The sequence below is a fragment of the Corynebacterium sp. HMSC036D03 genome, from assembly GCF_001836185.1.
Taxonomy (GTDB): Bacteria; Actinomycetota; Actinomycetes; order Mycobacteriales; family Mycobacteriaceae; genus Corynebacterium; species Corynebacterium simulans.
This window is the reverse complement of record NZ_KV827749.1, coordinates 57,672-115,018: the sequence shown is the minus strand read 5'-3', so window position 1 is coordinate 115,018 and position 57,347 is coordinate 57,672. Positions and strand designations below refer to the sequence as shown.

At 60.9% G+C, this 57,347-nt stretch carries 53 protein-coding genes and 1 pseudogene (2 of these 54 cut by a window edge); 11 read left to right on the top strand and 43 right to left on the bottom strand.

The window, feature by feature from the left end:
• The 17 genes from HMPREF2692_RS10170 to HMPREF2692_RS10090 all read right to left on the bottom strand — a co-directional run.
• Window positions 1–1,046, bottom strand: partial view of a TIGR04053 family radical SAM/SPASM domain-containing protein gene (locus HMPREF2692_RS10170; protein ID WP_070823548.1) — the 5' portion only. The gene continues 97 nt to the left of window position 1, outside the view; 1,046 of the gene's 1,143 nt are visible here — the first part of the coding sequence; it begins with the start codon at window positions 1,044–1,046; its stop codon lies off the left edge, out of view.
• Window positions 1,047–1,128: 82 nt separating this feature from the next.
• On the bottom strand, window positions 1,129–2,778 hold the full coding sequence (gene ffh / locus HMPREF2692_RS10165) for a signal recognition particle protein (RefSeq protein ID WP_070823546.1): 1,650 nt from the start codon (window positions 2,776–2,778) through the stop codon (window positions 1,129–1,131).
• 49 nt (window positions 2,779–2,827) lie between these two features.
• Window positions 2,828–4,939: a [protein-PII] uridylyltransferase gene (locus HMPREF2692_RS10160; protein WP_070823545.1), complete on the bottom strand. Its 2,112-nt coding sequence runs from the start codon at window positions 4,937–4,939 to the stop codon at window positions 2,828–2,830.
• Window positions 4,940–5,278 carry a P-II family nitrogen regulator gene (locus tag HMPREF2692_RS10155; RefSeq protein ID WP_062038390.1) on the bottom strand — a complete coding sequence of 113 codons (339 nt, stop codon included), beginning with the start codon at window positions 5,276–5,278 and terminating at the stop codon, window positions 4,940–4,942. It lies immediately after the preceding gene.
• A gap of 79 nt (window positions 5,279–5,357) precedes the next feature.
• Window positions 5,358–5,726, bottom strand: coding sequence for a Na+/H+ antiporter subunit G (locus HMPREF2692_RS10150; protein WP_070823543.1), 369 nt, complete (start codon window positions 5,724–5,726; stop codon window positions 5,358–5,360).
• Window positions 5,727–5,728: 2 nt separating this feature from the next.
• Window positions 5,729–6,019: a cation:proton antiporter gene (locus HMPREF2692_RS10145; RefSeq protein WP_061923279.1), complete on the bottom strand. Its 291-nt coding sequence runs from the start codon at window positions 6,017–6,019 to the stop codon at window positions 5,729–5,731.
• Window positions 6,019–6,549, bottom strand: coding sequence for a monovalent cation/H+ antiporter subunit E (locus HMPREF2692_RS10140; protein ID WP_070823541.1), 531 nt, complete (start codon window positions 6,547–6,549; stop codon window positions 6,019–6,021). The genes HMPREF2692_RS10145 and HMPREF2692_RS10140 overlap by 1 nt, the downstream gene beginning before the upstream one ends.
• Window positions 6,550–8,091 (bottom strand): monovalent cation/H+ antiporter subunit D family protein, encoded by a 1,542-nt coding sequence (locus HMPREF2692_RS10135; protein ID WP_070823540.1) that lies wholly within the window; start codon window positions 8,089–8,091, stop codon window positions 6,550–6,552. It abuts the gene before it with no gap.
• A complete protein-coding gene (locus tag HMPREF2692_RS10130) occupies window positions 8,091–8,534 on the bottom strand; it encodes a cation:proton antiporter subunit C (protein WP_062038374.1) in 444 nt (147 codons plus the stop codon). Before HMPREF2692_RS10130 ends, HMPREF2692_RS10135 begins: the two co-directional genes overlap by 1 nt.
• Window positions 8,534–11,512 (bottom strand): DUF4040 family protein, encoded by a 2,979-nt coding sequence (locus HMPREF2692_RS10125; RefSeq protein ID WP_070823538.1) that lies wholly within the window; start codon window positions 11,510–11,512, stop codon window positions 8,534–8,536. The genes HMPREF2692_RS10130 and HMPREF2692_RS10125 overlap by 1 nt, the downstream gene beginning before the upstream one ends.
• Before the next feature lie 270 nt (window positions 11,513–11,782).
• Window positions 11,783–13,483, bottom strand: coding sequence for a signal recognition particle-docking protein FtsY (ftsY, locus tag HMPREF2692_RS10120; RefSeq protein WP_070823536.1), 1,701 nt, complete (start codon window positions 13,481–13,483; stop codon window positions 11,783–11,785).
• 50 nt (window positions 13,484–13,533) lie between these two features.
• Window positions 13,534–17,100 (bottom strand): chromosome segregation protein SMC, encoded by a 3,567-nt coding sequence (gene smc, locus HMPREF2692_RS10115; RefSeq protein WP_070823534.1) that lies wholly within the window; start codon window positions 17,098–17,100, stop codon window positions 13,534–13,536.
• A 26-nt stretch (window positions 17,101–17,126) separates the two neighbouring features.
• Complete coding sequence (locus HMPREF2692_RS10110; RefSeq protein ID WP_061923298.1) at window positions 17,127–17,405, bottom strand: acylphosphatase; 279 nt, start codon at window positions 17,403–17,405, stop codon at window positions 17,127–17,129.
• Window positions 17,406–18,923, bottom strand: a complete 1,518-nt coding sequence (locus HMPREF2692_RS10105) for an alanine/glycine:cation symporter family protein (RefSeq protein WP_070497182.1) — start codon at window positions 18,921–18,923, stop codon at window positions 17,406–17,408. It lies immediately after the preceding gene.
• 37 nt (window positions 18,924–18,960) lie between these two features.
• Window positions 18,961–19,782 (bottom strand): bifunctional DNA-formamidopyrimidine glycosylase/DNA-(apurinic or apyrimidinic site) lyase, encoded by an 822-nt coding sequence (gene mutM, locus HMPREF2692_RS10100; protein ID WP_070823531.1) that lies wholly within the window; start codon window positions 19,780–19,782, stop codon window positions 18,961–18,963.
• Window positions 19,782–20,552: a ribonuclease III gene (gene rnc, locus HMPREF2692_RS10095; protein WP_062038357.1), complete on the bottom strand. Its 771-nt coding sequence runs from the start codon at window positions 20,550–20,552 to the stop codon at window positions 19,782–19,784. The genes mutM and rnc overlap by 1 nt, the downstream gene beginning before the upstream one ends.
• On the bottom strand, window positions 20,549–21,103 hold the full coding sequence (locus HMPREF2692_RS10090; protein WP_246823445.1) for a YceD family protein: 555 nt from the start codon (window positions 21,101–21,103) through the stop codon (window positions 20,549–20,551). The genes rnc and HMPREF2692_RS10090 overlap by 4 nt, the downstream gene beginning before the upstream one ends.
• Before the next feature lie 174 nt (window positions 21,104–21,277).
• Here HMPREF2692_RS10090 and HMPREF2692_RS10085 point away from each other — a divergent pair, with 174 nt between their 5' ends.
• Window positions 21,278–21,892, top strand: a complete 615-nt coding sequence (locus tag HMPREF2692_RS10085) for a hypothetical protein (RefSeq protein ID WP_070823528.1) — start codon at window positions 21,278–21,280, stop codon at window positions 21,890–21,892.
• A 50-nt stretch (window positions 21,893–21,942) separates the two neighbouring features.
• Here the strand turns inward: HMPREF2692_RS10085 and HMPREF2692_RS10080 are convergent, their stop codons facing one another.
• Together HMPREF2692_RS10080 and gdhA are read right to left on the bottom strand one after the other, a co-directional pair.
• Window positions 21,943–22,710, bottom strand: coding sequence for a DivIVA domain-containing protein (locus HMPREF2692_RS10080; protein ID WP_141740978.1), 768 nt, complete (start codon window positions 22,708–22,710; stop codon window positions 21,943–21,945).
• A 93-nt stretch (window positions 22,711–22,803) separates the two neighbouring features.
• Window positions 22,804–24,144, bottom strand: a pseudogene (gdhA, locus tag HMPREF2692_RS10075) (NADP-specific glutamate dehydrogenase).
• 138 nt (window positions 24,145–24,282) lie between these two features.
• Here gdhA and HMPREF2692_RS10070 point away from each other — a divergent pair.
• A complete protein-coding gene (locus HMPREF2692_RS10070) occupies window positions 24,283–25,404 on the top strand; it encodes a glycerate kinase (protein WP_070497178.1) in 1,122 nt (373 codons plus the stop codon).
• Here the strand turns inward: HMPREF2692_RS10070 and HMPREF2692_RS10065 are convergent.
• The gene (locus HMPREF2692_RS10065) at window positions 25,370–25,768 is read right to left on the bottom strand and encodes a hypothetical protein (RefSeq protein WP_061923318.1); all 399 of its coding nucleotides are present in this window, start codon (window positions 25,766–25,768) and stop codon (window positions 25,370–25,372) included. The genes HMPREF2692_RS10070 and HMPREF2692_RS10065 overlap by 35 nt on opposite strands.
• 36 nt (window positions 25,769–25,804) lie before the next feature.
• Between HMPREF2692_RS10065 and HMPREF2692_RS10060 the strand changes: the two genes are divergently transcribed.
• Together HMPREF2692_RS10060 and HMPREF2692_RS10055 are read left to right on the top strand one after the other, a co-directional pair.
• Window positions 25,805–27,007, top strand: coding sequence for an amidohydrolase (locus HMPREF2692_RS10060; RefSeq protein WP_070456375.1), 1,203 nt, complete (start codon window positions 25,805–25,807; stop codon window positions 27,005–27,007).
• 77 nt (window positions 27,008–27,084) lie between these two features.
• Window positions 27,085–29,472 (top strand): glycogen/starch/alpha-glucan phosphorylase, encoded by a 2,388-nt coding sequence (locus HMPREF2692_RS10055; protein ID WP_070823526.1) that lies wholly within the window; start codon window positions 27,085–27,087, stop codon window positions 29,470–29,472.
• A 211-nt stretch (window positions 29,473–29,683) separates the two neighbouring features.
• Here the strand turns inward: HMPREF2692_RS10055 and HMPREF2692_RS10050 are convergent, their stop codons facing one another.
• From HMPREF2692_RS10050 to hisD, 15 genes are all read right to left on the bottom strand, one after another.
• Window positions 29,684–30,721, bottom strand: coding sequence for an HNH endonuclease signature motif containing protein (locus HMPREF2692_RS10050; protein WP_061923327.1), 1,038 nt, complete (start codon window positions 30,719–30,721; stop codon window positions 29,684–29,686).
• 213 nt (window positions 30,722–30,934) lie between these two features.
• On the bottom strand, window positions 30,935–32,347 hold the full coding sequence (gene pyk, locus HMPREF2692_RS10045; RefSeq protein WP_061923688.1) for a pyruvate kinase: 1,413 nt from the start codon (window positions 32,345–32,347) through the stop codon (window positions 30,935–30,937).
• A 136-nt stretch (window positions 32,348–32,483) separates the two neighbouring features.
• Window positions 32,484–33,380 carry a prolipoprotein diacylglyceryl transferase gene (gene lgt, locus HMPREF2692_RS10040; protein WP_061923331.1) on the bottom strand — a complete coding sequence of 299 codons (897 nt, stop codon included), beginning with the start codon at window positions 33,378–33,380 and terminating at the stop codon, window positions 32,484–32,486.
• Window positions 33,381–33,416: 36 nt separating this feature from the next.
• A complete protein-coding gene (locus tag HMPREF2692_RS10035; RefSeq protein WP_061923334.1) occupies window positions 33,417–34,247 on the bottom strand; it encodes an indole-3-glycerol phosphate synthase TrpC in 831 nt (276 codons plus the stop codon).
• A gap of 69 nt (window positions 34,248–34,316) precedes the next feature.
• The gene (locus tag HMPREF2692_RS10030) at window positions 34,317–34,949 is read right to left on the bottom strand and encodes a TIGR02234 family membrane protein (protein ID WP_061923337.1); all 633 of its coding nucleotides are present in this window, start codon (window positions 34,947–34,949) and stop codon (window positions 34,317–34,319) included.
• Window positions 34,950–35,312, bottom strand: coding sequence for a phosphoribosyl-AMP cyclohydrolase (gene hisI, locus HMPREF2692_RS10025; RefSeq protein ID WP_061923341.1), 363 nt, complete (start codon window positions 35,310–35,312; stop codon window positions 34,950–34,952).
• Complete coding sequence (hisF, locus tag HMPREF2692_RS10020; RefSeq protein ID WP_061923344.1) at window positions 35,309–36,073, bottom strand: imidazole glycerol phosphate synthase subunit HisF; 765 nt, start codon at window positions 36,071–36,073, stop codon at window positions 35,309–35,311. Before hisF ends, hisI begins: the two co-directional genes overlap by 4 nt.
• A 13-nt stretch (window positions 36,074–36,086) precedes the next feature.
• The gene (locus tag HMPREF2692_RS10015) at window positions 36,087–36,878 is read right to left on the bottom strand and encodes an inositol monophosphatase family protein (protein WP_062038320.1); all 792 of its coding nucleotides are present in this window, start codon (window positions 36,876–36,878) and stop codon (window positions 36,087–36,089) included.
• A gap of 18 nt (window positions 36,879–36,896) precedes the next feature.
• Entirely contained in the window at window positions 36,897–37,679 is a 783-nt protein-coding gene (gene priA / locus HMPREF2692_RS10010; RefSeq protein WP_061923350.1) for a bifunctional 1-(5-phosphoribosyl)-5-((5-phosphoribosylamino)methylideneamino)imidazole-4-carboxamide isomerase/phosphoribosylanthranilate isomerase PriA, read from the bottom strand.
• Window positions 37,680–37,694: 15 nt separating this feature from the next.
• Entirely contained in the window at window positions 37,695–38,330 is a 636-nt protein-coding gene (gene hisH / locus HMPREF2692_RS10005) for an imidazole glycerol phosphate synthase subunit HisH (protein ID WP_061923352.1), read from the bottom strand.
• A gap of 3 nt (window positions 38,331–38,333) precedes the next feature.
• Window positions 38,334–39,527: an MFS transporter gene (locus HMPREF2692_RS10000; RefSeq protein ID WP_201040729.1), complete on the bottom strand. Its 1,194-nt coding sequence runs from the start codon at window positions 39,525–39,527 to the stop codon at window positions 38,334–38,336.
• Window positions 39,528–39,574: 47 nt separating this feature from the next.
• Entirely contained in the window at window positions 39,575–39,733 is a 159-nt protein-coding gene (locus HMPREF2692_RS13185; RefSeq protein WP_162839574.1) for a hypothetical protein, read from the bottom strand.
• A 14-nt stretch (window positions 39,734–39,747) separates the two neighbouring features.
• A complete protein-coding gene (gene hisB, locus HMPREF2692_RS09995) occupies window positions 39,748–40,350 on the bottom strand; it encodes an imidazoleglycerol-phosphate dehydratase HisB (RefSeq protein WP_061923358.1) in 603 nt (200 codons plus the stop codon).
• The gene (locus tag HMPREF2692_RS09990; protein ID WP_061923361.1) at window positions 40,350–41,459 is read right to left on the bottom strand and encodes a histidinol-phosphate transaminase; all 1,110 of its coding nucleotides are present in this window, start codon (window positions 41,457–41,459) and stop codon (window positions 40,350–40,352) included. Before HMPREF2692_RS09990 ends, hisB begins: the two co-directional genes overlap by 1 nt.
• A gap of 2 nt (window positions 41,460–41,461) precedes the next feature.
• Window positions 41,462–42,787 (bottom strand): histidinol dehydrogenase, encoded by a 1,326-nt coding sequence (hisD, locus tag HMPREF2692_RS09985; protein WP_061923365.1) that lies wholly within the window; start codon window positions 42,785–42,787, stop codon window positions 41,462–41,464.
• Window positions 42,788–42,933: 146 nt separating this feature from the next.
• On the opposite strand from hisD, the gene HMPREF2692_RS09980 reads away from it, so the two are divergent.
• The gene (locus HMPREF2692_RS09980) at window positions 42,934–43,869 is read left to right on the top strand and encodes a YbjN domain-containing protein (RefSeq protein WP_061923368.1); all 936 of its coding nucleotides are present in this window, start codon (window positions 42,934–42,936) and stop codon (window positions 43,867–43,869) included.
• A 19-nt stretch (window positions 43,870–43,888) separates the two neighbouring features.
• Here the strand turns inward: HMPREF2692_RS09980 and HMPREF2692_RS09975 are convergent, their stop codons facing one another.
• The 4 genes from HMPREF2692_RS09975 to HMPREF2692_RS09960 all read right to left on the bottom strand — a co-directional run bounded on the left by HMPREF2692_RS09975 (window position 43,889) and on the right by HMPREF2692_RS09960 (window position 47,303).
• Window positions 43,889–44,131, bottom strand: a complete 243-nt coding sequence (locus tag HMPREF2692_RS09975; protein WP_061923371.1) for a hypothetical protein — start codon at window positions 44,129–44,131, stop codon at window positions 43,889–43,891.
• A gap of 39 nt (window positions 44,132–44,170) precedes the next feature.
• Window positions 44,171–45,712, bottom strand: a complete 1,542-nt coding sequence (locus tag HMPREF2692_RS09970; RefSeq protein ID WP_061923374.1) for a molybdopterin-dependent oxidoreductase — start codon at window positions 45,710–45,712, stop codon at window positions 44,171–44,173.
• A 228-nt stretch (window positions 45,713–45,940) separates the two neighbouring features.
• A complete protein-coding gene (locus tag HMPREF2692_RS09965) occupies window positions 45,941–46,429 on the bottom strand; it encodes a hypothetical protein (RefSeq protein ID WP_239238340.1) in 489 nt (162 codons plus the stop codon).
• Window positions 46,430–46,544: 115 nt separating this feature from the next.
• Entirely contained in the window at window positions 46,545–47,303 is a 759-nt protein-coding gene (locus tag HMPREF2692_RS09960) for a hypothetical protein (RefSeq protein WP_061923380.1), read from the bottom strand.
• Between the two features lie 383 nt (window positions 47,304–47,686).
• Here HMPREF2692_RS09960 and HMPREF2692_RS09955 point away from each other — a divergent pair, with 383 nt between their 5' ends.
• The 5 genes from HMPREF2692_RS09955 to HMPREF2692_RS09935 all read left to right on the top strand — a co-directional run bounded on the left by HMPREF2692_RS09955 (window position 47,687) and on the right by HMPREF2692_RS09935 (window position 53,605).
• Window positions 47,687–48,190, top strand: a complete 504-nt coding sequence (locus HMPREF2692_RS09955) for a TetR family transcriptional regulator (RefSeq protein ID WP_235597036.1) — start codon at window positions 47,687–47,689, stop codon at window positions 48,188–48,190.
• Between the two features lie 14 nt (window positions 48,191–48,204).
• Complete coding sequence (gene glgX, locus HMPREF2692_RS09950) at window positions 48,205–50,376, top strand: glycogen debranching protein GlgX (protein ID WP_061923386.1); 2,172 nt, start codon at window positions 48,205–48,207, stop codon at window positions 50,374–50,376.
• 36 nt (window positions 50,377–50,412) lie between these two features.
• A complete protein-coding gene (locus HMPREF2692_RS09945) occupies window positions 50,413–51,774 on the top strand; it encodes a 3'-5' exonuclease (RefSeq protein WP_070823522.1) in 1,362 nt (453 codons plus the stop codon).
• Between the two features lie 93 nt (window positions 51,775–51,867).
• Complete coding sequence (locus HMPREF2692_RS09940) at window positions 51,868–52,533, top strand: hypothetical protein (protein ID WP_061923393.1); 666 nt, start codon at window positions 51,868–51,870, stop codon at window positions 52,531–52,533.
• Between the two features lie 46 nt (window positions 52,534–52,579).
• Window positions 52,580–53,605, top strand: a complete 1,026-nt coding sequence (locus HMPREF2692_RS09935; protein ID WP_061923395.1) for a GTP pyrophosphokinase — start codon at window positions 52,580–52,582, stop codon at window positions 53,603–53,605.
• Here the strand turns inward: HMPREF2692_RS09935 and HMPREF2692_RS09930 are convergent.
• From HMPREF2692_RS09930 to ilvA, 4 genes are read right to left on the bottom strand one after another with little or no spacing between them, the layout of a single operon-like run.
• Window positions 53,602–53,988 (bottom strand): RNA-binding S4 domain-containing protein, encoded by a 387-nt coding sequence (locus tag HMPREF2692_RS09930; protein WP_061923398.1) that lies wholly within the window; start codon window positions 53,986–53,988, stop codon window positions 53,602–53,604. The genes HMPREF2692_RS09935 and HMPREF2692_RS09930 overlap by 4 nt on opposite strands.
• Window positions 53,989–54,002: 14 nt before the next feature.
• Window positions 54,003–54,239, bottom strand: coding sequence for a hypothetical protein (locus HMPREF2692_RS09925; RefSeq protein WP_070823666.1), 237 nt, complete (start codon window positions 54,237–54,239; stop codon window positions 54,003–54,005).
• A 38-nt stretch (window positions 54,240–54,277) separates the two neighbouring features.
• Window positions 54,278–54,919, bottom strand: coding sequence for a YigZ family protein (locus HMPREF2692_RS09920; protein ID WP_070823521.1), 642 nt, complete (start codon window positions 54,917–54,919; stop codon window positions 54,278–54,280).
• A gap of 15 nt (window positions 54,920–54,934) precedes the next feature.
• Complete coding sequence (ilvA, locus tag HMPREF2692_RS09915; protein WP_061923404.1) at window positions 54,935–56,218, bottom strand: threonine ammonia-lyase IlvA; 1,284 nt, start codon at window positions 56,216–56,218, stop codon at window positions 54,935–54,937.
• 219 nt (window positions 56,219–56,437) lie between these two features.
• Here ilvA and HMPREF2692_RS09910 point away from each other — a divergent pair, with 219 nt between their 5' ends.
• Window positions 56,438–57,347: the beginning of a choice-of-anchor I family protein gene (locus HMPREF2692_RS09910; protein WP_061923407.1), read on the top strand. The gene runs 1,010 nt beyond the window's last position; the window shows 910 of its 1,920 coding nt (coding positions 1–910); its start codon is at window positions 56,438–56,440; its stop codon lies off the right edge, out of view.

Sequence of the window (57,347 nt, the reverse complement as noted above, 5' to 3'; positions counted from 1 at the left end):
ACGGTGGCGTACTCGCACACGGAGCACTTGCCCGACCACTGGGCGGGGTCGCGCAACTTCTTAAAGACAGGCGAATTGGCATAGATTTCGGGCAGCGGAATGTCTTTGACGTTGCCGCAGTGCATCGGCAGGAAGCCGTTGGGATAAACATCGCCGAGGTGGTCGATGAACACGAAGCCGGAGCCTGCGTTAATCGCCATGGGCGGGCGCGGGCGGCGGGTATGCGCGGCGTCGGCAGGCCCGAGCACCCGCTCGGTCTCTTCGGTGAGATAGCGGTAGAGCTCTCCCCCGACGTATTCCTTGCCCTGCTGTGCCTCCAGCACGATGCGGCGATACTGCGGGCCTTCAGTGGTCTTGATTGCCACGCGATTCGAAACATCGTGCAGCCAGTGCATAGCGTCCTCGCGCTCGTGCGGAGTCAGCGCCTCGAGACCCGTTCCACGACCAGTTGGCACCAGGAAGAACACGCTCCACAGCTTTGCTCCCATGTCGATGACACGCTTGAGCAGCTGCGGCGCCTCATAAACGTTGTTCTTGGTGATCGTGGAGTTGATCTGCAGGCGGTAGCCCACGTCCGTGACCACCTCCGCCATCTCGATGGTCTGGTGAAAGATGCCGGAAAAGCCGCGAAAATAATCGTGGGTCTTGGCCGTCGCGCCGTCGAGCGAAAGCGACAACGCCGAGCCACCCGCGGCCCGCAGGCCCTCTAGGCGCTCGCGAGTAAGACGCGGTGTGACCGAAGGCGAAAGTGAGATGTTTAGCCCCAGCGAGGTGCCGTACTCCGTCAGCTCCTCGAGGTCGCCACGCTCAAAAGGATCGCCACCTGTGAGCACCACAATGGGACGCGGCTTCTCATAGCTCGCGATAGAATCCAATAGCGCCTTGCCCTGCTGCGTGCTCAGCTGCCCTGGCGCTGGCTCATGCTGCGCATCGGCGCGGCAATGTTGGCACACCAGCTGGCACGCGCGCGTCACCTCCCAGATTGCGATGAAAGGCTTGGCGTTGATGTCGTGGCGAACTTGGCGAACGGCTGGAGTCGGCTTCATAAATACAACTTTAGCCGTAGAAAAACACGCCTCCAAAACGCGAAAAAGAGGCGAGGAGTTCCCTCGCCTCTTCTAGGCCCGACTACTTCTTGCCCTGGCCAAAGTCCAGGTTGTTCAAGTCGATGTTTTCCATGCCCTTCGGCATCTTAGGCATACCCCCTGGCATGCCTGGCATTCCGCCGCCGCCCATCTGCTCCTGCAGCTTCTGCAGCTCCTCCATGGAAGGCATGCCGCCTGGCATTCCCGGCATACCGCCTGGCATTCCCGGCATACCGCCTGGCATACCTGGCATGCCGCCGCCTGGACGGTTCTTCGGGGCCTTGCGCTTGCCGTTCTTGCCCTTGCGCCCCTTCCGCTTCTTCTTGGTGGCAGAGCGCCCCATGCCCGGGCCCATGCCAAACTGGCCGGCCATCTTGGACATCATCTTCTTCGCCTCGTTGAAGCGCTCGATGAGCTGGTTGACCTCGGAGACGGAAACGCCAGAACCGTTTGCAATACGCTTACGGCGCGAGGCGTTAAGGATCTTCGGATTCTCACGCTCTTGCGGGGTCATACCGCGGATGATGGCCTGGATGCGGTCGAGCTGCTTCTCATCGACCATTTCCGCCATCTTGTTCATCTGCTTGCCGCCCGGCATCATCTTCAGCAGATTGCCAATCGGGCCCATGCGGCGGATCATCAGCATCTGGTCCAAGAAGTCGTTGAGCGTTAGCTCACCGGTGCCCAGCTTGGCGGCAGCTTCCTCTGCCTTCTGGTGGTCCAGGGTGGCCTCAGCCTGCTCAATCAGCGAGAGAAGGTCACCCATGCCCAGGATGCGCGAAGCCATGCGCTCCGGGTGGAAGACGTCGAAGTCCTCGAGCTTCTCACCGGTGGAGGCAAACATGATCGGCTTGCCGGTAACCTCACGGATGGACAGCGCCGCACCACCGCGGGCATCGCCATCGAGCTTGGTCAGCACGACGCCGGTGAAATCAACGCCGTCACGGAAGGCCTCGGCGGTCTGCACCGCGTCCTGACCGATCATGGAATCGATGACAAAGAGGACCTCGTCCGGGTTCACAGCTTCGCGAATGTTGCGTGCCTGCGTCATCAAGGTCTCATCGATGCCGAGGCGGCCCGCGGTATCGATAATCACGATGTCGTGCTGGGTCCGCTTAGCTTCCTCGATGCCGGCCTGGGCGACGGCGACTGGGTCACCGTGGGAGGTACCCATCTCGTGATCGTTGGAGTCGATGGAGGTACCTGGGTCCGGAGCAAAGACCTGCACCTCCGCGCGCTCACCAACAATCTGCAGCTGCTGGACCGCGCCCGGACGCTGCAAGTCACAGGCCACCAGCATCGGCGTATGCCCCTGCTTGGCCAGGTGCTTGGACAGCTTACCGGCCAAGGTGGTCTTACCAGCGCCCTGCAGACCAGCCAACATGATGACCGTAGGCGGGTTCTTTGCCAGCTGCAGGCGGCGGGTCTCGCCACCCAGGACGTCAACGAGTTCCTCGTTGACAATCTTGACAACCTGCTGCGCCGGGTTCAGCGCCTCAGAGACCTCTGCACCGGCAGCGCGCTCCTTAATACGCTTGATGAACGCGCGGACTACGGTCAGCGAGACGTCAGCTTCCAGCAGCGCAAGGCGAATCTCGCGCGCGGTGGCATTGATGTCGGCCTCGGTCAGCTTGCCCTTGCCACGCAGGCCCGACAAGGCAGTTTGCAAGCGATCGGACAGTGACTCAAACACGAGTGAGTGCTCCCTAAACAATCTCGAGTAATTTTTTAACTCCCCCAGCTTAGCCGCTGACTAGCGCTTCGGTCACATTCCTGACCAATGTCGCGCGCGCGACATCGCCTAGCGGTTTGGCGTGCAGCACCATCGTTGCGCCCGGAACGTAGCTCGTAATCCATTCGCAATCGGGAAGCTTGGCGATGACATGTCCAAGCACACCCGTACGCTCGCCCGTACGCACCTCGAAGATGCTTCCCGTCCACATCGCCGTTGTGGGCGCGCCATCAATCTCCGGAAGCATGGTGTACACGCCAGATTTATAGGACTGGATGAAACGCGCCTCATCGGCCGCCGCATCGAAGCTCTCCGCTACGGTACGCACGTCGAATTCAGCAGCAAAGCCCTCGCCTTGCGCGTCACTTACCCTGCCCATGCGGGAGGACTCGATGGTCCACCCCAACGCCGCAATCAGCGCCAGCGGGCGGATGACCTCGCGCTGATATTTGCCCCGCCACGAAACCGTCAGGGTGCGTTCCTCATAGTTCGCCTTGAGCGCAATCTCCTTTTCCGCATACACCACCGGCTTCGTAGGTGCCAGCGCCTCCAGCTGCGCAAAGGCGCGCGAAGACAGCACCCGAATGCCCGCCTCCAGGCGCGGATTCCACACGTTGGGGCCAGTCGATAAAGCGTCCGCGCGTGCCAAGACCAGCAACAGCGAAAGCGTCAGGTGGTCATAATGCACCGCCGCCAGCAACTTATCCCGAGCCGCGTCCGATTCCGGGTCCATGCGGGAGACCAGTTTGGCCAAGGTTGTGTGCTCTGCCACAAGCGTCTGCACACGCGAACGATCCGCAAGGCTCAGCCGCATTTTTGCCGCGGCCTTGGTCACCATTTCCGCGCCTACGGCGGAATGCGGGCGGCCATAGCCCTTGCCGATGTCGTGGTACAGCGCCGCTAGCAACAACAAGTCCGGACGCGCGACCGTGGTACGCACCTCCGCGCAGCGCGCCACGGTCAGCATGGTGTGATAATCCACGGTGTGCGCGTGGCTGCGCTCCCGCGGCAGCATCCCGCGGATGTGCCCCCATTCCGGCACCAGAGTCTCCCACAGTCCCACTTCGTCAAGCTCCTCAATGAGCCGTGGCGTGTCGGTGGGCGAAGACAAGATGGTAAAGAAGGCGTCGGTTATCGCGGTATTCCAACGCTCCGGAAGCGCAGGCGCGTTAGCCAGCAGCTTCCACACGCCTGGCTCGATGGGCCGGCTCGTGCGCGCCGACGCCGCCGCCACGCGCAGCCCTAGCCCGGGGTCTTGCAGGTCGGCGTTGCGCGCCAGCGTCACGTAGCCGCCACTATCGACGACGCCCAGGTCCAAAGGCTTGCGCGAACGGTCCCGTTGCCTTTTGCCCACGACGCCGCGGGCCGTGGCAAGCGCGCGCTCCATCGCCCTATCGACTGTCGACGCCGCGCGCACCACCGCGGCCGAAAGCTCGTAACGGTCCGCAAACCCCAGCTCGTCAGCGATCTCCGCGGCGAATTCAGGGTCCAAAAGGTCGCGGTGACGATGGGCATGCATATGCAAAAGGCTGCGGACATCGAGCAGCAGGTCACGCTCGGCATCCAGCCGCGGGGCGTCGGCAAGATTGCCCAAGGCCAGGGCCCTAATGAACTGGATATCGCGCAGGCCGCCCCGCCCGTTTTTAATGTCCGGATTCGCCATCGTGGCCAACGTGCCCGAACGCCGCCAGCGCGCAATTGCGGTGCTGACGAAAGAATCGAAATGCTTTTGCAGCAACACCCGCCACTGGGATAGAAGCTTGGCGCGGGCTTCGTCGACAAGCGCCTTGCTACCCGCCACAAAAGACAGATCCAGCTGCGCAAAACCCGCCGCCGGATCCGTGCCGGCTATCTCCGCGCACTCGCCCGGGGTACGCAGGGCATAATCCAGGTGATACCCCGCCTGCCAGATGGGATACCAAATGTTGGCCACCGCCTGCTCGTCTAACACCATCCCCTCTGGATGAATCAACAGCAGATCCAGATCGGAATACTTTGTCATCTCGCGGCGCGCAAAAGACCCCGTCGCTGCGAGGGCGGTGCCCTCCGGCAGCTCCAGGGTCTTAATCAATGCTTCTGCCGCATCGAAAGCTTCTGCGCGCAACTGCGCGGCTTTGTCCATTTAGACAGCAGCCTCGCCGCGCTCGCCGGTGCGCACGCGGATGACGTCCTCGACTGGGGTTACCCACAGCTTGCCGTCACCGATCTTGCCGGTGTAGGCAGCCTCAACGATGGCGTTGATGGTCTCTTCTACCGCTGCGTCATTAACAACGACCTCCAGCTTGACCTTCGGGACGAAGTCGGTGGCGTACTCGGCGCCGCGGTAGACCTCGCTGTGTCCGCGCTGCTGGCCAAAGCCCTGCGTTTCAGTCACGGTGAGACCATGAACCTCAAGCTGTTCCAATGCCTCGCGAATATCCGGCAGCGTAAAAGGCTTTACAACAGCGGTGATGAGTTTCATGTCCTACTCCTTGGGCTCCGATTGAAAGTATGTGCCTAATGCGATCATATTAGCGTCAACGGCGCCGCCGCGACGCTAATTAAACCTCGTCTTCGCTGGCTTCTACCAAATCAGTCTGCTTCCGCATGCGGCGCGCATACTTCACGTCCGTGACGGTGACGCCGTAGATGGAGCGGCCCATGTAGAAAGAGCCAACGGAGCCGATGATCCACACGCCAAAGCATGCGATGAGAACGCGCACCAGCGACCACAGATCAAAGCCGTTTTCAGCAAAGTCCACCACGAGCTTTCCCACTAGCAACAGCGGCACCGCAAGGCCGACGGTCGGGCCCAAGAGGTTTACTCGGGTCAACGCGTCGGGGGCGCGCCACAGCGCGATTGCGGTAGCAACCACCAACAAGGTGGCCACGATGAGGAGAATGGATGCGATGATTTCGTACCACGCCATGCTTATCGACGTCCCTTCGAAATGATGCGCGCCATCGACAACGTAGGCAGCACGCCGGCTGCAATCGCTGCCAGCATGGCGATGTCATAGAGAATCGAGGCGTGATTGACAAAAGTCCAAGCGATGTACATGCACAACATGCCGTAGAAGGCCATGTCTGACATGACGGTACGTGTCAGCTCGTCGCGGGAGCGCAGCGCCAAGACCAAGGCCGAAGCTAGGGCACCGCCCATCACGAATATGCAGACGAAGATGACCCATTCGAAAGCGCTAAACTGCGCGAAATCTACCATTATTCGCCCTTCCTTTCCGGACGCAGCGGCCAGACGGAATACTTCTCCGTCTCATCCGCTGGCAACGGGGTGTCTTCTTCTTGCGCGATATCCGGCGCACGCATGTGGCGGCCGACGGTCTCGAGTGGATACTCGTAGAAGGCCGGATCCAGGTCCTTGGTATCGCTCTGACCTGGCACGCCATAGTCGATGTCCTTCACGTGCGGCGCCAAGCGCTCCTCCATGTCCGCGAGCGACTCCATGATTTCTACCGGGTCATCGCCCATGACCGCCTGGACGAGCACGATACGCGGCAAACCCTCTGCCACCGGCTCGCGCAGGCCCAGCGACAAAGTGCCAGGGGTTGCGGTGATAGACGAGGTAAACCAGAAGATCTCCCACGCATCGGTCACGCGCAGCGGGTAGCGCACGATGACTGGGTGGTAGGAATTATGCGGCTTGAAAGACTCCATGGCCAAGCCGAAACCGGCAACGAAGATCTCCTTAATCAGCCATAGGCCATAGACACAGGAGTGGAAGAAAAGTTTCATTTAGCGACCTCCCTGGATGGAATCGATGTCTGGCAAGGCAACGGGGGCGTCGCCAAGCACGGCTTCGGTATAAGCCTGAGTATCCAGCAGATCCTGTGCCGCGTGCATGGTGATATCCACGAACGGGCCTGCCAGGACGAACATGGTCAGCGAGCCCATGATCAGCGCCGCAGAAGGAGCCATCAGCTTCTTGCGGATGATGAGTTCCTTCGGCACCTTCTGCTTTGGCAGATCCTTGCCCCAGAAAACCTCGCGCCACACGCGCAGCATGGACAAGAAGGCGGCAAAGGAAGCGATGATGATGACCGCGATGACAATCCATGCCCATACCCCACCGGTGCGGGCGATCTCGATGACGATCAAGACCTTGCCCCACATGCCAGAAAATGGCGGGAAGCCCACCACGGAAAAGGCACCGGCGGCGAAGATCCAGGCGATGAGCGGATCGCGGCGTGCCAAGCCCGAAAGCTTAGATAGCAAGCCAGTGCCGTAGGTCTCTTCGATGGCACCAGAGGCCAGGATGAGCGAGCCCACCGTGAGCATGTGGTGGATGGTGTACAAGATGCCGGCGGCGAGAGCTCGCTGCGGATCGTGGGTGGTAAAGGCCATCATCACCAAGATGAAAGGCATGCCGTTGAGCATCTGATAGCCCAACACGCGACGGATAGAGTTTTCGGCCAAGCCACCAAATGCGCCGATCAGCATCGAGATGATCATGACCACGATGATGAGCGTGCCCCAGCGCTGGTCCATGTCGAAAAGGTGGACCCACAGGCGGTAGAGCATGTAGACCGCAACCTTGGTGTGCAGGCCGGAGAACAAGCCCATCACGGCAGCCGAGGTGCCTGGGTAGGTGCGCGGCAGCCAGGACTGCACGGGGAAGACGCCGGCCTTCGCCGCGATGGCGATGACTACGATTCCCGAGGCCACGGTCACTGGGCCGTTGCCCGCCGCAGCGCCCTCTAGTGCGGCGAGGTTGACCGCGCCGGTAACGGAGTAGATATAGCCCACGCCGACGACCAGCAGCGTCGAGGCAAAGAGGTTAACCAGAACGAAGGCACGACCGGCCGCGAGGCGCGACCAGGTACCGGACATCGTGATGAGGCCATAAGAAGGCAGCAGCATGACCTCGATGAACACGAAGAAGTTGAAGAGGTCTGCGGTAAGCAGCGCGCCGCAGACACCGGTGATGAGAATCAGCGTCAACGATGGGTAGTAGCGCGACTTCGTCTCGCCGCCCACGATGGCAAACCAGTTGGCGCCGAATGCGACGATCATCGTCGTGACAATCATCAACGCTGAGAAGGTATCTGCCGCGAAAGCAATACCCGCGTTACCTGGGTAGCCGCCCACGGTGTGGGCCACCACGCCGTTGTTCATGGTATAGAGCAAGAGCGCGAAGCCAGCAAAGATTCCGATGCCCGGGATAATCAGCATGATGGAATCACGCACGCCGCGCCACGGGGCCATTAGGGCCAAGGCCGCTGCCACGAGGGGAACCGCTGGGAATAGCGGCAACAGTGCACTGACGAGTTCAGCCATTACTTCTCCCCTTCCTCACTGTGATCCAACTGCTTGACGCGATCCATCTTGTTGGCAGAACGCTGCAAAATCTCTCGATTCTTAGAATCACGACCCAGCGTGGAGAACGCGTGGTCAATGGTGTTGTCATCAACCGGCTCCACGATGTCCGTGTCATCATTGGCGCCCATAGCCGCCATGGTTAGCAAGATCGTGGAGGTCGCCATGGAAATGACCACGGCGGTAAGCACGAAGGCCTGCGGAAGCGGGTCCGCCATCTGGTCGTGTGCGACCTGCGAGGGGAAAGATTCCCCGCGGTAGGAGTACACGCCCGTAGCGAGCAGCGTCAGGTTAGCGCCGTGACCGAAGGCCATCATGCCCAGCACGATGTGGACCAAGCCACGCTGCTGGATGAGATAGACCGCAGAACCGATAAGCAGTGCAATGGTTAGTGCAAGAATCATTATTTCTCCCCGCCTTTCTGGCGTGCCACGCGCGGCGAGTTCTTCTTAGTTCGAGCCTCAGACTTGTTGAGCAAAGCCAGCGGATTGCTCGAGGGGTTGATGGGCTCGGGGTAAGGATCATCGACGTCGTCAAGCACAACGCGCGGGGTCGTCGGCAACGCAGAATCGTCGTCGTGGACCCATGGCAAGAAGTCGCGCTCCGTGCCCGGGCGCAGATAACCGCCGAGGGCGTTGATGGCCATGGTCAGCATGCCCAGAACCGCGAGATAAATACCGAGGTCGAAAATCAGCGACGTGGTCCAGTGCTGGCCCAAGGCGTGGCCGTGGATGGCGGTCAGGAAGCCGCCCGGCTCGCCGTGGTGCGGGATGTAACCGATAAAGCCTGCAGTCAGCGCCACGATGATGCCGATGCCCGTGAGGTGAATCGGGGTCATACGGCCGAAGACAATCTCATCAGAGCCGCGGGACAGGTAGGTCAGGCCGATGGCTGCGCCCATAATCAGCGCGGCCGGGAAGCCGCCGCCCGAGGCCTGGTGACCGCGGTAGAAGACCACGACGGAGGTGACAACCAAAATCGGAATAACGATGGCAATGCCCTTACGCAGCGGAACCGAATTTAGCTGCGACTGGCCGAACGGAGCCGGGCGCGTGCCGGAGGTAAATGGGAAGCGCGGCAGCGTGGAGGTAACAGAAGCAATCACCACGGCGGCCATGCCCAGAACTGAAAGCTCGCCCAGGGTATCGAGTGCACGGAACTCCACGATGATGGTGGCCACGACGTTGTCGCCGCCGGTGATATCCGGAGCGTTGTCCAGGTACCACAGAGAAAGATCGGAACGCTCATGGCGGCCCATCAGGCCCCAGACACCGAGGAAGGCGGCCACGCCGGCGAGGACAGCTACCACGATGGAGCCGGTCTTACGCGATTTCTCTTGCACTGGGTGGAACTTCTCCGGCAGGTAGCGCAGCACCATCATCATCACGATGACAGACAGTGCCTCGACGGTGAACTGGGTCAGCGCGACGTCGGGTGCGCCGAGCAGGAACATCTGCAGGGTCACGCCCGTGCCGGCGATGCCGATCATCACCGCGCCCGTCAGGCGGTTGCGGGTGCGCACCAGGCCAAACATGGACAGCGCGACGATGGAAAGCGGCAAAAGATCCCATGGGTTATCCAGGCCTTCGACGCGTGGTGCAAGAGCGACGCCGTCGACGCCTTCGCTGATAAGGCCTGCCGCAGCCAGAATGATGAGCAGCAAGACGATGGGCAGCATCAGGCGTGAAGGATTATGGGTATCGGACATGCGGCCGACAAAGCGGCCGATCGCGGCCGCACCATTTTGGACGGAGCGCAGAATCTGGTTGCCGGTGCGCGGAACCAGCTTGGTGTCCTCGAATGCGGACCACAGCTGCTTGCGAATGAAGATACCGGCGATGCCCGCGATGAGAACCGCAACGGAGATGACCAGTGGAACGTTCACCCCGTGCCACAGGGAAAGGTGGGCGTGAGATTCCATTCCCACGGAACCTGCCATCAAGTCCAAAGGCTTGTCGAACTTGCCCAACACGAAGACCAGCGGCAAGGACATAAAGCCCGGAAGTGCTGCCGGCAGCCAGAGGCGAACAGGCGCCTCGTGGACCTTGGACATGTTGCGCGGGCCGTCGAAGAAGGCGCCGAAGACGATCTTGGCGGAGTAGGTGAAGGTAAAGAATGCGCCGATTGCGGCAACCATCAGCAGCACCAGCTGCCCTGCCCCACCGATGGGCGCTTCTTCGAAGGCGGTGAGCATGCCTTCCTTGGAGACGAAGCCCAAAAGCGGTGGAACCGCGGCCATCGATGCCGCGCCGATAACCATGGAGCCGAAGGTCCATGGCATCTTGTTCCACAGCACGCCGAGGCGGCGGATATCGCGGGAGCCGGCCTCGTGATCAATCACGCCGATGAGCATGAAGATGGACGACTTAAACAGTGCATGCGCCAGCGTGTGCACCAGGGCGGCGGTGATAGCAAAAGGCGTGCCGACGCCGATGGTAGCCACAATCCAGCCTAGGTGCGAGACGGTGGAATAGGCGGTCAGCTTCTTCAGGTCAGTCTTTTGCACCGCAAAGACCGCCGACATAACGGCGGTGCCCATACCAACGACGATGAGCAGCCAGTTCCACACGGCCACGTCGTGGAAGATGGTGGAGAAACGAATCAGCAGGTACACGCCTGCCTTGACCACTGCGGCTGCGTGCAGGAAGGCAGAGACCGGCGTTGCTGCAGCCATGGCCTCTGGCAGCCAGAAGTGGAACGGAAACTGCGCGGCCTTTGTAAAAGCAGAGCAAGCAATAAGAACTGCCACGGCGGCAGTAAGGCTTGGGCGCTCGTGCCAGACACCGGAGGCCAGAATCTTTTCCAGGTTGGTAGTACCCGCGGCCGTCGCCGCGATGGCCACGCCTGCCAACAGGGTAAGGCCACCGATAAAGGTCAAAATCAGCGTGCGCTGCGAGCCCTTCTCGCCTGCCTTACCCGAACGCGCGATAAGCATAAACGAGGCCAGGGAAACCAGCTCCCAGGCAAGAAAGAGCAGGATGACGTCGTTAGCCAGCGCCAGCAGCAGGATCGACATGGTAAATGCCGTCATCAGCAGATAGAAGCTGGTGTTTCCTTTGCCCTTGGGCAGGTAGGCGGCCGAGTAGGTAAGGACTACGGCGCCGATGACCAAAGCCAGCAAGGCGAAGAATACGCCCAAGGCATCGCCGCGCAGAGCGAAGTGGACGTCGATGCCGGTGCCGACGACGTCGCCGACCCACGTGCGCGAGAAAGACAGCTCTTCGCCCGCCGATAAAGTTCCAAATTCTTTAGCAAGAAGACCTGCCGCCACAATAAAAATGCCGGCTAGGGGGTAGCCGGCGGCGCGATCAGCAACCTTGACGATTACTGGGGCAAGGACCACTGCCAAAGCTGCGAGGAGGACAACATAAATAAGTGTCACGAAAAATTAGCCTCACAAACCATTGTGTAGAGATTTATTACTTAGAGCGCGCATAAAATACGACGTTCCCACACTACCATTGTGGCCCACGTCAAAGCACATTTTTTCGGTGCTCAAGGCGACAAATCGCGCGGCGGTTTTGCAAGAAAAACAACCTCCAAGCAGCGCTTTCCAGCATCGTTCTAGCGGCGGCGCCAGAAAGCACCGCCCCATACATAAAAAGCCGCCGCGGAAAGAAATCCACGGCGGCAAACGCGAGGCTAAAGGAGGCTACTTCTCCCCGAGCAGCGCGTCGACGAAGCCCTCGACCTCGAATGGCGCGAGGTCATCGGCACCCTCGCCCAGGCCAACAAGCTTGACTGGGACGCCTAGCTCCTCCTGAACCTGGAAGACAATGCCGCCCTTGGCGGTGCCATCGAGCTTGGTCAGTACCACGCCCGTGATGTCGACGACCTCACGGAAAATGCGGGCCTGCGCGAGGCCATTCTGGCCAACGGTGGCGTCGAGAACCAGCAGAACCTCGTCCACCTCAGTCTTCTTTTCCACCACGCGCTTGACCTTGCCCAACTGATCCATCAGGTCAACAGAAGTGTGCAGGCGGCCGGCGGTGTCGACGAGGACGACGTCTACGCCTTGGTCAACGCCCGCTGCAACGGCATCGAAAGCAACGGAAGCCGGGTCAGCCCCCTCCTTGCCGCGGACCGTGCTGGCGCCGACGCGGCGACCCCAGGTTTCGAGCTGATCCGCTGCGGCTGCACGGAAGGTATCCGCGGCGCCCAACAACACCTTGTGACCCATCGCGACGAGCACGCGCGCAAGCTTGCCCGTGGTGGTGGTCTTGCCGGTGCCGTTGACGCCGACGACCATGATGACAGCAGGCTTGCCCTCGTTCGGCATGGCCTTGATGGAACGGTCCATCTCCGGGTGGCCGGCCTCTATGAGGCACTCGCGCAGCATCGCGCGGGCCTCTTCCTCACTGGCGACGCCGCGCTCTGCGAACTTATCGCGCAGCGCCTCCGTGACCTTCATAGTGGACTTGGTGCCCAGGTCCGCCATGATGAGGGTGTCTTCGATTTCCTCCCACGCTTCCTCGTCGAGGTCACCCGCGGACAAGATGCCCATCAGGCCCTGTCCAATAGCGTTCTGCGAGCGCGACAGGCGGCCGCGCAGGCGACCCAAACGGCCACCCGCCGGCGCGATATCAGGTTCCGTCGCCTCCGCCGCCTCGACAACCTCAGCGTCCGCAGAGACTTCAAGCTCCTCCGGCTCGGCCTCTAGCGCTGCCTCAGCGCCCTGCGTCTGCGCATCGGCTGCCGCCGCGGCTTCCTCAGCCTCCGCAGCTTCGGCATCAGACATTTCTGCTGGAGATTCGGCGGCTTCATCTGTCGGGACTTCGTCTGTACTTTCGGTAACAACCGTCGGCTCTTCCGCGATCGCTTCCTCCTGCGGCGCCTCAGCAACCGGTTCTTCTGCTGCCGGCTCCTCGACGGCCGGCTGTTCAACCGGGGTTTCATCTGCTACCGGCTTGGCCTTTTCAGGTTCAGTCTTGGCAGGCTCAGACTCCGCCGGCTTGGAGGCAGCAGCTGCAGCTCCTGCGGCAGCGGTACCGGCAGCGGCCGCGCCGGTTGCAGCACCAGCGGCGGGTGCGGACTTCTCAGCCTTAGGCTCAGCAGGCTCGGCCGGCTTGGTGGGCTCAGCCGGCTTGGTGGGCTCAGCCGGCTTGGTCGGCTGAGCGGGAACCTTCTCTGGCTCCTTGGCGCCGCTGCCGGCGGGGGCAAAGTTGAACCCGGACTTGGCCTGGTAGTTGCCAGACTTTTGCTCCTGGGTCAGCTCCTTGGGAGCTTCCTCGGCCGGCTTTTCGAACGATACTTTCTTGGCATCGCCGCGCTTTTTACCTACTGCTACCAGCACAATCGCCAGCAGCACGATGACGGCTACGGCAATAAGAATCCACATCAACGTCGTATTCATGCCCTCTATAGTGCCAGGCTTGTTACAGCCTGGCACTACTACCCTGCGGATTAACCCTGGGTTTTGGACTCAGAGTCGGACTCAGCGTCGGGCTCGACGGCGTCGCCAAGCGCAACCCCGCGCGGGGCATCGACGCCCAGGCGCGTGGCGTCCTCGGCTGCAGCGGCGGAACCGGGGGCGTCGCCAGCCTGGCTCATACGCTGCGAAATCACGCGCGTGACGCCATCGCCACGCATCGTCACGCCGTAGAGGACGTTAGCCACATCCATCGTCGGCTTCTGGTGCGTGATGACAATAAGCTGCGAATCCTTGCGCAGTTCCTCAAACAGGGCGATGAGGCGTCGCAGGTTGACGTCATCAAGCGCGGCCTCAACCTCGTCCATCACGTAGAACGGGCTCGGGCGCGCACGGAAGATGGCCACCAGCATCGCCAAGGCGGTCAGGGACTTCTCACCACCGGAAAGCAAGGATAGGCGCTTGACCTTCTTGCCCGGCGGGCGCGCCTCAACCTCAATGCCGGTGGCCAGCATGTCATCCGGCTCCGTCAGGATCAGTCGGCCCTCGCCACCCGGGAAGAGGGTCTGGAAGACCTTCGGGAACTCCGCCTCCACGTCGTTCCACGCATCAGTGAAAAGCTGCAGAATCTGTTGATCCACATCCTCAATCACGCCCGCCAAATCCTTGCGCGCCTGGATAACGTCATCGAGCTGCGTAGACAGGAAGGAATAGCGCTCCTCCAGCGCCTTGTACTCCTCCAGCGCTAGCGGGTTGACCTTGCCCAGGGAGTTCAGGTCCTTTTCTGCCTGCTTCAGGCGCGCCTTTTCCGCGCTACGGTCGAAGTCCTCGCCCGGCGTGTAATCGCGCAGCAAATCAGGGATCGCAATGCCCAACTGGTCCACGATCTTCGCTTCGGTCTCATCCACGCGCACCTGCGCCTGCGAGCGGGCGACTTCGGAATTATTGGCGTTCGCCGTCAGGCGGTCAAGCTTCTGCCGCGTTGCCGAAACCTGCTGCTTGGCCGCTTGCAAGCGCCCGCCTAACACGTTGCGCTGATTGACCAACTCATCGCGCTCAGCCGTGGCGCGCTCCAGAGCCTGGGATGCGCGTCCGGCAAGGTCCGTGGCATGGCCCGCCACCGCTTGAGCTAAGGCGGCCTGCGCTTTACGACGCGCCATCGCTTGCTCATGGCGGGCCTTTGCCTGACGTTCATGCTGCGCTTGGCGACGCAGCGCGTCGCCCTTACCCGCAGCCTGCCCCACCTTGTCTTGGGCGGTGCGCGCCGCGAGCTGGGCCTCCATCTCCATGGCCTTGACCTGCTCCAAAGCAGCCGAGGCAGCATCGCGCTCGTGGGAGGAAGGCTCGCCGTCTTCGACCTCCTCATCGACGCGCGAGAGGCGGTCGCGGGTCTCAGCCAGCTGCTCGCGCACTTCGGCAAGCTTGACCTCGATCTCGGTCGCACGGGCCGCGGCTTTCTCATGCTCAGCCTTGTTGACCTCGTGCTGCTTCAGCAGGCGCTGGTGGTCGCGCTGCCAGGCTTCCACGGTCGTGTCGTGCTCACGCAAGGCCGCCTTTGCCGAGGCCGCTGCGACGCGCGCCTCCTCGGCCGCCATCTTCGCGCCCTCCAGGGTGCCGGAGAGCTCTTCCAACTCCTGCGTGGCAGATTCCAGCTGGCCTTCTGCCTCCGCGATGCGCGCGGTGACCTCGACGGTAGAAGAAGCGCCGGTGCCGGCTTGGACCCAGCCCTCGCCCACCAACAGGCCCTCGGCGGTAACCGCGCGCAGGCGCGGATCCTCGCGCACCAGCTCGCGGGCTAGGGCAAGATCGCCGACCAGCGCGACGTCGGAAAGCAGACGCGTCAGCGCCGCCTGCACCTCGGGTGCAAGCTGTATCTCATCCAGCAGCCAGGTCGCACCGCTGGGCAGGTTGGCGTCCAGACGCCAGTCGGAGGCACCCGCGGCAGTGGTATCCACCAGCGGGGTGCGGGCGGCGGTGCTCAAGGCTTCCACGATGTCCTCTGTAACCGCGCCCGTTTGCGCCTCCGCGAACGCGCCCAACGCCGCCGCAACGGCCGTGTCATGGGAGGTGGTGATGTAGTGCGCCAGCGGCTTAAAGCCCTCGCCCAAGTCGATATTTTCCGGGGCGGTCTGCGCCAAAGTATCGATGCGCGAGCGCAGCGTGTAGACCGCGCGTTCGCGTTCGCGCTGACCGTCGCGAAGCTGCTCCAGGCGTTTTTCGGCCGCCCCTGACTCACTCGCGGCCCTCACGTGGGCCTCTTCCAGCGGCTCGCGCTCGGCGTTTAAGGCCTCCAGCTTATCGGCGACTTCGTCCGCCTCAGCCTGCGCCGTGCGCGTGCGCGCCTTGGTGGACTGCAGCGTCTCCTCCTGGCGCGCGAGCTCCTCCTCTGCCGCGGAGACCTGCCCGGCGAGGTTTTCCTCGGAGGCGATGAGGCGAACCACTCCCTCGCGACGATCCGCAATCGCGCGTAGCTGCGCCATATGTTCCTTTTCCGCCTCTTCGAAGACGGCGCGGCGTTGCGCCACCTCCTCGCGGATGGACTCCAGGCGCTCGGCGGCCTCTTCGGCCTCCATGAGCAGCTCGGCGTGCTCTTCGTCCGCGCGCAGGGCACGGGCCTCGAGCTCTTCTGGGTCTTGGCCTGCATAGGCGACCTGTGCGCCGACGTTTTTCGCACGCTCTTCCGCAATGCGCTGGGTGGCGGCGATGCGCTCGGACAGCGTCGACAGGTCGAACCACAGCTTCTGCGCGGCCTCGGCCTGCGGATTAACCTCCTCGAGCTGGGCTTCGATTTCCAATTGGACGCCGGTGGCCTCTTCGTGCTGCTCGGTAGCTTCCGCCACCTGCTCGGCGAGCACCTGGGCCTGTTGCTCGGCATCGGCGTACTTCTTGCGGGTTTGCACGACTTGGTCGCCGGCGATGCGCAGGCGGGCATCGCGCAAATCCGCCTGGACGGTGGCCGCGCGCTGGGCGGTTTCGGCCTGACGGGCCAAAGGCTTTAGCTGTTTGCCCAGCTCTTCCGTGAGATCCTGCAAGCGATCCAAGTTGGCCTGCATGCCGGTGAGCTTGCGCTGCGCTTTTTCTTTACGACGCCGGTGTTTGAGCACGCCGGCGGCTTCCTCAATGTAGGCGCGGCGATCTTCTGGGCGCGATTCCAGGATTTCGGAGAGCTTGCCCTGACCGACGATGATGTGCATCTCGCGGCCGATACCGGAGTCAGAAAGCAGCTCCTGGATATCCATAAGGCGCGCTTTGGCGCCGTTGATTTCATACTCGCTGGCGCCGTCGCGGAACATGCGGCGGGTGACAGAAACCTCGGAGTATTCGATGGGCAGCGCACCATCGGAGTTGTCGATGGTAAGGGTTACCTCGGCGCGACCTAGCGCCTTGCGGTCGCCCGCGCCAGCGAAGATGACATCCTGCATCTTGCCGCCGCGCAGGGTCTTGGCGCTGCCCTCGCCCATGACCCACGCCAACGCGTCGACGACGTTCGACTTACCTGAGCCGTTCGGACCAACCACGGCGCAAATGCCGGGCTCGAATTTCAGGTTCGTCGCGGACGCGAAAGACTTGAAGCCTTTGAGCGTGAGCGATTTCAGGTGCATTCGTGAAAGTTTAGCAAGCCTAGGCGCTAGCGTTCGATAAAGCCGCTCTCACCGCGTGGGTCTGACCACTGCTCCACCACGGTAGTTACGGTTCCGGGGCGCTTGGTGGTGGAAGGCTGCTCGCGCAATAACTCGAGCAGGCGCTCGCAGTCCTCGCGCGGGCCTTCGGCAACAACCTGCACGCGCCCGCCCTTTAAGTTCGTGGCGTGGCCCGCAAGACCCAATTCAAGGGCCCGAGAGCGCGTCCACCAGCGGAAGCCAACGCCTTGGACCGTACCGTGCACGAAAGCGGTCAGGCGTTGCATTTAGTACTCCCGTAGATTGGTGCGATCCGACAGGTCATACTTGTGCTGCAAGTGCTTGCGGTCCTCCGGGCTGCGGCGGGTAACCGGGTCAGAGCCGTCCCAGCACTCGACGTTTTTCAGTTCCGGCATCATGTCGCGATGGAAAATCGGGTCCACGCCGTCACGACGCTGCTCGTTGAAGTTCTTCAGCAGCTTGATGGCCACGCCGGACAGAGGAACGATGGCAAGAATATTCAGGAAGACCATCGTTGCCGCGCCGGTATCTGCCAGGGCGAAGACCAAAGGCAAAGAGCCCACGGCGCCAAACCATACGAAGAAGAGCACCACGAGGCGGAAGAGGATCAGCAGGCTCTTTTTGCGGGTTAAGTACTCCACGTTGGCCTCTGCCAAGTAGTAGTTGCCCAGAATCGAAGAAAATGCCAGGAAGAACAGGATGAAGCTGACGAAATGGATGCCCCAATCGCCCACCTCAGAAGCCAGTGCAGCCTGCGTCAGGGAAACGCCCTCGGCTTCCGCGCCGTAGTTGACGGTAGGCCCCAGCAGGATGATGAAGGCGGTGATAGAACAGACAACTAGCGTGTCGAAATAGACGCCCAAGGTCTGCACCAGCCCCTGTTTGACTGGGTGCGACACGGCGGCGGTAGCTGCGGCGTTCGGCGCGGAGCCCTCGCCGGCCTCATTGGAAAACAGGCCGCGCTGGATTCCCTTCATCATCGCAGTGCCTAGACCGGCGCCGGCGATTTCCTTGAAGCCTAGGGCGTGGCCGATGATGTCACCGATCATGCCCGGGACCTTGTCAAAATTGGCCACGACAACGAAGCCGCCGATGAGCAGGTACGCAATCGCCATAAACGGAACGATGACCTGAGTGATATTCGCAATACGCTGCACACCACCGAAGATGATGAGAGCGGAGATAGCAGCGATGACGCCGCCGATGATAAAGCGGAAGGTGAAGTCGTCACGGCCGAAGGAGAACGCGATGGAATCGGCAATGGCGTTGGTCTGGAATGCGTTGTAGACAAAGCCGAAGGTAAAGGCGATGGCCACAGAGAAGATAACGGCAAGCGGGCCCCAGCCTAGGCCACGCTTCATGTAATAAGCCGGGCCGCCGCGGTAAGCAGTGCCTTCACGGACCTTCCACACCTGAGCCAGGGTGGACTCGATAAACGCCGTCGCACCGCCCAGGATGGCAATCAGCCACATCCAGAACACGGCACCAGGTCCGCCCACGGAAATAGCCACAGCCACGCCCGCGACGTTGCCGGTGCCCACGCGCGAGGCCGCCGAAATGGTAAAAGCCTTGAAAGCGGAGATTCCGCCGTAGTCCTCATCTTCGTCGCGGCCGACGCCCTTCGGACGTTCCACCACAGCCTTGAACATTTGCGGGACCATGCGCACCTGTACGAGCGCAGTCCTAAAGCCGAAAAATAGTCCCGCAGCAATCAAGATCCACGGGATCAGATAAGTCCATACCGAATCGTTGAACGTTGTCACAGCGTTCTCAATAAATTCCATGTGGAATATTAAACGCTATATATCCCCTATCGATCCATTAATAGGTTTGGCAGCGGGGGCAATAGTGGGTAGATCTACCGCCCACAACCACCCTTTTTAGCGGCGTCGCACACCTATCGCACGGCTCATCGCCGCGGCCGTAGGCATGCAAAGAGCGGTCGAAGTAACCCGACTCGCCATTGACGTTGACATAAAGCGCATCGAAGCTGGTGCCGCCGACTTTAAGGGCAGCGCGCATGACGGTCGCGGCGGCGTCGACAAGCGCAACTGCGTCGCGTTGGCGCAGCGTGGAGGCCTTCTTTTGGGGCTGTATGCGGGCTAACCAGAGCGCCTCGTCGGCATAAATATTACCGATTCCCGAGACCACAGTCTGATCCAACAACGCCGTCTTCACCGCCGTCTTCTTCCCACGCAGCCGCCGCGCCGTGGCAACAAGGTCAAAGTCCGACTCCAGCGGATCCCGCGCGATGTGCGCGATCTTCGTCCATGGGGCCAGCAACCAATATCCAAAGGTGCGCTGGTCCACGAAGTTCAGCTGGACGCCGCCGCTTAACGACGCCGCGATGCGTACATGTTTCGAGTCCATCTCCCCCACCCGCATTTGGCCGGACATGCCGAGATGTACGAAAAGCACATCGCGGCCGGGATCCGTGAGGTCCTCGTCGGCGAATTCCAGCCACATGAACTTGCCGCGCCGTGCCACACTCGCGATTTCGCGGCCGGCTAGGAGCTGTTCCAAGGGGCCATCCTGGCCGCGGTTGGCCCGCGAGTGCAAGACTTTCACGGACTCGAAGCGGCGGCCAGGAAGATAGGCCTCCAGCCCGCGGCGGACGGACTCGACTTCTGGAAGTTCAGGCATTAATTCTCGCGGTTAGCGGTGCCCTGGACCAAAAGCGGAGTTTCGCGCAGAGTATCGCACGCCTCTTGCGCCGCCTGCTGCTCGGCCAGCTTCTTGTTGTGGCCAACGCCATTGCCCACGGTCAGGCCCGCGACGGTAGCCACCGCGGTGAAGGTCTGGTCGTGCTCTGGGCCGGTAGAGGTAGCGGTATAGACCGGCATCGGGGCCTTCAGCTCGGCGCACAGCTCCTGCAGGTTGGTCTTCCAGTCCATGTGGCGGCCGGAGACGACAGCGTTGTCGATCTTCTTTTGGAACAGGCGCAAAATAACATCGCGCGCGACCTCAAAGCCGTGCTGGCGATAAATCGCGCCGAAGATGGCCTCGGTGGTATCCGCCAGAATCGAATCTTTGTCGCGGCCGCCGGTGGACTGCTCGCCCTTGCCCAGCAGGATATGTTGGCCCAGTTCAATCTCGCGAGCGATATCGGAAAGCCCGTATCGCGAGACGATGGAAGCGCGCATCTTCGAAATATCCGATTCCGGACGCGAAGGGTACTGCTCGTAGAGCTTCGAAGCCACGGAAAGGCCAAGGACAGCGTCGCCTAGAAACTCGAGGCGTTCATTGTTGGGCAGGTACCCGTTTTCGTTGGCAAAAGAGCGGTGGGTCAGCGCCAGACACAAGTTTTCATCGGCCAGGTTGATGCCCAATGCCTGCAGCAACGGGCCATGATCGACGGCGCTATAGGCCTGCTGGAGGGCTTCCTCGCCGGTCAGCTTTTTCTTCTTGCTCACAGGAACTTCTCCAGTCCAGACCAACGGATATCGACTTTGTCTTCCTCTTCCCCAGAGACTCCGGTGGAAACACCCTCCGGCATCTCCATGTCGCAGCCTTCCTCGCACACCGGCGCGAAAGGAAGGCTCAGGCCAGCTTCATCGATGATGGTCTGCAGCAAATCGATTTCGTCGTCTACGACCTCAGGAACTTCATCGCCAGAGCCTGCATCCTCATCATCGAGTTCATCGCCGCTGATGAAAGACTCGTCTGCGGCAAAAACCTGCGAGACCTGCAGATCCAGCTGCGGGTGCAGTGGGCGCAAGCAACGAGCGCATTCGCCGGTGAGGGGGCCGGTAACCGTGGCGTCGACAAGCACGCCAGATCCCAGCGGTGTCAAGGTGGCGTCGACCGTAATCTCGTCGCCCTTTGCAACGGCGATCATCTCGACGCCGATACGTTCGGGCGCAGGGCCCTTCTGCACGCGCTGCTCCGGCATTGCGGCAGCGCCCTGGCCACGCAAGAGCTCGGCCACGTTAAATTTCAGCGGTGATTCCAATACTTCTGCCATAACGTCTCTTAGCCTACATCGTGCGGCGCCATCCTTTTAGCAGAGCTTTGCCCACGCTTGCCGACGCCGCCTTTTGCCCGCTATCTGGGTGTTGCCTGAACTGCACCGCACAAGGTCTTATGCACTAAAGGCAGGTGGTTTCCCAATGGTTTAGCGGGTCTTAGGCTGGGGACTATGAATTACGGCACCACTGCACCAAACAGCGAATTAGCCCAGCTTGGATGGGCGTTTTCTCTGCTTTGCGTGCTGCCGGTGGTAGCGCTTGGCGCAATCGCATATCTGCGATACCGCCGCAGCCGCCTGCGGCCGGGGATGGCACTGCGTTCCCTGGCCTATCGCGGTGTGGGTTTGGGACTTGTGCTGGGTGCTTTCGTGGCGCTTCCGCTGCCCTTCGACATCACGATGATTGTCGCCTCCGCGCTCCTGGGCCTTGGCACCGCGTGGCTGGCCTGGAATGCACGCGAAGGGCTATCGGGCGTTCTCATGTCCGTTGCCACGGCGCTCGGCGGTATTTTGAGCGTTGTCGCAGGGCAATATTTGGTGGAGGCGCTATTTTCTGTGCGCCTCATCGCGGGTACGCCTATGGAAACGTTTGCATTGATGTGGGGCGTGTTCGGTTTTCCCGCTGCGGTATCAGCGGCGATTGCCGTTGCCACAAAGACGATGGCCCCAGCTGATGAACAGACGGTGTACGACAAACCGTCTGGCCACCAGCAAGGACCATCGTCTCCGCGCCGCAGCCGAGCTATGCAAACCCTATGCAAACAGAGTGTGCAATCGCCGCGCTAGCGCCCGGGTGCCGGAAGCTCTCGGTGCTTGACGCATCCGCGCTATAGGTCTTAGCGTTCGTAGCGCTCGGAGCTTTCGGCGCGGTACTCGCCGCGCTCGCCCCGGTCGGCACGGTACTCGCCGCGCTCGCTGCGCACATCTGCGCGCGGATCGCTTATGCGGGAACGCACGCCCGCGCCGCGGCGCAGCGCTTGACGGTCAGAGTTCACGGTACGCAGCAGGCCGGAAAGAGAGCTTTCAAACTCGCCGAGCTTGGAATCGACAAACTCATCGCACTCGGTGCGCAAACGATTCGACTCGGTGTGGGCGGTCTCCACAATGCGCTGCGCCTCATCGTTCGAGCGGCGGACCACCTCGGACTCAGAGACCAAGCGTTCCTGCTCCGCCTGGCCTGCGGCGACGCTGCGCTCGTATTCCTGATTGCCCTGCGCGATGGTGCGGTCCGCATCGGCACGCGCGCTTTCGATCATGGCGCTGGCATCGTCTTCCGCCTGGGCGACCATGGCGGTCGAGCGCTGCTGGGCGTCGGAAAGCATGGCGTCAGAGTCTTCCTGCGCACGCGCCATAATCTCGTCAGACTGCGCGTTTGCATCCGCGACAATCTGCGCAGCGCGTTCCTCCGCGCCAGCCAAGATTTCGTCCTGCTTATCTAGGACATCCTGCGCATCGTCCATTTCGACGGGCAGGGCGTTACGGAGGTCGTCGAGAAGCGCGAGCATCTCGTGGCGCGGGACCATGCAGTTGGCTGTCATGGGAACGGAGTAGGCCTGCTCCAGATTGCGAACAAGTTCATCTAGGGACTCAAATACGCGGTACATGCGATCAGAGTAACCAAAGAAACTTTTTTCACACGTTTCCCACGCGGCACTTGCAATAAAAATCTAAAGTTCGACTTCAGGCTTTAAGCAGCGCTATACGACGCCCTGCGCCAACATCGCATCAGCCACCTTCTTAAAGCCCGCGATATTCGCGCCCGCGACATAATCGCCTTCCATGTCATACTCCCGCGCGGTGCGGTCGATGTTTTTGAAGATATTCGACATGATTTCGTGCAATCGTTTGTCGGTGTAGTCAAAAGACCACGAATCGCGCGATGCATTTTGCTGCATCTCCAGCGCAGAGGTGGCCACGCCGCCGGCATTCGCGGCCTTGCCCGGCGCGAATTTAACCTGCGAGCCCACGAAGAAGTGCGTCGCTTCTGCAGTACACGGCATATTTGCTCCCTCGGCGACGTAGCGCACGCCATTTTCTGCCAGCAGCCGCGCGGCGTCGACGTCGAGCTCGTTTTGAGTAGCGCACGGCAACGCAACGTCGGCAGGCATGGCCCAGATATTGCCGCCCTCGTCATATTTCACGCCTGCCTCCTGGGCATATACGCTAATGCGCTCGCGGCGAATCTCCTTGACATCTTTCAGCAGCTCGAAGTCAACGCCGTTTGGGGTTTCGACATACCCCGCGGAGTCAGACATCGCTACGACGGTGCCGCCCAACTGTTGGACCTTCTCGGCCGCGTAAATCGCCACGTTTCCAGAACCAGAGACAATGACCTTTGCTCCGCTAAAGGACTCGCCGTGGGCCTTCATCATCTCTGCGGTGAGATAGACCAAGCCGTAGCCGGTGGCCTCGGTGCGCACCAGGGAGCCGCCCCAGGACAGCCCCTTGCCTGTCAGCACGCCAGACTCGTGGCGGTTTTCCAGCCTGCGGAACTGGCCGAACAGGTAACCAATCTCGCGCCCGCCAACACCGATATCGCCTGCCGGAACATCCTGATATTCACCGATGTAGCGGTGCAATTCCGTCATAAAGGACTGACAAAAGCGCATGATTTCCGCATCCGACTTACCCTTCGGGTCGAAATCAGAACCGCCCTTACCGCCACCGATGGGCAGGCCGGTCAGCGAGTTTTTAAAAATCTGCTCAAAGCCCAAGAACTTGATGATGCCCAGGTTCACCGAAGGATGGAAACGCAGCCCGCCTTTGTACGGGCCCAGTGCGGAATTGAATTACACACGGAAACCGCGGTTGACGCAAACGTTTCCACGATCATCGGTCCAGGGAACGCGGAAGATGAGCTGGCGCTCGGGTTCGCATAGGCGCTCGACCAGGCCGTAGTCGGCGTAGTGCGGATCCTTGTTCAGGACAATCTTCAGCGAATCCAGTACCTCGGAGAGGGCTTGGTGAAACTCGGGCTCGCCGGCGTTTCGCTTTAAAAGCATGTCGTAGTAGTTGGAAATTTGCTTTTCGATGTGCATCTGGTGCGCCTTTCGCCGGCGAGGGTGCCGAATCGGTGGTTTACAGGACACCAAACAGTTTTCTATCGTGTGACCAAAAGTGCAAGTATCCGCGAGGTAAAACCGCCCACGAATTAGTGGCCACCTATACTTTTCGGCATGCATATCATCGTCGCACCGGACTCTTTCAAAGGGACAGCAAGCGCAATGCAGGCCGCGGCAGCCATCGCTGGCGGTCTGCGCGAGGCCCTTCCCGACGCCACCATCACCACCTGCCCCATGGCCGACGGCGGCGAAGGCACCTCCGAAATCCTCGCCACCGCCGCCAGCCTTTCCGGCGTCGAGGTGCAAACGATTACACTGCCCACTACCGACGCCCGCGGGCGGCTGACCGAAGCCAGCTACTTCCTGGCCGGCGAGCATGCGCTAATCGACGTCGCCTCCGCCACCGGGCTGCCCGCCGTCGCCAATGACCTCGACCCACTGCACTCGGATTCCTACGGCACCGGAGTGCTCATCGCGGACGCCGAAGCCCGCGGCGCTAAGCACATCGTTTTATGTCTTGGCGGCAGCGCGACCATCGACGGCGGAATGGGCATCCTCGCCGCACTTGGTGCTGCGGCACACGACGAGCGCGGCTACGCGCTACCCAAGGGCGGTGCTCCCCTCGTTCGCCTCGACAACATCGACACCGCCCAACTCAACATCAAGGCCGGTGCCCTTAACTACACCCTGCTCGCCGATACCCGAGCCGTGCCTATCCAGGCCGCTACCATATACGGCCCACAAAAAGGCGTCGAGGGAGAACACATCGCGCTGCTCGCGGGCGCTCTTCTTCGCCTCTGCGAAGTAACCGGCACCGACGAAAACGCCGAATCCTTTGGCGCCGCAGGCGGCATCCCCATCGCTTTGCGCTGGCTTTCGCAAACGCTCTGGGGAAGCGAAGAACACTTCGAAGTAGTCCCCGGCGGCGCGTATGTGGCAGAAAAAATCGGCCTGTCGGCGAAACTCGCCGAGGCAGACCTCGTTGTCACCGGCGAGGGCCGCTTTGATGAGCAATCCCTCACCGGCAAAGTTGTCGGTACCGTCGCCGAGCTAGCCGGCGAAACGCCAGTCGGCGTCATCGCAGGCTCCATCGCATCGCCGCTTCCCCACGGCGCCGTAGGAGTCGAGCTCGACAATGCGCAAGGCGCCGCGAAAGGCGACGTCGTGGAGCAATTGCGCGCCGCCGCCCACGCGCTGGCAGCTAAGGTTGCGCCTGTACAGACCACGGAAAAATAGCCGGCCGCTCGTGCGCGACCTCATCTTCCAAAAGCACGTGGTCCTTCGGCAACACCGCGTGCGGGGTGAGAAGTCGCGCGAGCACCATCGTCAGCTGGTTCACGGATCCCTTCACGCCGTCGACCTCAATGTTGTAGCGATAAACGTTGGCATCTTCTAGTTCGCGGTCGAAGTGCTCGTCGCGGTAGGTTTGGCGCAACTGCTCCTCCAAGCCGGCCGGCAAGGTGGGATTTTCCTCGCGGGTTACGCGGGCAGCGGCCAGCGTTTCATTTGCAACCAGCTTTTCGGTGGCGGTGCTAAAGACCTCCGCCACTCGCTCGGCCTGGGCATCCGGCACAAGAACATCAAACTGAATAATTGGCATGTAGGTAACCCTACCCTAACGAAAAGAAGATTAGCTATGGCAGATTCCACCAAAATCGCAAACCTCTTGAAAGACTGCCGCGTAGACCTTAGCTGGCAGCGCGAATTCTACGAGGACCTTCACGCTCACCCTGAGCTCTCCCACGAAGAAGAGCGCACCGCCGGTCGAATCCTTGAGCGCCTGCGCGCTTTCGACTGCGAGATTGTCCAGCCCATCGGCGGCTTCGGAGCTGTGGCCATCTTCCGCAACGGTCCCGGCCCCACCGCTCTTTTCCGCGCTGACTTCGACGGGCTGCCCGTGCAAGAGGAAACGGCAGTTGCATACGCCTCCCGCAACGGCAACATGCATGTTTGCGGCCACGACATGCACACTACAGAGCTGCTGGGAGCCTGCGCGCTTCTCGACGCCCACCGCGACGCCTGGTCCGGCACCTTCCTCGCTCTTTTCCAGCCAGCAGAAGAATCTTCCATGGGAGCAAAATATATGCTGGCCGATTCGCTTACTACCCGCGTCCCGAAACCCGACATCTGCCTCGGCCAACACGTTATGCCCGGCAAAGCAGGCGATGTTCTGTCCCGCCCCGGAGCAATCATGGCCGGTTGCGACTCCCTGCGCATCACCATTCACGGACGCTCGGCACATGCCTCGATGCCGCACGCAGCCGTTGACCCGACCTATATCGCCGCCATGGTCATCACGCGTTTGCAAGCGATCGTTGGGCGCGAGGTGGCACCGCATGACTTCTTTGTCATTTCTGTGGGGGAGCTGCATTCAGGCGATAAAAACAACATCATTCCTGAGACTGCCGAGTTGGTGTTGAATACCCGTTATTACAAACCGGACGTCGCCAAGCGTGTATATGCCTCCCTCGAGCGAATGGTGCGCGCGGAATGCGTAGCCTCCGACGCCCCCAAGCCGCCGGAATTCGAGTACTTTGCCCACGGCGAAGTCACCGACAACGATCCTGCCGCCCACGAAACCGTGCGCGCAGTCTTTGACGCCGTCTTCGGCGCGGCCTCGGGTACTGCCGAACCTTCGACGGCCTCCGAGGACTTTTGCTACCTCCCCCAAGCTTGGGGTGTGCCGTATTATTTCTGGTTTATTGGCTCGACACCCGCAGAACTGGCAGATAACCCACCCGTCAACCACCAAGCGATATTCCTGCCCGATTATGAACCCACCGTGGCATCGAGTACCCAAGCCGCCGCAGCAGCGGTGCTGGCCTACCTCGCAAATTAAGCAAGCGCTTGCGCTCAAGGCCGGATAAGCTGGCACACGGTATTTTCCATTCTCTTAAAGAACCAGATAGGTAATAAATGAGCCAGCCCAAGCACTCTGCTTTTCAGTCCACTGTCCCCGCACACGTGCGCTCCGCTGCCGGGGTTAGCCCTTCTGCTGCCAGCCAGCGCAAATTCTGGTCCGGCTTATCTTCTGCTGTCGTAGCCGAAATCGCTGACAATTGGGAAGCCACCCGCGCTGCCTACTCTGCGACCCGCCAGCAGCACTACTTTTCCGCCGAGTTCCTGCAAGGCCGCGCGCTGCTTAATAACCTCACCAACCTGGACTTGGTCGACGAAGCCAAGGCCGCAGCGAAGGCAGCCGGCCGCGAGCTTTCCGACGTCCTCGAGGCCGAGCACGACGCCGCCCTCGGCAATGGTGGCCTAGGCCGACTCGCTGCTTGCTTCCTCGATTCGGCGGTCACGCAGGACTACCCAGTCACCGGCTACGGCCTGCTCTACCGCTACGGCTTGTTCCGCCAGTCCTTTGACAATGGGCACCAAAAGGAGCAGCCCGACGCATGGATGGAAAACGGTTACGAGTTTGTCATTCGCCGTGCTTCCGATCAGCGTCGTGTGCACTTCGATGACATGGACGTCCGCGCGATTCCCTACGACATGCCGATTACCGGCTACGGCACCGACAACGTCGGCACCCTGCGCCTGTGGAAGTCCGAACCCATCGACGAATTCGACTACGATGCGTTCAACTCACAGCGGTTTACCGACGCCATCGTCGAGCGCGAGCGCGTCATGGACATCTGCCGAGTGCTCTACCCCAACGACACGACCTACGAGGGCAAGGTGCTGCGCGTGCGCCAGCAGTACTTCTTCGTTTCTGCTTCGCTGCAGCAGATGATCGATAACTACATCGCCCACCACGGCGACGACCTGCGCGGATTCGCGAAGTACAACTGCATCCAGCTCAACGACACACACCCGGTGTTGGCGATTCCAGAGCTTTTGCGCCTGCTTCTCGACGACCACGGCTTATCCTGGGACGATGCCTGGCAGGTTGTCACAGAGACTTTTGCTTATACCAACCACACCGTTCTCGCCGAGGCGCTGGAGAGCTGGGAAGTGTCTATTTTCCAGAAGCTGTTTTGGCGCATCTGGCAGTTGGTGGAAGAAATCGACCGTCGTTTCCGGCTGGATATGGAAGCTCGGGGCATCGATTCCCAGCGCATCGAATACATGGCGCCGGTATCCAACGGGCAGGTGCACATGGCGTGGATTGCCTGCTACGCAGCGTTTTCTATCAACGGCGTCGCCGCCCTGCATACGGAGATCATCAAGGCCGACACGCTCTACGAGTGGCATGAATTGTGGCCGGAGAAATTCAACAACAAGACCAACGGTGTCACGCCTCGCCGGTGGCTGAAGATGTGTAACCCGCGCCTGGCGAAACTTCTGACCAAGCAGTCCGGTTCTGATGAGTGGGTCACCGACCTTAACTCACTTGCCTCGCTTACCCAGCTTTCTGAGAACAAGAAGGTTCTGCGCAAGCTCATGGAGGTAAAGCACAAAAACAAAGTCGACTTCGCAGAGTGGATCATGCAGCATCAGGGCGCGGAAGTCGACCCGGATTCTATCTTCGACGTGCAGATCAAGCGCCTGCACGAGTACAAGCGTCAGCTGTTGAATGCGCTTTATATCCTGGACTTGTATTTCCGTATCAAAGAAGACGGCGAGTCCGTGCCGAAGCGTACCTTCATCTTTGGTGCGAAGGCCGCCCCGGGCTATGTCCGTGCTAAGGAGATCATCAAGCTCATCAACTCCATCGCTGAGCTGGTCAATAACGACGAGGACACCCGCGATGTCATTCGCGTTGTGTTCGTGGAAAATTACAACGTCTCCCCTGCCGAGCACATCATCCCGGCCGCCGACATCTCGGAGCAGATTTCGGTGGCGGGTAAGGAAGCATCCGGCACCTCGAACATGAAGTTCATGATGAATGGCGCGCTCACCTTGGGAACGATGGACGGGGCAAACGTCGAAATCGTAGAGGCAGTCGGCGAGGACAACGCGTATATCTTCGGCGCTTCCAACGAGGAGCTGCCAGCACTGCGAGAGTCTTATAACCCTGGCGAGCTCTACGAATCCGTCTCGGGTTTGAAGCGCGTTCTGGATGCCCTCAACAATGGCACTTTAGGCCACGAGAATTCCGGCATGTTCGGAGACTTGCGCTCCTCGCTTCTCGACGGCCAGGGCATCCACGCCCAAGACACCTACTACGTTCTCGGTGACTTCGACTCTTACCGGAAGACCCGCGACCGCATGGCGCAGGACTACGTCGACGCCCCACTCGACTGGGCCAAGAAGGCATGGCTGAATATCTGCCTTTCCGGCCGCTTCTCCTCTGATCGCACGATTGCCGATTACGCCGCCGAAGTCTGGAAGCTCGACCCCACCCCAATTAGTAAGTAACCACGACCCCACCCCAATTAGTAAGTAACCACGACCAGTAGGCGCTAGGCATTTCACCTAGCGCCTTTTTGGCTTTCCCCGCCCTACGCGGCCCCGCCACTCAACCGCCGCCACTCAACCGCCGCTACTCAACCGCCGCTACTGACACCCCCGCCGTGCAACCCGTGGCTCCGTTTGCACGAGCGACCGGCAGGGGCGGCCCGGCGCAAACCTAGGGTGGCGGGCGGAGGTTGTGTTTTAGAAACAACGGCCTGCCGGTTTTGGGTGAAAGCCAGGCAAGGCGGCCGTCGATAAGCGTGATGCGTCCGCGATGCGCGGGCCCTAGCGGGTCATCCTGGTTGAGCCCGTTGTGATAGGCGCAAAGTGGCACCAAATTTTGGAGGTTGGTGTGCCCGCCGTGGTTCCAGGCTTCAATGTGGTGGATTTGGCAGTCATCGAAAGGCACGGAACATCCCGGCCACACACACTCGCGGAACTTCGCTTTGAGCATGGCACGCTGTTTATCGTTTGCGATGCGCTGGGTTCGGAAAGCATCGACCGGCCCAGCCAGCGGATGCACGAGGACGGCCTCCCCATGCTGGGCCAGCGCGCGCTGAATATACTGCGCGCCAGAGACCACCGCGCCGTTACTCAGCTCAATGGTGACCTCCTCACCCTCACCATTTACGATGCGGTCGAGTTGGTCAAGATAAACAATCGCCGAGGTCGATACTTTAACGGCCCCGCCGCTCGCGTTTCCGGCCACCAACGCGCGAAAACCCTCAAGGGCGCCGTCCGCATGCGAAATGATGGCGCGAAAGTCCTCGATGGTCATCGCCTTATCGGTGATACGGATTGCGCCCAGGCCGTTGGAGTACCGGGTATGCGATACCTGCGGCTGGGGCTGCGGCGGAGTGAGGAGCTCGCGTAGCCGAGCGCGCGCGAGCCCGTCCACGTTATTGGCTGGCACGTGGCACAACTCGACTCTTAGGTCCCACGCGTGATGGTGGTTGCGCACCCGCGCGACGTATTTTTCGATTCGGGCCAGCACGCTCAATCCATGGCCACGGCGCCGCGCGCCGGCGAGCGCACGAGCCTGCTTGCGGGTATACGGCGTCTTGCCAAAATAAGGCTCGGCGAGGCGGATGAGATGGTCGGCGTCATCGGGGCTTGCGCCTAATGCCATGATTTCAGACTTGCTTAGCGCGGCCGCCTCGGCGAGAAGATCCACGCCGCGCGCCCGTGCTTGCAAATACGTCTGAAGGTTCATACCTTTCACGCTAAAAGCACTCACAAGACCGCCACAAGCATCAATTTTTGGTCTGTGGATAACTTCGCCTAAAAGAGGCTAAAACGCGCTTTCCGATGACGCGGCCACAAAGTTATCCACAAAAAGAGGCCTCCCTGCGCAAAAGCAGGAAGGCCACAGGGCTGACGGGCCAGCGATTACCGAGCGCCGGCGAAGCGCGCTCAAGGAGCTCGGTTAGCGGCTTTCACCCAACATGTGGCACTGAATCATGTTGGTGTTGCCCGCAATTCCCGGCGGGGTGCCAGCGATGACGACGATGAGGTCGCCTTCCTTGTAACTATCCATGGCCAGCAGCGAGCGGTCGATGGTAGCCATCATGTCGTCGGTGGAGTCCACGGCATCGCTCAGGAAAGTCTGTGCGCCCCAGGTCAGGGCCAGCTGCGAGCGCACCTCCGGGAACGGGGTAAACGCCAGCAGCGGCAGCTTGGAGTGCAAACGCGCCACGCGCTTTGCGGTATCGCCGGAGGTGGTGAAGGCAACGATTGCCTTCGCATTCAGGCGCTCAGCGATGTCGCGCGCCGAGTACGACACCACTCCGCGCTTGGTGCGCGGAACGTGCGAAAGCGGCGGCACCTGGCCATCGGACTCAGCGTTCTGCACGATACGAGACATAGTGCGCACGACGTTCTGTGGGTCGATGCCCACGGAAGTTTCGCCGGAGAGCATGACGGCGTCGGCGCCATCGAGCACGGCATTGGCCACATCTGATGCTTCCGCGCGGGTCGGGCGCAGGTTGCTGATCATGGAATCCAGCATCTGGGTTGCCACGATGACCGGCTTAGCGTTTTCACGCGCGATTTGGATGGCGCGCTTCTGGAACAGCGGCACCTGCTCGAGCGGCACCTCGACGCCCAGGTCACCACGGGCAATCATGATAGCGTCGAAAGCAAGGACGATGGACTCCAGAGCATCGACCGCCTCCGGCTTCTCCAGCTTCGCGATGACCGGCACGCGACGGCCCTCTTCGTCCATGATGGCGTGGACTAGGTCGACGTCGGCTGGCGAGCGCACGAAGGACAGCGCGATCATGTCGACGCCGAGCTGCAGAGCGAAGCGCAGGTCGGCGATGTCCTTTTCGGATAGAGCCGGCACGGAAATATCCATGCCGGGCAGGGAAACGCCCTTGTTGTTGGATACGGGGCCACCTTCAGTGACCTCACAGACGACGTCGTTGCCATCTACTTCTTTACAGACCACGGCGACCTTGCCGTCGTCGATAAGCAGTCGGTCGCCAGCCTTCGCATCCTTCGCGAGGTTCTTGTAGGTGGTGGAGACGCGGTCGTGGGTGCCTTCGACGTCGTCGACGGTGATGCGAACGATTTCACCTTCTGCCCACATCTCCTCGCCGTTGATGAAGCGACCCAGGCGAATTTTCGGGCCCTGCAGGTCGGCTAGGATGCCGACGGCGCGGCCAGTTTCATCGGTGGCCTCACGTACCCAGCGATAATTGGCTTCGTGGTCGGTGTGCTCGCCGTGGGACATGTTAAGGCGAGCGACGTCCATGCCCTCTTGCACGAGGCGCAGGATTCCGTCCTTGCTTGCCACAGCGGGACCTAAGGTACAAACGATTTTGGTTCTTCTATCCAACATTAAAAGCCCTATTCACATCGGGAATGCTAACGAAACCCAACCTACCCGCGTTCGCCGGCAACGGCCACTGCCAAAGCCAACAAAACCAGAAATGCCCGCTTAAAAGCGGGCATGAATGGGCAACGTACACTGCTTAGTGTGATTCCTGCGACTCACCGAGCGCTTTCGGCCCGTTACGCGCAGGATCTACCTCAGCGGGAGTCTCCTGCCCGCGCGGAAGCTTGAAAAATACCACCAGCGCCACGATGAAAAGCACTACTGAAACAATGACGTTGATTCGCAGGCCGAAGACCATCGTGGCCTCATCCGAGCGCATATTCTCAACGAAGAAACGACCCAGCGTATACCCCGCCACATAGAGCGCAAACACTCGGCCGTACCCCAGCTTCCACGCCTTTTGCGCCCACAGTAAGAACAAGCACACGGCAACATTCCAGACCAGCTCGTAGAGGAAGGTCGGGTGCACGGACGTTATTACTTCCCCAGTTGAGCGGCCCGAGACCGGCGCATACTCCCCTGCCTCGTTGATGCGGTAGTAAATATCCAGCGCCCACGGAACGTCGGTGGGCCGGCCGTAAAGCTCCTGGTTAAACCAGTTGCCGAGCCGCCCGATGGCTTGGGCAAGGATGAGGCCGGGAGCGACGGCGTCGGCAAACGGCGCCATGGGCACCTTTTTAATCTTGAACATCACCCAAATCGCGAACACGCCGAGCGCCACCGCGCCCCAAATACCGAGGCCGCCGTTGGTGATTTTCAAGGCATCGGCCGGGTTACAGTCGGCACAGAAATACTTCTGGTGATCCGTAATCACGTGATACAAGCGCCCGCCGACGATGCCCGCCGGGATGATAACGATGGCTGCATCCCACACGACATCGGAATTGCCGCCACGCGCAACGTAGCGGCGCTGCGTCATCCACATCGCCACCAGAATGCCGACAATGATACAAAGTGCGTAAGCACGCAGCGGAAACGGACCTAAATGCCACACGCCCTGCGGCGGGGACGGGATGTTTGCCAGAATTTGCACGCTAGACAGTTTGCCTTATCCGGCGGGACAAAGCCACTAAAGAGACTTCCGCGAAGGGCACGCCGGGTGCTGGCCAGCAGCGACCAAGGAACGCGCCGCGGCGGCGGGGTCTTGGGCCGCCATGATGGCCTCTCCTACCAGCACCGCATCGGCGCCCTGGGAGGCATATCTCAACACGTTACGTGGCGAATTCACTCCGCCGATTGCGATGCGCACGATGGATTCCGGCAGCCCCGGCACAATCTCGGAGAAGGCCTCGCGGTTGATGGCATCCGAGGCCACCGACCATGCGTTAATGGCCACCACGCTGCCACCGGCCTTGATGGCGCGGTCGACTTCATCACAGGTGCGCACCTCTAAAATTGCGGTCATTCCCAGCGATTCAATGCGATCGAGCAGCGCCTCCAACCGCGCTTGCTCCAAGATCTCCACCTGCAGCGGCACCGCATCCGCGCCATAGCAGCGCGCCTCGTGGATCTGGTACGGGTCCACGATGATGTCGCGGCAAATCATCGGGATATCGATCGCCTCGCGGGCCTGGCGCATATCCTCCAAAGAACCGTGGAAGCGCCGCCTGTCGGTCTGGCAGGCCATCAGGTGGACCCCCGTGGCAGCTAGCTGCGCGGCAATCTGCGCCACCGACTCCGGAGAGTCCAGATGTGCGATTTCGCCGGCATAAGGCACGGCGCGTTTGATTTCGGTAATCACGGAGCAGCCCTGGCGTAACAGCGCAGCACGGACGTCGCGAGGCTCGCTCATGGAACGCGAGCGCGCTTTGATGTCTTGGAAGGAGACGCGGGCTTCGCGCACGGCGACGTCGTCAAGCACACCTGCTATCAGGTGGTCTACGGCGATCGGAGTGGACATCAGCACCTCCCTCCACAGGGGCGTTTGAGATCACACTTAGGCTATCGCGATGGCCCGCGAAATAGAAATTCAGGGGCGTTTTACGTCCGTGGGGTCAATGTCGGCGTCGAGCGCATCCCACATCACGCGACCGGAATCGGTGGTGGTCTCTAGTTCCTCGGCGATGCGCTCCTGGCGGGCGGCCGGGCTTTCGTACTTGGTCGAGCGGGGCTTGTCGACGCCCGGTTTGCGCACCAGCAGCATCGCCCCAAACAGCGCGCACGCTGCGCCGAAGATGGCAAGAATGGGGCCAGCCTTTGCGGCCTCGGTGCTGAGGACGGTGGCCCACTCGGAGATATGCGCACCGTTGACGGCATTCTCGTCGGAGGAGCCGGCGCGCAGGAGTTCTTGGGCGCGAGCGGCGTCGGCGCCGTAGGTCAGCAGGGAGACTGGGCTCCACGCCACGGCGGCTGCGGCCAGCGCGCAAATGACGGCCACGATGCGGCGGGAGGTGCGACGCAGGGCCGCCACGGCGACCGAACCAGCCAAAAGCACAAGGGTCAGCGCGATTAGCTCGAGGGACCAGAAGGAACCCACCATGTCGACGGTGCTGGAGCCGGACTTATCGTCTTCTACGGCAGCGGTAGCCCACGTCATGCGGGATGAAAGCCACAGCAGGATTGCGCCTGCAGCAATTAAAAGTGGGCCAAGACGGCGTGCCATCTAAAATGCGCCTCCCAAAAGGTCACGAGAATCGAAACAAGTGCGGTCTCCGGTATGGCAGGCCGCGCCTTCTTGGCGAACTGTAATCAGGATGGTGTCGCCATCGCAATCCAGCCGCACCCCCAGTACTTCTTGGGTATGCCCCGAGGTCTGGCCTTTTATCCAATAGTCCTGCCGCGAACGCGAGTAATAGGTGCCCTTGCGCGTGGCCAAGGTGTGCGCGAGTGCGTGGTCATCCATCCATGCCAACATCAACACCTCGCCTTGCTCGGACTGGGCGATGGCGGGAACCAGGCCGTCGGCGTTGCGCTTGAGCAGCTTAGCGACGCCCGGGTCTAGCTCGAAGTCTGCCGGGCTACTCACTTGCGTACCTCGTAGGAGGCCGCCGCGAGGGCATCCTTCACCTCGGCGATTTCCACCTCGCCGAAGTGGAAGATGGAGGCCGCGAGGACGGCGTCGGCGCCAGCTGCAATAGCCGGTGGGAAGTCGGCTGCCTTGCCCGCTCCGCCGGAGGCGATGACGGGGATAGACACCGCAGCACGCACCTTTTTGATGAGCTCGATGTCGAAGCCTGCCTTCGTGCCGTCGCCGTCCATGGAGTTCAGCAGAATCTCGCCGACGCCCAGCTCCGCGCCGCGGGCCGCCCATTCGATGGCGTCGAGTTCAGCGGAGCGCGTGCCACCGTGGGTGGTGACCTCGAAGCCGGAAGGCATGCGTGGGGTTCTGCGGGCGTCGACGGATAGGACGATGCATTGGGAGCCGAAGACCCGGGCAAGCTCGCGCAGCAGCTCCGGGCGGGAAAACGCCGCGGAGTTGACGGCTACTTTATCGGCGCCGGCGCGCAGCAGCTTACGGACGTCGTCGATGCAACGCACGCCGCCGCCCACGGTCAGTGGGATAAAGACCTGGTCTGCGGTACGTCGCACCACCTCGAGCATGGTGCCCCGGCCTTCTTTCGAGGCGCTGACGTCGAGGAAGGTCAGTTCATCGGCACCGAGTTCTTCGTAGCGGGCGGCCAACTCTACTGGGTCGCCGGCATCGCGCAGGTTTTCAAAGTTTATGCCCTTGACCACGCGGCCGTTGTCCACATCGAGGCAAGGGATAACACGCACGGCCAAGGCCATGGCATCCTCCTTTTTAAGATTTTTGACTGTGGCGGGCCACGATGTCGAGAATCGTGGCGTGCACCTGAGGGGTGCCGGCGACCAGACCGCGGGCGCCCGGTGCCCAGTCGTTGCCTTCGGGGTCGGTTGCGATGCCGCCAGCGGCCTTGATGAGCAGAGCGCCCGCGGCGTTGTCCCACGGATGCGGCGAGAAGTTCACCACGCCGTCGAAGACGCCCTGCGCCACGAAAGCCGAATCAACCCCCACGGAGCCGGTCATGCGTGGGCGCAGCCCGGTCTCGCGCAGCTCGTGGAAGATATCCGTGGGCAGGTGCGAAGAGCAGCCGACGTGCCCGCGGCCTTCGTCAAAACCGAGAGAATCCGCGCCGCCGCCAAAGCCTGTGGCAGGTCCGCCAACCGAGCGCAGGCCCATTCCCTCGGCAGCCACCACGCGGCGCGCCAGCAGCGGGAAGTCCGCCACCGCAACTACGGGGCGGGAGTCATGGATGAGGCTGACTAGAACGCCGCACAGCGGGTTGCCCGCGGAATAGTTCGCGGTGCCGTCGATGGGATCGACCACCCACATGGCCTTCTCGGACGCAAACACGCCGGAGGGCGAGGCAGACTCCTCGCCATAAACCGGAATGCCTGTGAGCTGGGTGAGATGCTGGCGCAGCTGCGCCTCGATCTGCAGGTCCACTTCCGTGGCAAAATCGCCCTCGCCCTTGAAATGGGCAGGCGGCGCGCCGAGGCCGGCGCGGAATAATTCGCTTACTTGGTCAACGGCCGCCTCGGCAAAAGCCACGAGCTCACGCGGTTGAGTCATGAATTGGCGCTCCTCGCTTTAATAGGTGTCAATGGGGTCGATGTAATCCTCTTCCGGCAGCGGCTCTACCTCCGCCACCGCCGCGATTGCTTCTTCGAGGCTAAAGCGCTGCTCATAGAGCGCTTTCCCGACAATCGCGGAATCGATGCCCTCGTTTTCATACAGCGCCAGCTCGCGAAGATCATCCAGGCTAGAGATGCCGCCCGAGGCCGTAATCTTTGCCTCGGTAGCCGCAGCAACCTCACGCAGCAGCTCCACGTTGGGCCCTTCGAGGGTGCCGTCTTTGGTGACGTCGGTGACCACGAAGCGCTGGCAGCCTGCCGCATCGAGGCGCTCGAGTACCTCCCAGAGGTCTCCGCCATCCGATACCCAGCCGTTGCCGCGGCAGCGCCACTCGCCTTCTTCTAGCTGCACCGCTAAGTCCACGGCAATTTTGTCGCCGTGCTTTTCCAGCATTTCCTCGACCCACTCCGGTTTCTCCAGCGCCGCGGTGCCGATGTTGACCCGCCGCGCACCGGTGGCAAGCGCACGCTCCAAAGACTCATCGTCGCGAATTCCGCCGCTCAGTTCCACCTGCATCGAAAGCTCCGCGGTGATCTCCGCCATCAGCGCGTGATTAGAACCGCGGCCAAAAGCCGCATCGAGGTCGACAAAGTGCAGCCATGAAGCTCCCTGCTCCTGCCACTTGAGCGCGGCCTCGCGCGGGGTGCCATAGTTCTTTTCGGTTCCGGCCGCGCCTTGGTCAAGTCGCACAGCCTGGCCGTCAACGGCGTCGACGGCCGGCAACAAAGTAAAGGTCATGGTTTCAAATCCTACTTAAAGCGTATTAATCCAGTTGCGCAACAACTGCGCTCCTACCTCGCCGGACTTCTCCGGGTGGAACTGGGTGGCCCACAGCGCGCCATTTTCCACGGCCGCCACGAAACGGTCCCCATCGTGCTCAGCCCAGGCCACCCGCGGCGGCTCGGTGATTTCGGTTTCCAGCTCCCAGCGGCGGGCCGCATAGGAGTGCACGAAATAGAAGCGCTCTTGCGGAGAAATCCCCGCGAACATCGCCGAGTCCGCAGCAAATTCCACGGTATTCCAGCCCATATGCGGAAGCACGTCAGCCTGCAGCTTTTCCACCCGGCCGGGCCACTCCCCGCAACCATCGGTGGCAATGCCGTGCTCGAAGCCGGCGTCGAAAAGCACTTGCATGCCCACGCAGATCCCCAACACCGGCCTGCCACCGGCCAAGCGCTGGCCGATGATCCGCGGGCCCTGGGCCCTTTTCAGCCCCTCCATGCACGCGGCAAAGGCGCCGACTCCGGGGACCACGAGGCCGTCGGCAGCTACGGCCACCTGGGGATCCGCAGTGACGGTGACCTGCGCGCCTGCGTGTTCAAGCGCGCGCTGCGCCGAACGCAGATTGCCGGCACCGTAGTCCAGCACAACAACATTCTTGCCTGTCATGGGCTATACCTTACGCAACCTTCGCAAACGGGTCTTAATATCGTGTGTCTCGCTAACGCGGGTACGTCCCAGCAGCGTATCGCTGACGGTCAGCAACAGCCCGCCCGCGATAATCGCAGCGCCCGCACCAAACGCGCCGCTATAGCCGGTGCTGGCGACCAACGCGCCCAGCACCGTGGAGCCCAGGCCGGTGCCCGCGTCGTAGAAAATATTCCACACCGCAGAGGCCTCGGAAATCTTTTCGCGAGGCGCGCGGTCGAACATCGCCAGCAGTGCCTCGTTCTGCGCGATGCCAAAGGCACCGCCGAAAATTACGGCGCCGCAAACCAGCAGCCACAGCGACCAGCTCTCCGCGAGCGTGAGGGCAATCAACGCCACGCCACCGGCGGCCGCGAGCTGGGCCGGGATATACAAAGTGCCGGGTTTGCCAAGGCGGTCTGCCACCGCGCCTGCGAAGTAACGCATCACCATCGTCGCAGCACCCACTAAGGAAAGCAGCAGGCCGCCGACGGCCGCGCCGGTGGCTGGGTCCAGTTCTCGCGCCGCGGGGGCGATGAACGTGGAGACCACGCCGTAGCTCATGGAGAAGGTGGTAAGAGCTAGGGCCGGCACGGCGAAGAGTTTCCACATCGGAGCGACGGCTCCGGTCTCACGGTTCGCCACGCTTGACGACGCCGCCTTCAGCGATGGCACACGCAAACACATCACGAAGCCAATGATGCCGATGATGCCAGCGGTGATGTACGCGGTTTCAAAGCCCCAAGCCTGCCCCATCGCAATGCCGGCCGGCAAGAAGACCATCTGGGCGAATCCGACAAAGACGCCAATCATTCCGGTGGCCTTGCCCAGCAGCCGCGAGGGGGCGATTTCTGCGATCAGCGCGCTTTCCGAAACTGTCAACGCGCCGAAGCCAATCCCGCGCAGGGCGGAAAAGACAAGCACGACAACGGCGGCGTTACCAAGCAAGTGGCCGAAGGCCGGAACACCGAGCAGCAGCGCGGCCGCCGCCATGACGGGACGGTAGCCAAAGGTACGCAACATGCGCGGGGTCAAAGTCTGGGTGATAACCGTGGCAGCCATGAAAGCGCCGGTCGAGGCGCCTGCCAGGGTTGCCGAGCCGCCCGAGTCTAGAACCGCCAGCGGGACCACCGGCAGCAGAATGGACCACGCGCCAAAGGCCGCCGCAACGGCGACCATCGTGGCGGTATAGCCCGGGACCTTCCAGATGGACTGCTTCGCGTTGCTCACTGGCCCATCACACCAAACATCCACGCCAGCGCCGCTGCGATGGATACCGCGCCGAGCACAGCAGCCACGATGGTAAAGAACTTAGAGCCTTGCTGATAAGCAGACCAGGCACCACCAAAAAGAAGTCCTGCCACCAAGAACAGGACCAAAATCAAAAAGTTCCCAGAAATTATAAAGCTCCCTTCGTGGAAGGAATCCCCTTTACTCGGGGATCCGGTTCGACGGCCTGCCGCAGCGCACGGGCTACCGCCTTGAATTCTGCCTCGGTGATGTGGTGCGGGTCGCGCCCGTAGCGCACGTTGAGGTGCAAGGTCATTGCCGCGTGTGTGGCCAATGTTTCGAAGAAGTGGCGGTTGATGACTGTGGCATAGTGGCCGCCAATAATCTGCCATTGTAGATGCTCCGGCTCGCCGTTCATCACGAAGTAGGCGCGGCCGGAAAGATCCACCACTGCTTCTACCAATGTCTCATCCATGGGCAAAAGCTGCGAACCGAAGCGGCGGATGCCAGCTTTGTTGCCGGCGGCGTCGGCAAGCGCGCGGCCCAACACAATCGCGGTGTCTTCCACCGTGTGGTGGGCATCGATGTGGGTATCGCCTTGGGCGTGGACCATGAGGTCGAAGCTGCCGTGGGTGCACATCGCGCCCAGCATGTGGTCGAAGAATGGCAGGCCGGTGCTGATGTCTGCGTCCCCGCTGCCGTCGAGGTTTATTTCGACGCGGATTTGGGACTCGTTGGTCACCCTTTCCGCTTTGCCGATGCGGTTTGCCATTAGTCTTCTCCTTCCGCAGTTACTGTACCGCTAAGTTTCGCTGCCGCCGCAAGGAAGGCATCGTTTTCTGCCGGCAGCCCGATGGTGGCTCGCAGAAATCCGCGCTGGCCGACGTCGCGAATCAGCACCTCGCTACTCAAAAACCGCTCCCAGACCGCGTGCTGATCTGCAAAGCGGCCAAAGAACACGAAGTTGGCCTCGCTTTCTACCACAAAATATCCCAGCTCCTGCAGCTTGGCGACGACGCGTTCGCGCTCCGTGGCCAGCTTGTGCACCGTTTCCAGTGTCTCAGCGCTATGCCGCAGCGCGACGATGGCCGCGGCCTGGGAAAGCGTGGAAAGGTGATAAGGAAGGCGCACGAGCATAACGGCCTCGATGAAGGCTGGGTCAGCCACGAAGTATCCCAGGCGCCCGCCGGCGAAGTCGAAGGCCTTGGACATGGTGCGCGAGACCACCACCTTGGTGGGATATTTCGCAATCAAGTGGGCAGCCGAGGGCGAGGAAGAAAACTCCATGTAGGCCTCGTCCACGATGATGATTCCCGGCGCGGCCTGGACCAGTTTTTCGATGTCTGCAAGACGCGTGACATCGCCGGTGGGATTATTCGGCGTGGTGATAAACACGATGTCGGGGCGGTGCTGCGCTATAGCTTCCAGTGCTCGGGGCACGTCGATGCGGAAATCCGCACCGCGTGGGCAATCGATGAACTCGGTGTGGGTGCCCGCGCACAAGATGGGGTGCATGGAGTAGCTGGGGCTAAAGCCCAGGGCTTTACGCCCTGGGCCGCCGAAGGCCTGCAGGAGTTGCTGCAGAACCTCGTTGGAGCCATTTGCCGCCCAGAGGTTTTCCGCTTTCAGTTTGGTGCCGGTTTGGGCGCTTAAGTACTCAGCCAGCGCGCGGCGTAGCTCGGTGGCGTCGCGATCCGGATAGCGATTGAGCGTGCTTGCCTGCTCCTCGATGCTGCGCACGAGATCCGCTACGAGGGCGGCAGAAGGCGAATAGGGGTTTTCGTTGGTGTTGAGCTGGTTGGCCACACGCAGCTGCGGCGCACCGTAGGCAGACTTGCCGCGCAGCTCTTTACGCAGGGGCAGATCAGAAAGTTGGGTCATGGCTATATTCCTTGAAAACGGGCGGCGATGGATTCGCCATGGGCTGGCAACTGTTCGGCGGCGGCGAAGGCGATGACGTTGTCAGAGATCTCTGCCAGCGCCGCTCGGTCATACTCGATGAGGTTTACTGGGCGCAGGAAAGTATGAGTGGATAACCCGGCGCTAAAGCGGGCAGTTCCAGAAGTTGGCAGCACGTGGTTGGAGCCTGCGGAATAATCCCCCAGCGGCACCGGTGCGTACTCCCCGACGAAAATCGCGCCAGCATGCTTAATGCGTTCGGCCACAGCGCGGGCATCATTGGTGTGGATTTCCAGGTGCTCTGCGGCATAGGCGTTGGCAACCGCGATTCCGGCCTCTAGGTCATCGACCAGAATGATTCCCGATTGTTGGCCTTCCAGCGCCTCGCGCACCCGCTCGGCGTTGCGGGTGACAAGGTAGCGCGTGGAAACCTCGGCGTCGACAAGCGCGGCAAGCTCCGGCGAGTCAGTGATGAGCACGCTCGCCGCCAGCGGATCGTGTTCTGCCTGGGAGATTAGATCGTAGGCAATATAGACCGGGTTTGCCGTGGAATCCGCGAGGATGGCAATCTCTGTGGGCCCTGCCTCCGCATCGGTGCCCACCACGCCGCGTACCAGGCGCTTGGCTGCGGTGACGAAGATATTGCCAGGGCCAGTAATAATATCTACCGGCTCGAGGGAGGCCTCGCCCGTCACCGGTTCCTCATCGCCGTAGGCTAGCAAGGCTACGGCCTGTCCCCCGCCGACGGCCCATACCTCGTCGACGCCCAGCATGTGGCAGGTTGCCAGCACTGTCGGATGCGGCATGCCAGCGAACTGCTCCTGCGGCGGCGAGGCCACCACCAGGCTGGAAGCGCCCGCCTCCTGCGCGGGAACGGCATTCATGATGACCGAGGAAGGATAAACCGCCTTGCCACCTGGAACATAAAGGCCCACGCGCTCTATCGGCTGGAAGACCTCCGTCACCGTGGCTCCCGGGCCAAGCGTCGTAGTGTGCGCGGCCGGCTTCTGCTCCGCGTGCACCTTGCGCACGCGCTTGATGGATTCCTCGATAGCGGCACGGACCCGAGGCTCCAGCCCGGCGGCGGCTGCAGTGAGCGCGGCTTGGGAAACGCGCACGGCGGCCGGGCGTACACGATCGAAATGCTCGCCATAGTCCAATGCCGCAGCCGCGCCCTTTTCCCGCACCGCATGCACCATCGGTGCTACCTTGTCCAGATAAGCCGCAACGTCAGCGCCGCCGCGTGGCATGACTCGGCGCAGGCGGGCGGGGCTTAAAGTCTTTCCGCGCAGATCGATGGTGTGCAACATAGTCCGAGCCCTTTCTATAGCTAGACCAATATACTAACGCCGATTCCCCAGCGGTAGGGCGAGTTTTGGTAATAGAATTGGGCCACAGCTTCTCTCCCCTTATTGCACTATCGCTTAAGCAAATTATGGAAGGCAGGGCCCAGCGCATGGATGAATTCGATTCAGATGCCAGCTGCGAGTCCGCCACGAGCACGAGGCTCCTGGCTCGCATGTGCGAGATCGCTTCCCGCTTGGGTATTCATTCCATTAAAGCCACTGATGAGCTAGTGATTTTTCCACATTCCACAGCGGGTGAAACCCGCGTGAGCCTCGACGCTGCGGGCGAGCCGGTGTTGCATTTTTATACCACCCACCAAGGCCACTTGGGCTTCGAAGATATAGCAGCGCTCGGCGAATTCGCCAACGACTGGAACCACGACTGCATCTCGCCGCGCGTGGTGGTGGATTATGCCGACCCCACTGCGGTCACGCTGTGGGGGCATACATTCTTGGTGGTTCAGGACGAGCCGCAGGATTCCCAGTTGGAGGCAGCGCTGGTGCCGGCTTTGCGCAATGCGAGGTTGTTTTTGAACGCGCTTGCCGACGCCTTCCCTTCCCTCCGCAGCCAGCCATCCCCAGCGGAGGATTCGCCGGCGTCGGAAAGCGCAACAGCGGAGGTGCTGCCCGTGGACATCGCACGGGTGGAGGATATCCTGCGCAGGCTAGGCATCAATCGCTTCCAGACGGACGCCGAGCAATCCGTTTATGCCTGGATAAACGATGTTTTATTTGCATTCGTGCTCGATGTGGGCCCGAGCCTAATCATCAAGGGCCACTGGGACCCGAACTTAAAGGGTGAGGATTTCACCCGCATATTTTTAACGTGCAACGACTGGAACCGCACGCATCATTCGGCGGCGGCGTTTTGTCACTCGAACGTCGACGGCCTGCAGGTGCGCTTGGATTACGCGGTCATGGCAGGCGGCGGGCTTACCGACGCCCAGCTATTGACCAGCCTGGGCCGCGGCATGAAGCACATCCTGCACGGCATCGACGATATTGCCCGAGAGGCGGTTGGCGCCTCACCGGTCCAGTGGCCTTAACAGGCCTTAAAGGCTCAAACTACTGGACGATTTCGTAGTTGCCAGCCTTAGCCAGGGCCTCGTTCATCGCCGGGACGGAGGGGATCACATCGTCCTTGTGCTTGACCACAAGGCGGGCATACTCATGGTCCGTAATTTCGAAGGTGGCCTGGCCCAGGCCACCGGAAGCGAAGATGTCATAGAGTGCCTGCAGCGCTTTGCGGACATCGTTGTCATTCTTTACGCCGCTGACGTGGTAGTGAGTGGAAACAATAATCGACATGAGTCAAATTGTACGACTTTTGCCGTTAGATTCCCGAACTTAGATACGGCCGTTGAACGCCTGCAGCGCAGAATCCTCGCGGGTACCGCCGCGGCCGTCGCCGTAGCCTGCGTAATCAGCGATCCAGCTAACCTTGGAAACCCACTTCACGGCCTTGTAGCCGTGGTTGGATTCCACGCGGCAGCGCGCCGGGGCACCGAGATGGATGTCGACTTCATGGCCGTTGCGGGACAGGGCGATGACAGACTGTGCATCCAGGGCGTCGTCAATGCTAAAGCAGGCATAGAAGGGCTCGCGCGGGCGGTTGTCGTACATCTTCTGCGCTAGGCCATAGGACTCGACCATGACGTAGTTGGCGCCTTCTGGGCGTGGTCCCAACAGGCTTAGCACGTCCTCGATGGAAGGCCCAGCCCAGCGGGAGGTCGCCGACCAACCCTGCATGCAAGTATGCGTTGCCACGTAGGACTGCTGCGGCAACTCACGTAGCTGCTCGATGGTGACGACCTTCTCTACGCCATTAATGTCATCAGCCAGCGTGATTTCGTAGCCCTTCCAGTCATTCTCGCGGAACTTGGTCCACTCCGGCGACTCATCGGGCGTCGGCGGCAGGCCGTTAGTCCAGTGAAACTTGGAAATGTCCTTATCGGTATAAGCCTGCTGGGTAGAAGGCGAAACCTTCAACCAGTTCAGGAAGAGCTTGCGGCCGAGCTCGGTAAACTTCACCACGATGCGCTGGGCACGGGCGCGATCCGCCAGGGACCAGTAGGACAAGAAGATCCAGAACAAAATGACCACCACGATGGTAAAGACCACGGTGGTAAAGGCCTGCGCGTAGCGCTCCACGCTCACGTCGCCGAAGACCATGTGGACCATGTTGTGCTCGCGGTGAACGAAGAACACGAGGAAGACGTGCACAACAATAAACGCGCTCATCAGCACCATTCCAATGAAGTGCAGGGAGCGAGCACCTTGGTGGCCACCCCAGAACTTCACGTAGCGAGGGAACTTCACTCGCACGGCCGGGGCCATGGCTACGCCGGTGAGCATCATAAACGGCGCCAGGATGAAAATGACGAAGGAGTACGCGAGCTGCTGGAGGGCGTCGTATGGCGTGAAGTGCTCCAGCGAGGGTGCCTGCAGGCTCAAGTAGACCTTGGCCGATTCCCAGGCCTCAGGGACTATATCCCAGGAGGTCGGAATCAGCCGGCGCCACAGGCCGGTGGCAAAGAGCAGGGTAACGTAGACAAAGCCATTGAGCACCCACAGCATCACCGCGGCGCCGTGCCAGTGGCGGCCCAATCCGATGTTCTCGCGGCCGGGCAGGGAAAGCATCGGCGAGACCGAAAGCTCATCCATAAGGGAGGTGTAAACGCCCTCCTCTTTGGGCAGCTCACGCTTTGTAAATTTGATCCACTCGGTGCCAGGCGCGCAATCACTGCGCCACCACAGGCGCGGCAAGGAAGAGAGCATTTCGATGCCGGAGCGCAGCAGCATACCGATGAGTACGAAGTTGATGAGGTGCGAGGCCCGCAACCAGATAGGAAAGTCTGGGTTTTCACCCAGAGCCAATACATAGTCCATGGGAAAATTCCTCGGTGGTGAGAGATACAACTTTTCACTAGTGTGACTTATTTTTCATTGTGTCGCACCCACCCCGAAATACCAATGGTTTTTCCGTGCTTATTTAGCTTTTGGACAAAATCGACCCGCATAGCTGGAACAATGCTGGTTTACTCCACAGCATGATTCCCGCCACACGTCCAGCAAATTACACATAATGTATACCCCCGAGCCCCGCATCCTCGGCCTCTAATCTACGCCCGGCACATCCACGAAGGCCGCCGACCAATAAGCAAACATCGCCATAAACGGCGAAACCACCCACGCGATCCCCGGGGCAAACTTTGGCACAAACTGGACCACCTGCCCCGGATCCGCCGGCGCGGAATGCGCCGTTACCCCGCCAACCACATAGAAAGCCGCCGCACCTGCCAGGCAGGCCACCCCACACCACAGCAATTGCCCGACGCCGCGGAACGCCGCGCCGCGCATATAAGAAAACAGCCCGAAGCAAAGCCCCAAGAAACCCACCAGGACAGCGAATACAATGAAGGAAGAAAATTGCACGTCAGCAACATTTTCGATGGCATAGCCGCCGTCTTCTACTTCACGGCCGGTAAGAGTCGGGCGCCACATCCCCCACACCGCCCCCACTGCCGAATAGACAACAAGGACTAGGGCAAGCAGCCCCGCACCGAACCCGATGGAGCGAGGAATACGAAACTTGGACTTGGACACCATTTCTTTATAAGGCCTGACTCGAAAGAACTAAAACGAAAAGGAGGAAGTGCCAAAGCACTCCCTCCTTATAAATTACAGCGCCTTGTTTGACGCTATTTTCTCCGCGGAGAGTTTAGACCTCGCCACAGAAGGTCCAGTTGCCGTTCTCGCGGCGGAAACGCATGGTGGAGCTATCCAGACCCTCGTTGGTGTTGACGTTGACGGTTGCGGAAGCATCGTCACCGTTGACAACAACGTCGTTGATGGACTCAACGCCAATTGCGTTCCAGTCGAAGCCATCCAGCTGGGAGGTGTCCTGGCCGGAAGCTGCGAGCATGTTCTTCAGCTCGTTCATCGGAACATCCGGGATCTGGTTGTAGTCCATGTTGGCAACCTCAGAGCCCTGCGCGTTCAGCACTGCGGAGCAGGTGTGATCCGGCATGTACTTGAAGAACTGGCGCATGGTCTTGGTCTCGTAGAGGCCACGGACCAGCTGATTGATGCCGTCGACATCTCCCTGCTCTGCCGGAGCGCCCTCAACCGGAGCGACCGGCGCGGCGTTCTCAAGCGGGTTGGCGCCACCCTCGAATGGGTTAGCCAGGGTCTCCTCCGCAGCGGCTGCGTTGGAGTCCTTGTCTGCGCCTCCCTTCTTCTCTGCGTCCTTGCCGTCCTTCTTATCCTTGTTTGCGTCCTTGTCCTCAGACTTCTTTTCCTTGCTCGGAGCAGCAGACTTGTCCGCATCCTTGGAAGCCTGCGTGGTCTTCGTGGCGGTGGTCTTGTCGCCACCCTGAGCGTTGTTGGCTTCTTCGTCGTTACCGCAGGCAACGAGGGTCATCGGCAGAACCATGGCTACAGCAACGAGGGACTTCTTCGCAGGGGTTAGAAAAGACAAGGGTTAGGCTCCTGAAATATTTATGATGGCTGGCGTCAAGGCTAAATGTAGACCGCTGTAAATCGGTTCCGAATGGACGCCGATTCAGCGCGAGCAAAACAGGCTGAGCCAGATTTCTTTCCGCCTCATCCTAACAAGGCGAAGGTGCGGAATACATGCCGGATCCCTCAAAGAAACCTGTGAACCTAGGCCTTTTCCTACACATTTACTGTCAAATGTTAAGCCGGTCACCACTATTCGGCGCACAGGCCTTATACACCTGCCGCGCCGCACGGATGCACCGACAGCCGGACAGGTAAGATAACAGCGTGCAATTAGACCGAGACCGAATTCTTTCGACAGCCCTCGAGCTCTTAAATTCCTACGGGCTCGCGGATGTTACGATGCGCAGAGTCTCCACCGCACTCGGCGTAGCGCCCGGCGCGCTGTACTGGCACGTCGCCAACAAGCAAGCGCTCATCGCCGCCATGGCCGAGAAAATCCTGGCGCCTGTTTCCGGCACGAGCCCGCTAAACGTCGCAAAGAGCCTGCACTCTGCCCTACTCAGCTGGCGCGATGGCGCAGAGGTTGCCAGCGCGGGCCTCGCCTACCCTGATTCCGGGACTTGGGAAGTACTCACCGAAAAGATCGCCGCCTCATTTAAGTCAGTCGAAGGCCACTGCGCCTTGGAAGCCGAGGTTCAGGCGGCGTCGCTAGCCATCGCGCACCTAGTCTTGGGCGCTACCCAGATGGAACAATCGCGCCAGCAGTTGGCAGAGTCAGCTAAGGCCACAGCCTCTGCAGACGCCGCGGATAAATCCCCCGTAGACCACCGCCCAGATATCCACCGCGGCGTCGAGATCATCGTAAACGGCCTGCGCAACCCGCTCGCGGGCACGGAAAATTAATTATGCTCTAGGGCATGACTGAAACCGCTGTCTGCCCTACCCAAGCCTGGCCAGGAAAACCCGCGCCACTAGGATCCACGTTCGATGGCTCCGGTACAAACTTCGCCATCTTTTCTGAAATCGCCGAAAAAATCGAGCTCTGCCTCATCGACCGCGAAGGAAAAGAAGAGCGCGTCGAGCTGAATGAAATAACAGCCCACGTCTGGCATGCCTACCTGCCCAACGTTGGCCCGGGCCAGCGCTATGGCTATCGCATCTATGGCCCCTATGACCCCGCCAATGGCCTGCGCTGCGATCCCTCAAAGCTGCTGGTAGATCCGTATGCTAGGGCCTTCGACGGCGATTTCGATGGCGACGCCTCCCTCTACTCCTATGACATCCACGCCGAAGAGGAAGGCACCGGCCGCAACACTGAAGATTCCCTCGGCCACACCATGCTTTCGGTGGTCATCAACCCCTTCTTCGATTGGGCCGGCGACCGCCGCCCCCGCACCCCTGATAATGAGACGGTCATCTACGAAGCCCACGTCAAGGGCATGACCATGCGCCATCCCGACGTGCCTGAGGAGCTGCGAGGCACGTACGCGGGCATGGCGCATCCAGCGATCATCAACTATTTCAAGGAGCTCGGCGTCACCGCCGTCGAGCTGATGCCGGTGCACCAGTTCCTGCAGGATGATCGCCTACGCAACCTCGGCCTCCGCAACTACTGGGGCTACAACACCTTCGGCTTCTTCGCTCCTCACCTGGACTATGCCTATGCCAAAAAGCCCGGCGAGGCCGTCGCGGAGTTCAAGGCCATGGTGCGTGCCTTCCATGAGGAAGGCATCGAGGTCATCCTCGACGTGGTCTATAACCACACCGCGGAGGGCAACCATCTAGGCCCCACCATCGCCTTCCGCGGCATCGATAACCACGCCTACTATCGCCTGGTTGATGAGGACAAGAGCCTCTACATGGACTACACTGGCACCGGTAATTCCCTTAACGTTCGGCATCCGCACTCGCTGCAGCTGATTATGGATTCGCTGCGCTACTGGGTCACGGAGATGCATGTGGACGGCTTCCGCTTCGACCTGGCGGCGACGCTGGCGCGGGAGCTTGACGACGTCGACAAGCTCGCCACCTTCTTCGACCTCGTGCAACAAGACCCCGTGGTCAGCCAAGTAAAGCTCATCGCGGAGCCCTGGGACGTGGGCCATGATGGCTACCAAGTGGGAAACTTTCCACCGATTTGGAGCGAGTGGAACGGCAAGTACCGCGACACCGTGCGCGATTTCTGGCGCGGCGAGCCCGCCACCTTGGGAGAGTTTGCCTCGCGGCTTACCGGCTCTTCCGATCTTTATGGCAACAATGGCCGCCGCCCTACCGCTTCCATCAACTTCATCACCGCCCACGATGGATTTACGCTGCGGGACCTCGTCACCTACAACGACAAGCACAATGAGGAAAACGGCGAGGACTCCCGCGACGGCGAGTCCTTCAACCGTTCCTGGAACCACGGCGTGGAAGGGCCTACCGAGGACGAAGAGATAAAGAAGTTGCGCCGCCGGCAGGTGCGCAACTTCCTGACCACCTTGTTGCTTTCCCAGGGCACGCCGATGCTTTGCCACGGCGACGAGTTCGGGCGCACGCAGGGCGGCAATAACAACGTCTATTGCCAGGACAACGAGATTTCCTGGATGGATTGGTCGCTGCTGGAAGAAGAAAAGTCCGAGGCGATGCTGGGCTTTACCAAGCGTGTGCTCGCCATCCGCCGCGCGCATCCGGTCTTCCGCAGGCAGCGTTTCTTGGCCGGTGGCCCGCTGGGCTCCGACGTGCAGGACCGCGACATCGCCTGGCTGGTGCCCTCTGGCAAGCTGATGACGCAGGACGACTGGGATCATGACTTTGGCCGCGCGTTGATGGTTTACCTCAACGGAAACGCAATCACCGAGACCACTGCCCGCGGCGAGCGCATCACCGATGATTCCTTCATCATGATCTTCAACGCCCACCACGGCGAGATTGAGTTCACCCTGCCTACCAAGGACTTGGGCGCGCGCTGGCGGCTTATGGTCGATACGGCGGATTCCGGCGGCTACCCCGCGGAGGAAACCTACATTGATGCAGAGGGTACGATCACTGTTCAACCGCGCTCGACGCTGATTCTGCGCCAGGAAGAGCCGCCAGTCTTCGACGCTTAAGAAATTTTCCTCCGATTTTCCCCGGAAAGGTAGTTCGTGTCTTTTCACGCCCACGCCACCCGCATCGATGTCACGAATAAGGAGCTTATTTTCCAAGCTTCTTTGCTTTCTGCTTGCCTGGGCAAGGCTAAACAGGAGCAGGTTGCGCTAAGCGACGTCACCGATGTCACCGTCTGCGCCCCCACCGCGGCGGGCTTTGGATACGTGGAATTAGGCGGCGTCGGCAAGCGCATTGCCTTTGCCCCCAATCAGGACGCGGCGGCTTTCGCGCGTGCGGTCGAGGCTGCGCTGCGCGGTGAGGCGCCGGCGGAGGCGGCCTCGGTCAGCGGGCTGAACTTCACCGCCGTTGATGTGGAAACCGCCAACGATGATTGGGGTTCGGTGTGCCAGATTGGTGCGGTGCGTTTCCGCGATGGGCAGGAAACCGAATCCCGCACTTGGCTGTGTACTCCCCCGCCGGGCCTTGAGAAGTTCGCCGATATCAACATCTCGATCCACGGCATTAAGCCTGCCGACGTCGAGGGTGCCCAGCCTTTTGCAGAGGCCGCGGCGGAACTTTTTGAGTTCATGGACGGCGATGTTTTAGTCGCGCATAACGCACAGTTCGATTCCACCGCTTTGCGTCAGGGCCTGCTGAAGGCTGGCGGTTCGATTCCGGAGATCACTTTGGCATGTTCGCTAGCACTGGCTCGCGATGCCTCTTCTGCCGGCGTTATCGATGTGGTCAACCACAAGCTGCCCACGGTGGCGGCATTCTGTGGTGCCGATGACTTCCAACACCACGAGGCAACTGCCGACGCCCGCGCAGCCGGCGTCATCGTCGCGGACCTTGCGCGGCGCTTTGGGCACGTGGGCTCGGTGGATGAGCTCTTCCGTTCCCGCGAATTTAGCCTCGGCAAGTTGGATAAAGAGGCAATTCTGCCGGTACTGCGCGCGCATACCGCGCCTACCTCTGCGGCCGACCTTGGCGCTGGCACGGACTTCCGCGACAAGACCCGTAAGTCGGGTACTAAGACCGACGCAAAGGCCGGCGGAAAGGAAAAGAAGTCCGGCCGCGGACCCGCTCCGTGGCAGTCGGTAGCCACACCGGATACCATTCCGGACCCGAACCTCGATGCGGATCCGGAAGGCGCGCTCTTTGGCCAAAACGTAACTCTGACCGGTGACTTTGAGCCTTTCGATAAAGGTCTGCTCTGGAAGGGCATCGCTGAGCGCGGCGGCAAGATTGGCAAGAACGTCACCAAAAAGACCACCATTCTGGCCCTCGGCGAGTGGGCGACGAAGACCTCGAAGGAAAAGCGCGCCGAAGAGCTCATCGAAAAAGGCCAGGACATCGCATTGTGGCCGGCGTCGAAGCTGCTGGAAGAACTCCAGCTCAACGAGCAGCCGCCTTTTTAAAACTCTCCTACTCCGTTGGGAACCGATGGCGGGAAATGGCAGTCCAATTAGTGCAGAAAGTGAAATATTCGTCCTGCGGGGAGGACACACGCCATGACCACTGCCATTGCGCCGGAAAAGTTTGAGTCGCTAGATTTCGAGGCCATCGCCCTAGCGGGGTTGCTGCCGGCCCTAGCGCGCCGGAAGGACTTTTCGGGCGCTACCTTGACGGACCAGGGCTTTGGCGATACTCCCGCTGGAGTGCAGCTCTCCCGCCAGCTTTCGGTGCTATTCCTTCAGCGCGACGAGTTCGCAGACACCTCCGCACACGCTCCGCGGGCTTTTGTTTCGCATCGCACTATCAGCGGTTTCGGCTTGAGCACCCGCCAAGCGTGGGACTTGGCGGCAGCGAACCTGCAAAGGCGCGCTCTTACTGCCCAAGGACTGCGCTTTCGCACCCGTTGCGCGGCGGAGATTCTGCCGGGCTGCGAGGAAGGCATTCAAATCCAGGCCCGCGGCGCCGAGGCTAGTGCGTGGTTGGCGCATCCGCAGACTTTCAGCATCATGGACTCGCACCTGCGCCGCTTAACCCATGCAACAGCTCGGCAGACGTTGTACTACCTGGTTCCGGATCCCGCCACGGTGGTGGCCTTGCATGACTCGCCGCTAAAGCGCGTCCGGCACTGGTCACGGCGCTTAAACGAGCAAAGGCGCCTGCGCGGTGCGGTTCTTGCGCCCGAACCACTATTATGGGCTAACGGATTTCCTCTAGAAGCTTAGGGGAATAAACGCATGCTTAAGCAAAAAGTCAGGAGGTCGGTGCGGGGTGAAGGAATCCGCCATCTCTCGGTTGAGCAACCAGTATCACGAGTGGGTTCGCCGGCATCCACGAGCAGAAGCAGACTTCAACGAGGCCATCGAGGACCTGCTTAACGACGCCGGCGTTATCTTCGACCGCGCCTCCGCCCGCGTCAAGCGCTGGCCATCGCTAAAAGCCAAGGCCAAAAAGCGCCACGCAAACGGCGAGCTTTATTACCCCAGACCCTGGGAAGACATCCACGACGTTCTCGGCGTGCGCATTACGGTCTTCCACTCCACCGCTATCCCCCAGGCGCTCGAGGTCTTGGGCGATTCCTTTGCGGTGGTGCGCTCGGTGGATAAGGCCGCAGAGACCCGCATTTCCGGCGGTTTTGGCTACGGCTCCCACCATTTAGTGCTGCGCGTGACCAACGCGATTGAAGAGCTCGCAGAGTACGAAGGCTGGACCTTTGAGGTACAAATACGCACCGCGCTGCAGCATGCGTGGGCAGAGTTCGAGCACGATATCCGCTATAAGCAAGGCACTGCGGCTCCTTCCGCGCAGGTTGACCGCCTCTTTACCTTGGCCGCCGGGCTTATCGAGCTGGCGGACCAGCAATTCGATCAGATTGCTGCGCTGAAAGATCCTTCCACGGATACCAGCGAAGACGTAGAGCTTTCCGCCGAGACCCTGCCCGGTGTCTTGGCTGTGTTGATGGGCGGGCGCTTCCCGCGCTCGCGTTCGGAGCACTACCGCTTCCTAGCAGAGATTTTGGAGCTCAACGGTGTGACCACAATGAGCCAATTGAAGTCGCTGCTGAATGCAGGTGACATCGCCTTCGTACACGACGCCATCAACTACCGCTTCCGCCCCGGCCAGGTGCGCCTCATCGACGACCTGCTGCTTAATAAATTTGGCAAGCAGCACGTGGAGGCCACTGCCCTTGCAGGAGACCGCAAAGACCGCAAGCGCCGCCTCAATGGCCGCTACAAAGCGCTGCAGAATTACCGCGCGCACTCCTCAAAGACGGAGAAAAAAGAGGCCAATAACTAGCGGAAGCCGCCGCGGAACTTTTCCATCTGGCGGCGTTCCTTCTTGGTAGGCCTGCCCGCGCCGCGCTCGCGGACTGGAACCGAAGGCATGAACTCCTTCGGCGGTGGCGGCGGCGCATGGTCGATGTAACACGCACGAGCCACCGGCGCTCCGACGCGCTTTGCCACGGTGGCTAGGACTTCCAAGTCATGCTCGTGGTGATTGCGCCAGATACGTACGCGATCTCCCGGAACCACCTGCTGGGCAGGCTTTACCGCATTGCCGTTGAGCTTTACGTGCCCCGCCTTCACCGCCTCAGCAGCCTCCGAGCGCGTCTTTGCCATGCGCACAGACCACACCCAGGCGTCGATACGGACGGGTTTTGAGTCAGGTTGGATCGGCATCTAAGCCTTCGGGTCTAGTAATTGTGGTTTTCGTTGACGATCTTTTGCACCTTGCGCCAGTTATAGGCACCGCCAACCACGGCGACGATAAGGCCCAAGGTCATAAAGACCCAGAAAGCAGACAAGGCCCACCCAAGCAGCACGCCACCAGCAACGCCGCCGACCACACTAACTACTCCGTTCCGGGAGTACTTACGAACCTGCTGCTTCTTCAGCTCGATCGGATTGTTGGGGCGTCGTTGCATAGTCATGGCGGCCATTCTAGCGCAGCGCCGACTCTCCCTCGCCCCTAGGTGCCCAGCTCCACCCAGGCGGTGCCGGCTTCGCTAGATTCCACCTCGCCCTGGGAAAGTGCGGCGAGCGTGGCATCCAAGTCTTCCCTGCCGCCGGGCTCGATAGCCAGAGTAAAGGTCACCGCCGCACCATATGCGGTATCAGTAATCTCATAACCACGATTGCGCAGCTCCGCTTCCACGCGGCCGGCCTGGGCATGGCTGAATTCGGCGGAATATAGCTCCCGCAGCGCCCGCGTGCTGCGCTCGACCAATTCGAGCGCCTCGCTGACCGAACCGCCATAAGCATGAACGAGCCCGCCCGCGCCCAACTTCACGCCACCGAAGTAGCGCACGACTACGGCACAGATATCCAGCATTCCCGAGCCTTTCAGCACGTCAAGCATGGGTTTTCCGGCCGTGCCGGAAGGCTCGCCGTCGTCTGAGGAGCGCTCCACTGGGTTGGCTTCGTCAACGTGGTAGATATACGCCGAGCAATGGTGGCGGGCATCAGGGAAGCGTTCGCGCGCGGCGTCGATAAACGCACGCGCCTCACTCTCACAGGTCACTCGATCCACGAGCGTGATAAAGCGCGAGTGCTTAATCTCGATCTCATTTTCAATCTCGCCCGGAACGGGCCGTTCATAGCTGGTCAACACTGCGTGTCAGTCTACCTATGCCACCAGAAAGTCATATTCGGCAGTGCCTGGATGCAGCTGTTGGACGTGAATCTTGGAACTTTCCATGCGCTCAAGCAGTCCGTTCAGGTCCTCTGCACGCCCCAGCTCAAGTCCCACCAAGGCAGCCCCAGTCTCACGATTGTTTCGCTTCAAGTACTCAAACAGCGTGATGTCATCATCCGGGCCCAAAATATCCTGCAGGAAATGTCGCAGCTGGCCTGGTTCCTGCGGGAAATTAACCAAGAAGTAGTGCTTCAAGCCGCGATGCACCAGCGAGCGCTCCATGATTTCGGCATAGCGCAAGACGTCATTGTTACCGCCGGATATCACGCACACCACCACGCTGCCTGGCGCTAACTCCAGCTCGCGCAGACCTGCCACCGAAAGCGCGCCGGCGGGCTCGGCAATGATGCCCTCGTTCTGATACAACCCCAGCAGCTCGGTGCACACAGCGCCTTCAGAAACGCTGTCCCAGCGCACGCGCTGCCTATTTGCCTGCAGGATCTGAAAAGGCAACACCCCTACTCGTTTAACTGCAGCGCCGTCGACGAAGGGATCAACGCTTTCCAAGGTCACCGGCTCGCCTGCCGCGAATGCCGCGCTAAGCGACGCCGCGCCCTGCGGCTCAATTCCCACCACCTGGGTGCGCGGGGACATGTCTGCAAGATAAGAGGTAATTCCGGAGATCAGCCCTCCCCCGCCGACGGGAACCACCATGGTATCCAGGGACTTGCCCTGTGCTGACAGTTGCGCAAGCACCTCGGCAGCGACGGTGCCTTGCCCCGTAACGGTGTCACGCGCGTCGAAGGGCTCGATGAAAATGGCGCCGTGCTCGGCGGCGTCGGCATGCGCGGCTGCGGCGGCCTCATCGAACGTGGAACCGGTGACCACCAGCTCCACCATGTCTGCCCCATGTACCTTAATGCGGTCGCGTTTTTGCTTCGGAGTAGGTTCTGGGACGAAGATTTTTCCTCGAATGCCCATCGAACGGCAAGCATAAGCTACGCCTTGCGCATGGTTTCCGGCCGAAGCTGTCACGATGCCGAGACGGCGCTGCTCCGCCGAAAGGTTTGAGATGCCATACAGCGCGCCGCGGATTTTATAAGAGCGCACGTCTTGCAGGTCTTCGCGCTTGAGATAAACTTCAGCGCCTATTTCTTGGGAAAGGCGCGGGCAATAGTGCAGGGGTGTGGGAGAAATTTCCGAGCTAATTCTCGCCTGTGCCATCTGAATATCGGAGGCATGGATCGGTGAATAAGCAGCGGAAGTTTCAGTCATGCGCCAAGTTTAGCGTGTCCGCTACCCCGCGGGATGCGATTATCTAATAATCGACCGGTTTATGGGAAGTTCACTCAGAACTTTCTGGAGAGTTAGCTGAAGTTAGCATGCGGATAACTTTCTCCAGCGAAGGTATTCGATGGTTTTCGCTGCGTTTTCTCGCACGAATTATCTCTCTTTCCTACTCTCTTCCTACTTTCTTCAAGGAATTCACAACTTATGTCTCAAGCTCCCCGTTTTTCTCTCCGCCGGCGCGCCACCGCAATGTGTGCGGCCCTTGTGACCAGTTTTTCGCTGGTTAGCCCCGCGCATGGCGCCATCGTGGCGAAACCGGTAGAAGAATCTGCCGCCGACGCCGGAATCAAACTCACCCCGCTGGGCACCTACGAGTCCGGGGTGCATGGCGAATCGGCCGCGGAAATCGTGGCCTTCCACGCCGCTTCCCAGCGCATCCTGACCATCAACGCGGTATCGGGTGAGGTCGATATCCTGGATGCTTCCGACGCCGCGCACCCGCGCAAGGTTTCTACCGTCTCCGCTGGCGGCGACAAGGAAATCAACTCCGTCGCCGTCCGCCCTGATGGCCTTGCCGTCGCAGCTGTTCAGCAACAAGACAAGACCGAGCAGGGCGAGGCTCTCTTCTTTGACGTCAACTCGGGCGAGGAGTTGGGGCGTATCACCGTCGGAGCACTGCCGGATAACGTACACATCACTGCTGATGGCGCTTACGCTCTGCTTGCCAATGAGGGCGAGCCTTCTAACGAGCTCAACGCAGCTGGCGATGACTACCTAAGCGATCCGGAGGGTTCCATCTCCGTCATCGCGCTGCCGCAGGATGTCGCAGCGCCGACGCAGGCAGATGCTCGCATCGCTGATTTCCGAGCTTTTGATAACACCCCGCTTCCCGCAGGCGTGCGCGTGTTTGGCCCGGAGGCACACGATGCTAAGCCTTCCATCGACTTCGAGCCGGAGTACATCACCTCCGCCGAGGGCAAGGCCTACGTGAGCCTGCAGGAAGCAAATGCCATTGCGGTCGTTGATATCGAATCAGCAAGCGTGGAAAAAATTCTGCCTGCCCACATCGCTGACCACTCCCAAGTAGCCCTCGATACCTCCAACAAAGATGACG

Bases quoted from the DNA above. Each gene is read 5' to 3' on its own strand.
- HMPREF2692_RS10160 (WP_070823545.1), bottom strand. From the start codon at position 4,939: ATGGACAAAGCCGCGCAGTTGCGCGCAGAAGCTTTCGATGCGGCAGAA.
- HMPREF2692_RS10155 (WP_062038390.1), bottom strand. From the start codon at position 5,278: ATGAAACTCATCACCGCTGTTGTAAAGCCTTTTACGCTGCCGGATATT.
- HMPREF2692_RS10150 (WP_070823543.1), bottom strand. From the start codon at position 5,726: ATGGCGTGGTACGAAATCATCGCATCCATTCTCCTCATCGTGGCCACC.
- HMPREF2692_RS10145 (WP_061923279.1), bottom strand. From the start codon at position 6,019: ATGGTAGATTTCGCGCAGTTTAGCGCTTTCGAATGGGTCATCTTCGTC.
- HMPREF2692_RS10140 (WP_070823541.1), bottom strand. From the start codon at position 6,549: ATGAAACTTTTCTTCCACTCCTGTGTCTATGGCCTATGGCTGATTAAG.
- HMPREF2692_RS10135 (WP_070823540.1), bottom strand. From the start codon at position 8,091: ATGGCTGAACTCGTCAGTGCACTGTTGCCGCTATTCCCAGCGGTTCCC.
- HMPREF2692_RS10130 (WP_062038374.1), bottom strand. From the start codon at position 8,534: ATGATTCTTGCACTAACCATTGCACTGCTTATCGGTTCTGCGGTCTAT.
- ftsY (WP_070823536.1), bottom strand. From the start codon at position 13,483: ATGAATACGACGTTGATGTGGATTCTTATTGCCGTAGCCGTCATCGTG.
- smc (WP_070823534.1), bottom strand. From the start codon at position 17,100: ATGCACCTGAAATCGCTCACGCTCAAAGGCTTCAAGTCTTTCGCGTCC.
- HMPREF2692_RS10110 (WP_061923298.1), bottom strand. From the start codon at position 17,405: ATGCAACGCCTGACCGCTTTCGTGCACGGTACGGTCCAAGGCGTTGGC.
- HMPREF2692_RS10105 (WP_070497182.1), bottom strand. From the start codon at position 18,923: ATGGAATTTATTGAGAACGCTGTGACAACGTTCAACGATTCGGTATGG.
- mutM (WP_070823531.1), bottom strand. From the start codon at position 19,782: ATGCCTGAACTTCCAGAAGTCGAGTCCGTCCGCCGCGGGCTGGAGGCC.
- HMPREF2692_RS10090 (WP_246823445.1), bottom strand. From the start codon at position 21,103: ATGGCAGAAGTATTGGAATCACCGCTGAAATTTAACGTGGCCGAGCTC.
- HMPREF2692_RS10085 (WP_070823528.1), top strand. From the start codon at position 21,278: ATGAATTACGGCACCACTGCACCAAACAGCGAATTAGCCCAGCTTGGA.
- HMPREF2692_RS10080 (WP_141740978.1), bottom strand. From the start codon at position 22,710: ATGTACCGCGTATTTGAGTCCCTAGATGAACTTGTTCGCAATCTGGAG.
- HMPREF2692_RS10070 (WP_070497178.1), top strand. From the start codon at position 24,283: ATGCATATCATCGTCGCACCGGACTCTTTCAAAGGGACAGCAAGCGCA.
- HMPREF2692_RS10065 (WP_061923318.1), bottom strand. From the start codon at position 25,768: ATGCCAATTATTCAGTTTGATGTTCTTGTGCCGGATGCCCAGGCCGAG.
- HMPREF2692_RS10060 (WP_070456375.1), top strand. From the start codon at position 25,805: ATGGCAGATTCCACCAAAATCGCAAACCTCTTGAAAGACTGCCGCGTA.
- HMPREF2692_RS10055 (WP_070823526.1), top strand. From the start codon at position 27,085: ATGAGCCAGCCCAAGCACTCTGCTTTTCAGTCCACTGTCCCCGCACAC.
- HMPREF2692_RS10050 (WP_061923327.1), bottom strand. From the start codon at position 30,721: ATGAACCTTCAGACGTATTTGCAAGCACGGGCGCGCGGCGTGGATCTT.
- HMPREF2692_RS10035 (WP_061923334.1), bottom strand. From the start codon at position 34,247: ATGTCCACTCCGATCGCCGTAGACCACCTGATAGCAGGTGTGCTTGAC.
- HMPREF2692_RS10030 (WP_061923337.1), bottom strand. From the start codon at position 34,949: ATGGCACGCCGTCTTGGCCCACTTTTAATTGCTGCAGGCGCAATCCTG.
- hisF (WP_061923344.1), bottom strand. From the start codon at position 36,073: ATGGCCTTGGCCGTGCGTGTTATCCCTTGCCTCGATGTGGACAACGGC.
- HMPREF2692_RS10015 (WP_062038320.1), bottom strand. From the start codon at position 36,878: ATGACTCAACCGCGTGAGCTCGTGGCTTTTGCCGAGGCGGCCGTTGAC.
- priA (WP_061923350.1), bottom strand. From the start codon at position 37,679: ATGACCTTTACTTTGTTGCCGGCCGTCGACGCCGTTGACGGCCAGGCT.
- hisH (WP_061923352.1), bottom strand. From the start codon at position 38,330: ATGACAGGCAAGAATGTTGTTGTGCTGGACTACGGTGCCGGCAATCTG.
- HMPREF2692_RS10000 (WP_201040729.1), bottom strand. From the start codon at position 39,527: ATGGTCGCCGTTGCGGCGGCCTTTGGCGCGTGGTCCATTCTGCTGCCG.
- hisB (WP_061923358.1), bottom strand. From the start codon at position 40,350: ATGGCAAACCGCATCGGCAAAGCGGAAAGGGTGACCAACGAGTCCCAA.
- HMPREF2692_RS09990 (WP_061923361.1), bottom strand. From the start codon at position 41,459: ATGACCCAACTTTCTGATCTGCCCCTGCGTAAAGAGCTGCGCGGCAAG.
- hisD (WP_061923365.1), bottom strand. From the start codon at position 42,787: ATGTTGCACACCATCGATCTGCGCGGAAAGACTTTAAGCCCCGCCCGC.
- HMPREF2692_RS09980 (WP_061923368.1), top strand. From the start codon at position 42,934: ATGGATGAATTCGATTCAGATGCCAGCTGCGAGTCCGCCACGAGCACG.
- HMPREF2692_RS09975 (WP_061923371.1), bottom strand. From the start codon at position 44,131: ATGTCGATTATTGTTTCCACTCACTACCACGTCAGCGGCGTAAAGAAT.
- HMPREF2692_RS09970 (WP_061923374.1), bottom strand. From the start codon at position 45,712: ATGGACTATGTATTGGCTCTGGGTGAAAACCCAGACTTTCCTATCTGG.
- HMPREF2692_RS09955 (WP_235597036.1), top strand. From the start codon at position 47,687: ATGCGCAGAGTCTCCACCGCACTCGGCGTAGCGCCCGGCGCGCTGTAC.
- glgX (WP_061923386.1), top strand. From the start codon at position 48,205: ATGACTGAAACCGCTGTCTGCCCTACCCAAGCCTGGCCAGGAAAACCC.
- HMPREF2692_RS09940 (WP_061923393.1), top strand. From the start codon at position 51,868: ATGACCACTGCCATTGCGCCGGAAAAGTTTGAGTCGCTAGATTTCGAG.
- HMPREF2692_RS09930 (WP_061923398.1), bottom strand. From the start codon at position 53,988: ATGCCGATCCAACCTGACTCAAAACCCGTCCGTATCGACGCCTGGGTG.
- HMPREF2692_RS09925 (WP_070823666.1), bottom strand. From the start codon at position 54,239: ATGACTATGCAACGACGCCCCAACAATCCGATCGAGCTGAAGAAGCAG.
- ilvA (WP_061923404.1), bottom strand. From the start codon at position 56,218: ATGACTGAAACTTCCGCTGCTTATTCACCGATCCATGCCTCCGATATT.